Below are 56654 nucleotides of genomic sequence, written 5' to 3'. Positions count from 1 at the left end.
CTGCGGGACCCCGCCACCTGGCGCGACCTCGCCTGGCTGGCCGTCCACGGCGTCACCAGCTCGGTCTTCGCGCTCGCCGTCTGGGCGGTGTGGTCCGCCCTCGACGTGATCTTCTACCTACGGCCGATGGACACGGACACGTCGGTGTCGATCGCGCTCTCTCTTTCGGTCGTGGCCATCGTGACGGTCGCCCTGATGGCCGTGCCCTCGTTCCGCGCCGGGCAGACACGGCTGGCCCACCTGCTGCTCCGGCCGGGATCCTCGCCGGCCCAGCGGATCAGGGAGCTGACCGAGTCGAGGGCGGCGACGGTCGACGCGCAGGCGGCCGAGCTGCGCCGGATCGAGCGCGATCTCCACGACGGCGCGCAGGCGCGGCTGGTGTCGGTCCGGATGAACCTCGGGCTGGCCAGGAGCTCCCACGACCCCGCCCAGGTCCGGGAGCTGATCGAGGAGGCCTGGGAGTCCACCGGCCAGGCCCTGGGCGACCTGCGCGACCTCGTGCGCGGCATCCATCCGCCGGTGCTCGCCGACCGGGGACTGGCCGGGGCGATCGAGGCCGCCGCGCTGCTCTGCCCGGTGCCGGTCGAGGTCGACGTCGACCTGCCGGAGCGACCGGAGGCCCCGGTGGAGTCCGCCGTGTACTTCGCCGCGAGCGAGGCCCTGGCCAACCTGGCCAAGCACAGCGACGCCGGCCGGGCATGGGTACGGCTGCGCCGTTCGGGCGACGTCCTGCGCCTGACCGTGGGCGACGACGGGCGCGGCGGCGCCGACCCCGCCGCCGGCACGGGCCTGCGTGGCATCGGACGCCGCCTGTCCGCCTTCGACGGCTCGCTCGCGGTGAGCAGTCCCTCCGGAGGCCCGACCGAACTCACGATGGAGCTGCCGTGCGCGTCGTCATCGCCGAAGATCTCGCCCTCCTACGGGACGGCCTGATCCGCCTGCTGTCCGCCAAGGGCTTCGACGTGGCCGGGGCTGTCGACAACGGCCCGATGCTGCTCGACGCGCTGACCCGGCACCGCCCCGACGTCGCCGTGATCGACGTACGGCTGCCGCCCACGTTCACCGACGAGGGGCTCCGCGCCGCCCTGGAGGCCCGGCGCCGCCTGCCGGGGCTGCCGGTACTGATCCTGTCGCAGTACGTCGAGCAGCTCTACGCCCGCGAACTCCTGTCCGACCGCGCCGGCGGGGTGGGCTACCTCCTCAAGGACCGGATCGGCGACGTCGACCAGTTCGTCGACTCCGTACGGCGGGTGGCCGCCGGAGGCACCGCCATGGACTCCGAGGTGATCTCCCAGCTGCTGACCCGCCACGGCAGGGACGAGCCGCTCACCGAACTGACGCCACGGGAGCGGCAGGTGCTCGCGATGATGGCCGAGGGCATGTCCAACCTCGCGATCGCCGGACATCTCCACGTCACGGACAAGGCGGTCGGCAAGCACACGAACAACATCTTCGCCAAGCTCGGACTGCCGCCGTCGGACGACCACAACCGGCGCGTGATGGCCGTGCTGGCCTGGCTCGAAGCGGACCCCGGGCCCTCCGGCCCGCCGCGATGAACCCACCGGGGCGCGGGCCGGCCGGCTCCGGTCCGGAGCTCTCCGGCCTCGACCGGGTTGGTGGCGAGCTCCTCCGGTGCGGGGCGGACAGGGCGCCGAGGCCGGTGGCCGGGGACCGCCGAGGTCACGGCCTCAGCGTGAGGGTGTCGGCGGCGTCTCGCCGTACGGCCTGCTCGGTGAAGCGCATCGGGGTGAGCCCGCCGTCCGCCCAGAGCTCGGCCTGGTCGTCGTAGTTGGCGTGGAAGGCGTGGCCGGACGCGCCGGTCAGGTTGATCCACCATGAGCGGTCCAGATCCGCCAGGTCCACGACCATGCGCATCGACGGCACCCAGTTGACCCCGTACCCCTCGGTGGCGTCCCAGCCGGTGGCGTTCACGGTGTCCTTGCCGCCGGCCGTGCGCAGCGGGCCGCGGTTGAACAGCCATTCGATCGGCCCGATGCCGCTGGTGCCGAAGGTCTCGTGGGTCAGCTCCAGGGTGTGCAGGTCGCCCCACTTCCACTCCCCCGGGTCGTCGCCGAGCAGCTCACGCAGCTCGGCGTCCGCCTCCGCCATGGCGGCCTTCAGCATGTCGTCGCGCCCCTCGACCCGGTCCTTGGTGCGCACGTCGTCCCAGAACGGGTCGGCGGGCCGCTCCAGCAGCGGGCGGACGACCTCGTACCACCGGTCACCGCCGCCCGGCCGGGCCCCGCCGGTCAGCTCGTCCTCGAAGGCGCGTCCGAGCAGGTGCCGCCAGACCGCGTTGAAGTAGGCGGCCCCGGCCGAGTCGCGGTCCTGCCCGGCGTCCCAGCCCTGGAGCGTGCCGTTCGGAACCCCCACGCGCAGCAGGTGCGGCAGGAGGACCGGGGCCAGGCCGTTGTGGTCGTCCATCTGGATCCGTCCCATGGTCTCGGCGGTGACCTTCCCCTTGCCGATCTCCTGCTTCAGCCGGTCGACGATGCGCTGGGAGCGGTAGCCGTAGGACCAGTCGGTGGTCAGGAACAGGTCCTCGCCGGGACGCGTCACCGCGTTGTTGGCGGTGACGATGTAGCCCTCGGGCGGGTTGTAGACGTGGGGAAGCTTCTCGAAGGGGATGAAGCCGGTCCACTCGTGCTTCCCGGTCCAGCCGGGCGCGGGCCAGCGGCCGTCGCCCCCGGCCCGGACCGGGATCTTGCCCGGGGCCTGGTAGCCGATGTTGCCGTCCACGTCGGCGTAGATCAGGTTCTGCGCGGGGGCCTCGAAGAAGGACGCGGCCTCGCGGAACTGCTCGAAGTTCCCGGCCCGGTTGAGCAGCAGGATGGCGTCGGCCGTACGGCCGGGGTCGAGCGCGGTCCAGCGGAGCGCGACCTCCATCCCGTCCGCCGCCCCGCCGGCCGTCCGGCCGAGGTTCGCCACGGCTCCGGGCACGGCCCGGCGGGCGTCGCCGAGCACGTCGGAGATGATCGGACCGTGCGCGGTGGTACGGACCTTCAGCTCGACGGCCGGGCCGCCCGCGACCTTGATCTGCTCAGTGCGGACCTCCATCGGCTTCCACTCGCCGGCGACCTCCACCGTGTCACCCCTGGTCCGCTCCAGGTACAGGTCGGTGACGTCGGGGCCGAGGTTGGTGAAGCCCCAGGAGATCCTGGCGTTGTGGCCGATCACCACGCCGGGCAGGCCGGCGAAGGTGTAACCGGTCACGTCGTAGGGGCAGGCCGCGCTCGGCGTACGGCAGTGCAGGCCGGCCTGGTACCAGATCGACGGCATCCGGGGGCCGAGGTGCGGGTCGTTGGCGAGCAGCGGCTTGCCGGTGGCGGTGTGGGCGCCGCCCACCACCCAGGAGTTGGAGCCGATCCCGGCGGAGTCGCCGCCCCTGGTGCCGAACGGGGACGGCGCCGCGTCGACGAGATCGGCCACCCGGGCGAGCGCGTCCGCCGCGCCGGTGGCCTGGCCGGCCGCGGGCCTGTCCTCCGTCGCGGCCGGCGTGGTCATGATCGGCTGGTGGCGGTCGAAGGGGTACTCGGGGAAGAGCCGGCCGGCGCGTTCCGCCGGGACCTGGGCCGCGACGAGTGCCCGGTCGAGCTCGTCGCCCATGTTGGAGCGCAGGTCCCAGGCCATTGCCTTGAGCCAGGCGAGGGAGTCGGCCGGGCTCCACGGCTCGGGCTCGTAGCCGCCGTTGGTCAGCTTGAGCACGCCGTATTCGAGGCTTCTCTCGGCGAAGCCGTCGTGCTGGGCCATCCACGCGTTGACCCCGGCGGCGTAGTCGTCCAGGGCCTGCCGGGTCTCGGGTCTGATCACGGCGAGCTCGGCCTCGGCGGTGCGCCGCCAGCCGAGCGTGCGGACGACCTTGTCGACGTCCGTGGTCGAGGAGCCGAAGATCTCCGACAGGCGGCCGGCGGTGGTCTTGCGGCGGAAGTCCATCTCCCAGAAGCGGTCCTGGGCGTGCACGTAGCCCTGCGCCCTGAGCAGGTCGGCAGGAGTGTCGGCGTAGATCTGCGGGATGCCCCGGGCGTCACGGTAGACGGTCACGGCGGCTCCCAGGCCCGGGAGGGAGATCTCGCCCCCGAGCTGCGGGAAGGACCGGCGGACCGTCCAGGTCACGGTCCCGGCGAGGACGATCGCCAGCACGAGAACGGCGGCGAGGACCCGTGCGAGCCGGCGCAGCGGACGGGACAGTCGGGCAAATGGCGCAATCCGCACAGAGGTGACCTTTCATCGCACAAGTAACGCATCATCGATTGTGAGGCGGACCCATGTGACTTCGGTTACCTACAGGTAGCTTTTCGGACTCGACCTACGGACCCTTCCCCGAACCTCTCCCGAGCCCCTTCCCTGGACGCTCCCCGAGCCTCTTCCCGGACTCCTTTCGAGCCCTTCCCCGAACCCTCCCCGAACCCTCCCCGAACCCTTTTCCCGGCCCGCCCCCGCGAAGCCCACCTCAAGGCCCGCCCTCCGCCAGGCTCATCCCAGGCGGACCTGGACCCCATCCCGGGCGAACTCACCCCAGTCCCGGGCGAACTCACCCCAGAGCGAGCGTCCGCACCGCCCGCCTCGCCCGTGCCTGACCGTACGCGCCGACCAGGGTCGCCATGTGCTCGGCGGCCAGCGGGGCGAGCAGAGCATGGGCGAGCGGGCCGGCGTCACAGCCGGGGCGGGCCTCGGCAAGCAGGATCTCCACGTGGCGGTGCCAGAACCGGTAGGCGCCGATCCGGTAGCGGGCGCCGGGACTGGCGGTCTCCGACACCCGGACCAGGTCGAGGTGGCCGAGCAGGTAGTCGAGGTAGCCGTCCACGAACGCGGCCAGCCGGCCGGCGGCCGGAGCGCCGGGACCCAGGGGCGCGGGACCGGACAGGATCGCCTCCTGGAGCTCACGCTCCCGCTCGTCGAGGAGCGCGGCGGCCAGCCCGGACTTGTCGCCGAACCTCCGGAAAAGCGTGCCCTTGCCCACCCCCGCCTCGGCCGCGACCGCGTCCATCGAGACGCCGTCCACCCCTTTCTCCCGAAACAGCCGCTCCGCCGCCGCCAGCACCTTCAGCCGGTTGCGCGCGGCGTCGGCCCGCTCCCGGGGAGGCTCGCCCAGCAGCATCCGCAACGGCTCGCTTGACGAAGCGGACCGCAGTCCGCTAGTTTTCGAATCGTTCACAGAAACGGACTATAGTCCATTTAGGGCCTGGGAGGCCGGAGATGACAACGCTGATTACCCGCGACGAGCTCAGCACCGCGATCGAGGCGGGCACCGTCGTCGTCGTGGACGCCCTCGGCGGCGACTACTACGCCCAGCAGCACCTGCCCGGCGCAATCGCCCTGGTGGAGAGCGAGGTGGCCACCCGCGCCGCCGAGCTGCTCCCCGACCGGGACGCCGCCATCGTCACCTACTGCTCCAACCCCGCCTGCGGCAACAGCGAGGCGGTGGCCCGGCGGCTGATCGCCCTCGGCTACACCGACGTCCGCAAATACCGTGAGGGCATCCAGGACTGGACCGAGGCGGGACTGCCCGTGGAGACCGGTGCGACCGTCGGCTGACGGCTGACGGCTGACGGCTGAATCTCCGCCTCGCCACCCGGCCCGCGAACCCCTCAGTCCCGGACCCCGCAGCGGCGCAGGACCAGCAGGGCGAGCGCCCGGGTGACGTCCCGGAGCTCGCGCAGGTCGACCTGCTCGCGCGGGGCGTGGGCCAGGCGCACGTCACCCGGCCCGTAGTGCAGGGCTGGGATGCCGCCCGCGACGTACAGGCGCAGATCACTGCCGTACGGCGCGGCCGACTCGGCGGGGCGGGCCCCGGTCACGTCGGCCACCGCCGCGGCGACCTGGTCCAGCAGCTCGTGGCCGGCGGGCAGCCGCCCGCTCGCGAACTGGCCGCCGGGCCAGGTGACGGCCGGGGGGTGCTCGCGCAGCCACGGGTGGCCGATCTCGGCGATCGCGCCCTCCAGGGCGAGGCGGGCCTCGGCGGGATCCTCGTCCAGGCGGACGCCGAGACGGCCCTCGGCGACGAGCAGGTCCGGCACGCTGCTGGACCAGTCACCCGCGCGGACCGTCCCGACCTCGATCGGATAGGGCAGCGGGTTGCCGTCGAAGACCGGGTCCGGGTCGCGGTTGCGGTCGGCCTCCAGCCGCCTGATCGCCTCGAAGACCGGCCAGAAGACCTCCAGGGCGTTGACGCCCTCGTAGCGGGTGGCGCCGTGGGCCGCCCGCCCGGCGACCTCGATCCGGAACGTCAGCGCGCCCGCCGCCGCGGCGATGATCGCCCCGCCGGTCGGCTCGGTGATCACCGCGGCCTCACCCCGGTGGCCCCGGGCCAGGGTCGCGAAGGCGCCCAGGCCGCCGTCCTCCTCCCCCACCACGCAGTGCACGGCCAGCGGCCGGACCAGCCGTACCCCGGACCTGCGGAGGGCGGCGACGACGGCGAGGTTCGCCGCCAACCCCGCCTTCATGTCGCAGGCGCCCCTGCCGTGCAGGACGTTCCCGCTGATCCGGGCGCCGAAGGGGTCGCCCCCCTGCCACCTGGCCAGATCGCCGGTCGGCACCACGTCCACGTGCCCCTGCAGGACGAGCGCGGGATCGCCCTCGCCCTCGGTGACGCCGACCACCCCGTAGCCCTCGACGCGCGGCGCCTCCGTGCCGGGGAACCCCGGAGCGGCCCGGAGCGTGTCGAGGTCGAGCTTCCAGGCGTCGACGTCGAGCCCCGCCTCGGCGAGCAGGCTCCCGCAGCGGTGCTGCAGGTCGGACTCGGCGTCGGTGCCGGTCACGCTCGGCACCCGCACGAGCTCGGCCAGGAGCCGGACCGTCTCCGCCTCGTCCAGGGCGTCCAGCACCCTCGCCTCGTTGTCGGACATGCCGCTAGCCTTCCAGAGCCACCCGGCGGGCCAGCCCCAGGGGGAGGCCGCCGGATCCCGCCAGGGTGTCGTGGAAGGTGCGCAGGTCACCGCGGCCCGCGGCCAGGTAGTCGTCGCGGATGCGGTCGATCTCCAGGGCGCCGGTCAGGTAGGAGGGGGCCTGGGTGGGCCAGGCGCAGTAGCGGTTGACCTCGCCCTTGGCCGTGCCGGGGGTGAGCGAGGACTTGGTGGTCATGAACTCCTCCGCCTCCTCGACGCTCATGTCACCGCAGTGCAGCGAGACGTCCACGATGATGCGGGCCGCCCGGAAGAGGCGGAAGTCCAGGTGGGCGAGCTCCTGGGCGGGGGTGGTGAAGTAGCCCTGCTCGCGCATGACCTTCTCGACGTACAGGGCCCAGCCCTCGGAGAAGTACGGCGTGCGGAACAGCTTGCGGGTCCGGCTCGGGTTGCCCGCCATCCAGGACAGGTGCCAGTGGTGGCCGGGGTAGGCCTCGTGGACGGCGATGGAGGGCATCTGGGCCCTGGCGTTGGTGCGCAGCCGCTGGCGCACCTGCTCCCCGGTGAAGGAGTCGGGGGTGAACGGCACGAAGAAGTGCCCGATCCGCGAGGCGGACAGGGGCGGGGGCTGCAGGTAGGAGGCGACGGCGAGGATGGGCCGCTGGAACTCCGGCGACGGCACCACCCGGCACTCCTCGCCGTCGGCGAACGTCACCAGACCGTGCTCGCGCACGAACCTCCTGGCCCGCTCGGTCTCGGCGTCGTACTCGGCCCGCATGTCCTCCAGGGTCGGCGCGTGGTCGTCCTGGAGCCCGATCACGGCCGCGTGCCAGTCGTCGGAGCCGCCGGGCAGCCGCCGGGCGACCTCGCGCATCCGGGCGTCCAGGTCGTCGTAGGCCTCCTGGCCGCGCTTGAGCAGCTCGTCGGCTCCGTAGCCGAGCATCTCCCGCTCGCGCAGCAGCGTGGAGTACAGCTCCTCGCCCATCCGCCAGGTGCCGGTGGCCTGGAAGCCCTCGAGGAACTCCACGAGCCCGTCGAAGGCCGCCGCCGCGGGCTCGGCCGCCGCGGCCAGCCGGGCGCGCAGGGCCTCGTCCGCGACCAGGCCGGGGACCGTCTCGGTGAGGAAGCGCCGGGCCGTCCGCGCCTGGCCCAGGCCCCGCTCGACCAGCAGCGGAGCCGCCAGCGCCGGGTCCAGGTTCGTACGGCAGGCCGCGATGACGTCCGGCACCTCGGCCAGCCGCGCGACGGCCGCCTCGACCAGCTCACCCTCGGGGGACAGCCGGTGCAGGAACGGGCTGAACATCGAGCCGAAGATCGGCCCCAGGTAGACGGAGGGGTCGCGCCGCCAGGCGGGCCAGGCCTCGTAGGCCAGCCCGCCGCGCAGCGTGGACATGATCAGCTCACGGTCGATCATGTCCTCGAAGCCTCCGGGCCCCCCGGCCTCCCCGACCTCCTGGAACCGCTCCAGCCAGCGCCTCGACTCCCGCTCCCGGGCCCGGATGCCCGCCTCCGTGAAGTCACCCAGGGTCCTGTCGTAACCCTCGGCGCCCGCGAGGGCGGCATGGACGGGGTGGGCGCCGAGGTACCAGTCGAGATAGTCGCCGACCAGGTCAGGGGAGAGATCCGTCATGTCCGGTGAGCCTACTCCGCGCCCCCGCCGTCCGGGCACCGCCTCAGGGCTTCACCCGCGCCGCGCGAGACGGTAGCGTCCGGCGGGGTGACCACCGAAACGATCTCCAGTACCCCCTCTCCCGCCGGGCTCCCGCGCCGGCGACGCTGGATCACCGTCCTGATCTGGATCATGATGGTGCCCTTCGCGGCCTGGGCGGTGCTCCGGGCGACCGGATGGGACGCCGGGTTCCGGTGGATCCAGCTCGCGGCGTTCACGCCCTACGTGGCGGCGGCCTCGGTCGTCGCCCTGCTGCTGGCCCTGTCCCTGCGCCGCTGGACGGCGGGCGTGGCCGGCCTGGTCATCATGGGGGCGTTCGCGTGGGCGGTGCTCCCCCGGGCCTTCGCCGACCCGGCCCCGGCGCCCGGCGGGACCGCCCTGCGCGTGCTGGCCTCCAACCTCGCGCGCGGCGACGCGGACACCAAAACGATCATGGACCTCGTCGTACGGCTCAAGCCCGACATCCTGACCCTTCAGGAGCTCACCCCCGAGGCGGCCGAGCGCCTGGAGAAGGCCGGCATCCGCAAGGCCCTCCCCCACATGGTCGGCGAGCCCACCCCGGGCGTCTGGGGCTCCGGGGTCTACGCCCGCTTCCCCCTGCGCGCGGACCAGGCCGCGCTCAACTACGGCAACTTCCGCCAGTCCGTGGCCGTCGCACCGGAGCGGAACCTCCAGATCGTCTCGGTCCACCCCTGCGCGCCCCGGTTCGACTACAAGGCCGCCTGCTGGGCCCAGGGCCTGCGGGCGCTGCCCAGGGCCGGGACGGGGGCCGAGCCGTACCGGATCCTGGCCGGGGACTTCAACGCCACCCTCGACCACGCGATCATGCGGGAGCTGCTCGCCACCGGCTACCGCGACGCCGCCGACGTCACCGGGCAGGGGCTCATCCCGACCTGGCCCCAGCAGGGCTGGGAGCCGGTCCCCGGGGTGGCCCTCGACCACGTGTTCGCCGACGCGCGGATCGCGGTCCGGTCGTTCGGCGTCCACCGTGTCCCCGGCACCGACCACAGGTCCGTGTTCGCCGAGCTGGAGCTCCCCAGGGCCGCGCGATAGACGCGGCACCGCGCGCCGACCCCGGAACCCCAGGACCGCACGACAGGCGGATGCCACCCGGCGGGCCCGGGGGCTCGTCCCGTCCGCCGGGGGGGCACGGTCCGCCCCGGCGTCCCGGGCGGTCGCGGCGCCCCGTCCGGACGGCCCACGTGCCGGGATCAGCCGGCGCGGCCCCGCCGGTCCCATAAGCTTCTACTGTGGGTGACCCGAAGTTCGAGATTCAGATGCTCCACGACCGCGTCATGGTCAAGGTCGAGCATGAGTCAGAGGAGCGGCGCAGCACGGCGGGCATCGTCATCCCTGCGACGGTGAAGATGGCCAACCGGCTCGTCTGGGGCGAGGTCTGCGGTGCGGGCGCGAACGCCCGGGCGGTGAAGGTGGGCGACAAGGTCCTGTTCAATCCCGAGGACCAGTACGAGGTCGAGGTCCACGGCCAGCTCTACCTCGTCATGCGCGAACGCGACCTGCACGCCATCGCCACTCCGCAGACCGACAACGGCACCGGCCTCTACCTGTAGGCCCGCCCCCGGGCCCGCCCTTGTGCCGTGAGGCCCATGCCCGCCCCGCGGGCACGCCCTGCCCCCTGAAGCCCTCACCCGGCCTGCGGCACGCCCTGCCCGCCGGGGGCCGCGGAGCCGGGCCTCCCGGCCCGGTACGGCGGGCGCCCGCCGTACCGGATCGGGGCCGTCACCTGCGGGTGTAGCTGAGGTAGAGCTTCTTGTCCCAGTCTTCGGCGGAGATGGCGGCCAGCACCCGCACGGCCCTGCCCTTGAGATCGACCACGACGACCCGGTAGGAGCCGGCGCTGGACACGACGGCGAGGAAGTGCTTGTCGTCCCACCAGCCCAGCAGGGCCTTCGGCTGGACGTTCACCTTGGCCGCGAGCTTGCCCGAGGTGCGGTCCCAGAGGCAGACGTGCTCGGTGTAGGTCACCGGGCACCAGGTCATGAGGGCCTTCCCCGAGGGGGAGAACACGTCCTCGCCACCGGCGGGGATTCCCGTCTTGAGCAGGGTGCGCCGGACCGCCCCGTCCTGGCCGTAGAAGCGGGTGCCGCCCTGGTAGGCGGCCACCACGTCGGCTCCGTCGGGACTCCAGCGGAACCTCGCGGTCCTGTCCACCCCCGTCACGTTCACCCGCCGGGCGGTCTTCGCCGTCGCGTCGACGACGACGAAGCCGGTCGTCTCCCAGGCCGCGCCGTTCTTCCGCTGGACGGTCAGGACCGCTTTTCCGCCGTTGCGGGTCCAGTGGGCGAACTTGGCGACGAGCGGCTTGTCGACGGTCTGGATCTTGGTGCCGTTGTTGGCGACCAGATCGGCCAGGAGCACCGAGTCGCGTCCCCCGGTGTAGGAGGTGGGGACCGCGACGGCCATGCCCCCCTTGGGCCCCACCGTGATCTCCTGATAGCCGGTCTGCTTGGCGAACCCGGCGTCCCTGCGCAGGTATGCCACGTTACCGACGGTGTAGGAGGTGACTTTCAGCGGGTCGGCGGGGTCCTCGCGCACGGTCACCCGGGTGCCGGGCAGCGTGAGATCCGCGGATTCGGCGGCGTGTGCGGCGGGCAGGGTCAGCGCGGCCATCGAGACGGCGATGACGGCGCATCCGAGCAGTCGGTAAATCCCAGGAGTCACAGACACGGCGGCATTTTAGGCTGGAAAATCTCCCAAGATCACGGCCTATACCGAATCGGTTTAACCGGCATATTCCCACATAACTGGATATTCGCACGTAAAGCTTTCTGGCGGATTTTTAAATCTCCTTCTTCCCCCCTTTCGGGGCAGTCCGATATGGTCCCCCGGAGCCGAGGGCGGGGCGCGGAGGAGGCACGGCCGGCTGCGGCGCGGCGGGGAGAGTCAGTCCGTCCCGGACGCCGCCCGGCTCTCGACGACCACGGCGAGACCGTCGAGCATCGGCTGGAGACCGAACTCGAACAGCTCGTCGAGACGGAGGTCGTAGCCGCCCCCCAGGGCCCGGGTGACCCTGACGAACGTGGGATAGTCACCCGACGCGGCCAGCGCGGCGAGCGCGGGCTCCTGGCTGTCCATCCACTGCTCCTCCGACAGGCCGGTGGCGGCCTCGGCCTGCGCCTCCCGCTCCAGGTTGGCCGCGATGCCCTGGACGTAGCTGTAGACCAGCACGTGCAGGTTCATCATGGTTTCCGGATCGAGGCCGTAGCCGTCGAGGGCGTCCAGCGCCCACTCGGCGTGGGTCATCAGGTTGGGCAGCAGCAGCGGACGGGTCAGCGGGGTGATCTGCGCCAGCCACGGGTGCCTGCGGTACAGCGCCCAGAGCAGCCGGGCAGACAGCTCCAGGCGGGGCCGCCAGCCGGGCGGGACGTCGGCGGGATAGGCCCCCTCACCGTACGCGGCGTCGGCCATCAGCATGACGAGGTCGTCTTTGCCGCTGACGTGGCGATAGGGAGACATGGCGGAGACGCCGAGCTTGGCCGCCACGCCGCGCATGGAGAGTGCGGCCAGCCCCTCGGCGTCGGCGATCGCGATGGCCGCGCGCACGACGCGCTCGCGGGTCAGCTCCCGCTCGGGCTCGACGGCCGGTCGCCGTCCGGCCCGGGCCGGCGGGGTCTCGGCCACCACGGTGCCGACGCGGGGCTCGGCACGGACGAGCCCCTCCTGGCGCAGGACGGTCAGCGCCTTCGTGGCGGTGGCCAGCGCGACGCCCCACTCCCTGGCGATCCGCCGGGTCGACGGTACGCGGTCGCCCGGCTCCAGCTCGGCGTCCGCGATGCGGCGCCGGATCTCGGTGACGATCCGGACATAGGGCGGATCCGGTTGCGGAGCCATGGCGCCTCCTCAGACTGCCTGTACTAGTACAGACAGTAGCCTGATGGCGGCCCTGCCGAGCCTTCCGCACCTATCTGTACTAGCTCTGTTAACCACTGTGAGCACGGAAAATGAGAGTTGCCACGCCTTCTGTTTACGTCGTACATTCAGCTCCGCGTACAACGTATTAGGAGATCCCGTGAAGAACGTCCTCATCTCCGGCGGCAGCATCGCCGGCCCCGCCCTGGCCCGCTCACTGCGTCGCCGAGGCTTCCACCCGACCGTCGTCGAGCGGGCGCCCGCACCTCGCCGGGGCGGCCAGGCTGTCGACATCCGCGGCGCCGCCCTCGACGCGGCCGACCGGCTGGGCATCCTGGCAGAGGCGCGGGCGCTCGCCACCCGCATGCGTGGAATGTCGGTGCTCGACGGCGACGGCAACGAGGTGATGAGCACGACCGAGGAGACCTACAGCGGCGGCAGGCTCGACGGCGACGACATCGAGATCATGCGTGACGACCTGACTCGCCTGCTCGTAGACGGGACGCGCGACGGCGTGGAGTACGTCTTCGACGACTCCATCACCGCCGTCGAGCAGGACGGGCGCGGTGCCCGGGTGACCTTCGAGCGCGCCGAACCCCGCACCTTCGACCTGGTGGTCGGGGCCGACGGGCTGCACTCCAACGTGCGCCGTCTCGTCTTCGGCGAGGAGTCGCGCTTCATCCACCACCTGGGCACCTATCTGGCGTTCTTCCGCGCCGACAACTTCCTCGACCTCGACAACTGGCAGATGTGGCTCCGGGACGGCGACAGGGGTTACGGCATCTACCCCGCCCGCGAGAACGCCGAGATCGTGATCTCGTTCGGCTTCGGCTCGCCGCCGCTGGACTACGACCACCGCGACGTCGAGCAGCAGAAGCGGATCGTCGCCGAGCAGTTCACCGGCCTGCGCTGGGAGGCGCCCCGGCTGCTGGAGGCCATGTGGAAGGCACCCGACTTCTACTTCGACTCGATGGCCCAGATCCGGATGGACCACTGGTCGGCCGGCCGGGTGGTGCTGCTGGGAGACGCCGGCTACTGCCCCTCGCCGCTGTCCGGCCAGGGCACCAGCCTGGCCTTGGTGGGTGCCTGCGTGCTGGCCGACGAGCTCGGCGTGGCGGGCGACGACCACCGCGCCGCGTTCGCCCGTTACGAGGAGCGCATGCACCCGTTCGTCGAGCTCAACCAGGCGCTCGCCACCGAGAACCCCGGTGGACCGGCCTCCGAGGAGTCGGTCGAGCGGGCCAAGAACGCGATCTCGCTCGGCGACCGGACCACGGCCGGTTGACCACCCGGCCGCCGCGCCTCCGGTGGGGCTGCGGCGACCTCTCGGACGCGGAGGAGCGGCGACTCCCGGGACGCGGGGAAGCCACCGGTGACCCGCCTCACCGCGCGCCCGCCGACAGGCCGCGGGACGTCAGTCCGGTACGGCGTGCAGGCCGGCGGCCCGGGCGCGCAGGACGACCTCCAGCTCGAAGCGGTCGCCGGGAGTGCCGAGCTGGTCGGCGAAGAGCTCGGTGGCCTGGCGCAGCCGGTAGCGGACGGTCTGGGGGTGGATGTGCAGCCGGGCCGCCACCTCGGTGGCGTTGCCGCTCTGCAGCCAGGCCAGCAGCGTCTCGGCCAGCCGGTCGCGCTGGGCGGGGCGCAGGCCGCGCAGGGGCGCCAGCCGGGCCCGTCCCATGATCTGGATCAGCGCCTCGTCCCGGAAGATCATCAAGGTGGCCAGGTGGTGGGCCGCCCTGATGCTGCGGCCGTCGTCGAGCACGCCTCGACGGGCCAGGACCAGGGCGTCACGGGCGAGCCTGAGCGACAGGGCCGCCTCGCCCACGCCGACCGCAGGTCCGATCACCACGGTCCAGTCGGCGGCCAGCGCGTCGAGCAGGCCGTACCGTCCCGGGCCGTCGGGGTCGGGAACGACCAGGCAGGGGTCGGAGCGGTCGAGGTCGGCGAGCACGTCGGGCGGCAGGCCCGGCCTGGACGGCTCGCCCTGTGCCCGCGCGGCCAGCGCGACGCAGGCCACCGTACGCGGCGTGGTCCACCGCACCGACCTGGCGAGATCGGCCACCGCCCGGGGGTCGGCGGGCGGGTCGGCGACCAGCAGGTCGAGCAGCCGCCGGCGGCGCAGTTCGAGCTCGCCCGCCACCCTCGCCTGGGCCTCGGCGTAGCCGTCGGCCGCGGCGGCGGCGATCTCGTCGAGGTAGACCAGGATCGCCTCCCCGATGTCGCACATGCGCTGCCTGGACAGGTTCAGCCGCTCGGACTCCTCGGCCAGCCTGCGCCACGCCACCCTGGCGCAGATCCGCAGCGCGGACTGGAGCGAATCCAGCGGCCGCCCCTCGGCCGCCTCCCCGCTGCCCACCGCGCGGTAGACCTCCAGCAGCCGGGAGCGGCTGGCTCCCCTGTCGCCGACCCGGTTCACGAAGCCCGCCAGGGCCTCCTCGACGGCGTGCCTGACGATGCGGGCGTAGGCACCGCTCTGCCGGGAGTATTCGGGCACGCTCGCCTGGATCTCGCCGGCCATCTCCTCGGTCAGGTCGTGCAGGTAGGGGCGGAGGGCGTCGGCGAACTCACGGGGGATGTCGGCCAGAGGTTGTTCGACGGCACGGGCAAGGCTCACGTGGGTCCTCCTGCCCCGGACGGTACTCCGATCCCCTCGCCGCTTCTTCTGGCCGGAACGCACATTTTCCGGTGTGATCTCACTCACACCGATGACAATGATGTGGCGACCCGCCGCCGGGGCGGGACCGGCCGGGCCCGCCGCCACCCAGCCCACCGCGCGGGCCGTCCGGGTGTCCCGGTCCGGCCCGGAAGCCCGCCCGGCCGGGCCGGAGGCGGCCGGTCGCGCGGCGGGCTAGAAGTAACCGGCGCCCACGATGGTGGCCGGGGTGGTGCCGAGGTTCTTCACCTTGAAGCGGATGCAGGCCGGGGCCGTGTCGGGGTCGGCGGCGACGTATGGGGCGTGGTCGTTGGCGATGATCGACACCGCGCCCAGATACCTGCCCCTGCAGTTGCTGATCTTGATCTCGGCCGGCACGCCGTTGTTCTCCAGCTTGACCAGCACCTTGCCCTTGTAGGGGGCCGTGGGGACGAGCTCCTCGGTGAGGAAGACCTCCGCGCCGGGCTGGACCGTCGCCCCCAGGTTGACGGCGTCGGCGTGGGCGGGGACGCCGGTCACGGCGACGATTCCGGCCGCGGTCAGGGCGGCCGTCGAAGACAGGACGCGCATCGGAGGTCACTCTCCTGTGTCTCTTGGGATCGGACGGGGAGAGACTACGGAGAGTGATGTATGGGGACGACAGTGTGGCGGCCGGTCCCGGGTAAATCCTCGCCCCATCCCGCCGGCGGCGCCACGCCCGTGGCCGCCCGGCGAAAGGGAGGCTAGCGGTTGATGAGCTTCTGGGTCTCGGTGACCAGGTCGAGGCCGAAGCTGAGCTTGAGGCCGTAGTAGACGATGGCCGTGGCGGCCACCGCGGCGACGAAGACCACCAGGATCTTGAGGGGCCAGCCCTGGCGGCCGAGCCAGGTCGTCCAGGCCGACAGGGTCTGCTTGCCGAACTCCAGCAGCCGGTGGGCCCAGTGGAACTCGGTGGCCAGGACGGCGAGGCCGGCGAAGACCACCAGCCAGCCGGGGCCGGGGAAGGGGACCATGATGAGGCCGGCGATGACCAGCACGGCGCCGATGACGCCGATGACGATCTTGAGGGTGAGGTGGCCCGTGCGGGTCGACCTGACGCCGTCGAGCCAGCCGTGGATGCCGGACCGCCGCGCCGCCTCGTCCTTCAGCACGTCGGCGTCGCCGGTCTCGGACCACGGAGCCCCGGTGCCGGAGCGCGACGCTCCGGCACCGCCGGGCTCGGACCGCGGCGCTCCGGCGTCATGAGCTCCGGGCAGTGGCGCCCCGGTGTGGCCGGGCTCGGGCCGCGACGCGCCGGCGTCACCGGTTTCGGACGGCCACTCGGCCCCGTCCTGGGTGTTCCGCACCCCGTCTGAGATAGCCACGCGATCCCCCGGACAGTCGTTTCGCTCCAGAATAGGCCAGCTCAACTGATCTACGTTCATTCTGGGGGATGAATCGCGCCTGTTCCGGGGGATGACCCGCGCCTGCGACTCAGGGCGCACAGCGGAGCCGGCGCCCCCTCCTTCCGGCGCCGCGGCCGGGTGGTCCCGCGCCTCCCCGGAGGGCCGCGCGGGACCGTGGCGGTCAGGACGGCCGGGCTATCCGGCCGTGCAGGTGACGGTGGCGGGGACGCCGTTGGCGCCGGTCCAGCTGCCGCCGAAGCCGAACGCCGTGGACGCCCCGCCTCCCAGGCCGCCGTTCCAGCCCGCGTTCCCGACGGTGACGTCGGCGCCGGTCTGGGTGTGGACGCCGCTCCAGAGCTGGGTGATCGTCTGACCGTCCGGGAACGACCACTTGACGGTCCAGGCGCTGATCGCCGAGGTTCCGGTGTTCTTCACCGTCACCTCGCCCTGGAAGCCGCCGGGCCAGGAGTTGGTCACCTTGTAGGCGGCGGCGCACCCGCCGCCCACCGGCCCGGCGGCCGTCCTGAAGGTGACCGGGCCGGAGGCGGTGGAGCTGTTGCCCGCCCCGTCGCGGGCGACCACGTAGTAGGTGTGGGAGGTGTCGGCGGCCAGTCCGGTCAGCGCGAACGACGCCGAGGAGGACGAGCCGGCCTTCACGTCCGTCGCCCCGGCCTCCCGGTAGACGTCGTAGCCGGTCACCGCGGTGTCGTCGGTGGACGCCGTCCAGGTCAGCGTCGCGCCCGACGAGGTGATCGCCGAGGCGGCCGGCGTGCCGGGCCTGGACGGCGGGGTGGTGTCGTCGGGCGGCACGGTGCCGCCGTTGTCGGCGTAGAGGATGCCCCGGCCGTTGGTGCCGAGGTAGACCCGGCCGTAGACCCGGGGGTCGCCGGTGACGGCCTCGCCCATGTTGCCGTACCGGTGCCGGTCGTCGTTGATCCTGACCCAGCTCGCGCCCGTGTCGTCGGAGCGGAAGACGCCGTTCACCCCGCCGACTGTGGCGACCGCGTACAGCGCCTGGTAGGCCCTGCCCGGCGCGGCCTTGCCGAAGCCGATGTTGACCGCGCTCGTGACGCCGGACAGCTTGGTGAAGGACGCGCCGCCGTCGGTGGAGTGCCAGATCCCGGACGTGCCGCCGGCCGCGGTGTCGCCGCCCGCCAGCCAGATGTCTCCCTCGCGGCCGGGGACGGCCTTGAACTTGACGTTGCCCGTGGCCGGCAGCCCGGTCGCGGCGGTGGCGGCGAAGGAGGCGCCGCCGTCGGTGCTGGCGTAGAACCGCCCGGCGCCGAACCCGTAGAACCTGGCCGGGTTCACCCGGTCCGACTCCACCACGGCCCCGGCGGGGATGCCGGTGGACGCGGTCCAGGAGGTGCCGAACCCGGTCGAGCGGTGGACGGCCACGCCCTTGGGCGCCCAGACGAACCGGGAGCCGTCGGCCGCCGCCGCGACCGTGCCGCCCTCGTTGATCCCGCCCGGTTCGGTGCCCTGGAACCAGTTGGCACCGCCGTCGGTGGAGAAGGCGACGTGGCTGTCGGAGGGGCGGTCGGCGTCGGTGAAGTTGCCCGCGCGGACCATCACGGCGGGCTTGGTCTCGGCGTAGTCGAGGCTGGTCGTGCTGGTGAAAACGGGCGAGGTGAACATCATCGGCGGCACGGCGGCGAGGTCGGTGTGGCGGAAGCCGCCGATGTCGCCGAGACCGCTGACCAGCGGGGCCCCGCTGGGCGGGCTGATCAGGTCGAGGACGGCGGTCTCCTCCAGCCCCCTCACCATCGGCTTGATGGTGAACTGGCCACCGGTGTCCCACTTGAGCAGGTCCTCGGTGCCGTAGAGCGTGGCGCCGGTGCCGTACATCATGCGGTTGGAGTCGAACGGGTCGATCTCCAGCGATTCGGTCATCCAGCCGAGCTTGGGGGTCGTCTCCGGTGGCTGCGGGTTCGCCCCGAAGGTCAGCCAGGGCGAGGAGGAGATGTCCATCTTGTAGCGGAAGGTTCTGTTGGGGTACGAGGCCCAGTCCCAGATCCGGGTCCAGGTGGCGCCGGCGTCGGTGGAGCGGAAGAAGATCACGTCAGGCCACCAGGAGACCTGGGTGGCGACCATCAGCGTGCCGGGGTGCAGGCGGTCGATCGTGAGCCCGCTGTAGCCGAAGTAGTCGTCGGCCGAGCTGGACGGGATCGGGCTGATCCGGGTCCACGCGCCGGTGACCGTGTCGAGCTTCCACACGTCGCCCTTGCCCCCGTCGTAAGGCCCGCCGGTGTCGCTGGTGGCGATGTAGAGCGCGTGGCCGGCGTGGTCGAGGACGCCCTTGTGCGCGATGTAGCCGGTCGGCTGCCCGGCAACCCTGGTCCAGGTGACGCCGGCGTCGGCGGAGCTGTAGACCGTGTTCTCCTTGTCCGCGACGCCGACGTAGATCCTCTGGGTCCTCTGGCCCGCGGTCGCCGAGGACGGGTCGAAGGTCACCCAGACCACGCCCGGCCGGTGGCTGAGGTATCCGTTCGGGTCGGAGGGATCCTGGGCGTAGTTCCCCGGGTTGGGGAAGCTCGTGACCTTGGCCCAGGTCACGCCCTTGTCGGTGCTGCGCCACAGGCCGTTGCCCTCGGGCGCCCCCAGATACACCACGCCGTTGTCGTTGGGGTCGACGGCCAGCCGCTCGCCCATCCCCCGGCCCGGCATGTTGCCGCCGAGCTTGAACGGCAGCGGGGTGGCCTGCCAGGTCCTCCCCTTGTCCGCGGAGCGCAGGACCGCGCCGTTGTTGGGGTCCCAGTCGTTGGTGTACATCCCGGCGGCGACGTAGACCCGGCCGGTCTCCACCGGGTCGGTGGCGAGGCTGACCACGCCGTTGTAGCCCCACTTGTCCCAGCCCACCCAGTCGAGCAGCGGGGTCCAGCTCCTGCTCGCCTGCTCCCAGCGGTAGGCGCCGCCGATGTCGGTGCGGGCGTAGATCAGGTCCTTCTCGGTCTGGTTGAAGACGATCCCGGGCACGAACCCGCCGCCGTCGATCCGGACGTTCTTCCACTCGTACGGCTCGGCGGCGGCAGAGGAGGGGGACACCGACGCGGCCCCGCCCCCGACGGCCGTGCCGACCGCCGCGCACGCCACCGCCACGGCGGCGAGCACGCTGAACAGCCTTCTTCGCATGTACGGCTTCCCTTCGCAAAGCAACGGACAAACCGCCATGCACGATCAGGTGACGGGACCCTGACCTTCGACCGCCCATGATGCGCGTGCATGAACGCCCAGAGATTCACACGCCGGACGGCGAGCCGTCAATAGTTTGAAGCCACAACTAACAACCCCAAGGTAAAACCATACGGACTTCCGCGATTTTTACACCAAATATGGGTTAATGTCCGTTCATGCCTGAGGCTTCCCTCGTCACACGCGAGGCTCCCCTTGTCAGGACCGTCAGCGGCCCCTGCACCCCGTCCTCCGTCAACGGAGCGGTCCTCCCCCGCGAGCACCTGCGCAGCGACATGCGCTGGGCGGCCGGTGTCCTCTCCGACCCCCACCGGTGGCTGGACGAGGAGCAGGAGGTCACCAGGGAGCTGTGCGGGCTGCGCCAGTCCGACAGGCTCGGCCTGGTCGTCGAGCTGAGCTGCATCGGCATGGGCCGCGACGCCGCCTCGCTGGCCCGGGTCACGGCCGGCAGCCGGGTGGCCGTGGTGGCCGGGACCGGCTTCTTCGCCGGTCCGTTCACCCCCTCCTGGGCACTCGACGCCGACGTGGACGCCCTCACCCGCCACCTGCTGACCGAGATCGAGGACGGCCTGGACGGCACCAGCGCCCGCCCCGGCGTGATCGGCGAGATCGGCGTCTGGGGCGACGAGCCGACCCCCGCCGAGGAGCGTTGCGTGGCCGCCGCCGCCAGGGCGTCCCTGGCCTCCGGCCTGCCGGTCGCCACCCACCACCGCGGCGGCCTGACCCTGCTGGAGATCCTCCTCGGTGAGGGCCTGCCCGCCCACCGGGTCAGCGTCGCCGACGCCGGGACCGACCCGTCGGCCCCCCGTAAGATCGTCGAGAGGGGCGGCTACGTCTGCCTCACCTCCCTGGGCGCCGACCGGCTCCGGCAGGCGCTGGACCTCATCGACGCCGGATACGCGCACCGGCTGCTGCTCAGCAGCGGCCTGTCCAAGGTCTCCGAGATCGAACGGTACGGCGGAGGCGGCTACAGCCACCTGTTCCGCACCTTCCTGCCCCGGCTGCGCGAGGCCGGGATCAGCGAGGAGACCATCAGCCAGATCACCCACGACAACCCTCTCCGCTGGCTCACCTGCATGGAGTGACCATGTCGATCAAGGTCGCGAACGCCCCCGTCAACTTCGGGATCTACCGGGCGGACGGCGCCCCGCTGGACGCCGACGCCCTGCTCGGCGCGCTCGCCGGGGCGGGCTACGACGGGATCGACTCGGGGCCGATCGGCTACCTGGGCACCGGCGCCGAGCTCCGGGAACGGCTGGCACGGACCGGGATGGGCCTGGCGGGCGGCTGGGTGGACCTGCGCTACGAGGACGCCGGCGGGTTCGCGGCCGACCTCGCCGGGCTGGACGCGGCGCTGGCGGTGTTCGCGAGCGTGCCGGTCGCCGACGGGCGGTTCGCCCCCCGCCCCACCCTGGCCTGCACGGCCCATCCGGCGCGGTTCGCCGGAGGCGACGCCCCCGGCCTGCCTGGTGAGGCGTGGGCGGGCTTCGCCGCCCGGGTCCAGCGGGCGGCCGGCCGCTGCCGGGACCACGGCCTGGAGCCCGTCTTCCACCACCACCTGGGAACGCTGGTGGAGACCCCGGAGGAGATCGGGCGGCTGCTGGAGCTCACCGACGTCTCGCTCTGCCTGGACACCGGCCATCTCTGGCTGGCGGGCGGCGACCCGGTGGTGGCGCTGCGGGAGTGGGGCGGCCGGATCAGGCAGGTGCACCTCAAGGACGCGAGCCGGGAGGCGCGCGACCGGGTGCGGGCGACCGGCGGCGACCTGGCGGCCGTCGTCGCGGGGGGCGCCTTCCCCGCCCTGGGCGCAGGGGAGGTCGATCTGGCCGGCGTCCTGGGCGGGCTCGGCGGCTACGAGGGCTGGCTGGTCGTCGAGCAGGACGTTCCCGGCTCTGGCCAGGACCTCGGCCGGGCCCTGGAGGACCAGCGCGCCAACCGCGCCTGGCTGCGCGCCCACGGTCTCTGAGAGCGCGCCCGGGGAGAGGCGGGCCCAAGACGGATCCGTCACACGCGTGGGGTTCAGATCTCCGTAACGTGTGCTCACAGGCTCTGCGCGTGGTGGGCGCACGGGCAACCGGGGCGACGCCGCTACGCGCCCACGGCCGGATCCTCGCATCCCGGGGCGCAGTCACGGCGCGGGACGACCATCAGGCGCGAGCCGGGTCCCCTGACCGCCGCCACGTCGTCGGGGTTGGCCAGCGCGCAGCGGTCCAGGGAGAGGCAGCCGCAGCCGATGCACTCCGTCAGGCCGTCGCGGAGCCGCTGGAGCTGCTTAATCCGGTCGTCCAGCTCGCTCCGCCACGCCTCGGAGAGCCTCGCCCAGTCCTCGCGGGTGGGGGTGCGCTCGTCGGGCAGCGCGGACAGCGCGTCCTGGATCGTCTTGAGGGGGATCCCCACCCGCTGCGAGACCCGGATGAAGGCGATCCTGCGCAGCGTGTCGCGGGTGAAGCGGCGCTGGTTGCCCGCCGTACGGCGGCTGCGGATCAGTCCCTTGGACTCGTAGAAGTGCAGAGTGGACACGGCGACCCCGCTGCGCGAGGCGAGCTGGCCGACAGTGATCTCCAGGTTCTTGGGCACGCTCAACTCTAGCCCGCCCCTCCGGCCTGACCTCGATCGAAGTCAAGGTCGCAGGCGGCGCCGATGGCGACTGGTTCCGGCACCTACGGCCTGCGGGGTTCGGCAAACAGCCGTCCGACGAGCTCACCACGGCTGGAGATCTCCGCCTTGCCGAAGACGGCCTTGAGGTGGCCGCGGACGGTGTGCGGGGAGATGAACAGGGCCGCTGCGATCTCTGTGGTGGGCAGGCCCTGTGCCACGAGCTGAGCGACCTGGAACTCGCGCGGCGTCAGGCCGTATGCCTGGGCGACCATGGCCGCCAGGTCGCCGGGGGCGGCGGGCTCGATGACGAGCGCGATCGGCCCCGGCCGCCCACCGGGACCGCTCAGCCATGAGGCGTGGCAGGTCAGCCACTGCCTGTCGCGGGTCCGGATGCGGATCCGGGCGCTGCCGCGATCGCGACCTCGGGCGATGGCCCGCGCCTGCAGCGCCGTGCCGATCAACCAGATGGGCAGCCTCAGCCCGAGCGTCGACGGAATGGACGGTCCGTCCGGCAGCAGCGCGAGATACCGCCGAGCCTCCTCGTTGATCGACGTCGCCTCGCCGTACTCGTCGAAGAGCAGCAGGCCGGGTGCGGAGGCGCCCGGTCCGCCGGCTGATTCGGACGGACGGGCGAAACGGCGCAGCCGGTCGGCGAGCGGAGCGGACAGGTCGGCGAACAGCGCGACCTCGTGCGGGCCGAACGCCGGGCCTCCCCGCATGCGGAAAAGGCTCACCACGCCCCACGGCCGGTCGCCGCTCCGCAGCACGGCCCGCAACTCGTCGTCCACGCCCTGACCGCCGAGCAGACGGCGGAAGCGGGCGCTGCGCTCGGGCAGGTCGCCAGTGGCCGCGCGCAGGCCGGCCACGGGGACGGCGGCGCGGGCGAGGTCACGGAACGGCAGGACGTTCTCCTCCAGGAGCTCGCTCTCCCAGTAGTCGGCGCACCCTTCGCCGGAGCCGAGGTTCTCCACCAGCATGGGTGCGGTGACCAGGCCCGTTTCAGGGTCGGTGGCCGCCCATACGGCGGAGTCGAACGGCATCTGCCGCCGCAGCCTGGCCGAGGCGCGGCTGAAGAGGTCCAGCGCGTTGTCGGCCCGATCGGCAGCCGACAGGATCTCGGTGCGGTGGTGCGGGTGAATCATCGAGCCTCCTGGCCTGTGCAGCCATTCTCGTGGGCTCCTCCGAGAGCTGCACGCCGGTCAGCTTCCCCGTTTTCTCCTCCCTCGCCAACCCCTCGTTTGAGGGGTTCATTCCTCGCGGATCCCCCGCAAGCAGGGGATGGAACATCGTTCTGGCCCTCACAAGACTCGGAACGGCCTTTCGGGACGGAACAAGGGAGAACGTCATGCGTATCGCGATCGTCGGAGCCGGCGCCGCCGCAGTCGGCCTGCTGGACGCGCTGGCCGTCAGCGAGGCGGAGGCGGGAGAGGTCACCGTGTTCGAGCCGTCCGCGCACCTGTGGCGGGGACGCCCGTACGGGCCGGATCTGGACAGAGTGCTGGTCAACGTCCCACCGGCGGTCATGTCGATCCGTCACCTGGACTCCGGGCACTACTCCTCCTGGCTGGGTGCCGAGCGTGCCGCCGCCCACATGGACGATCTGTTCGGACAGCCGCTGGTGCCCCGCGCGCTCTACGGCGAGTACCTGGCCGACACCGCCGAGACCGCCCTGGCCACGCTGCGCGGGCGGGGCTGGCGGACCCGCGTCGTCGCCGCCCGGATTGTCGCGGTGGCCCGCTCCCGCGGCCTCCGGCTGGCGCTGTACACCGAGGATGGGCAGGAGCACACGGCCGACCAGGTGGTCTTGTGCGTGGGCGGGGGGACGCCGCAGGACCACTACGGCCTGGGCGGTGCCCCCGGATTCGTCGGTGATCCGTATCCGCTGGCGTCCACGCTCGACCAGGTCCGGGCCGAGGCCGACGTCGCGGTGATCGGCAGCGGGCTGACCGCTGTCGATGTGGCCGTGTCGCTCGCGGCGCGCGGCCATGCCGGGCGGATCGCGCTGGTGTCGCGGAGCGGCATGCTACCCCACGTCTACCAGCGCCCCCTCGGCTACCGACCCAGGCACGTGACCGTCGATCGGGTGGAGGCGCTGAGCCGCGAGCACGGCGGCGTCACCCTCGACGACCTCGCCGGGCTGCTCCGCGCCGAACTGGCGGAGAAGGGCGAGGACTTCGCGCGCTTCACGGCCGAGCTGCTGATGGCCAGGTCCGAGGAGCCCGTACGGCGGCTGCGGGCGCAACTGGCCGCCGTCGACGATCCCAGGATCGGGCGGCGCGTGCTGCAGCAGAGCGCATACACCGTCGGCCCGTACGCGTGGCGGCTGATGTCCGGGTCCGACCGCGAACGGCTCCGCCGCCACCTCCGTCTGGCCACCAGCGTGGCCGCGCCGATGGTGCCGGTGAACGCCGCTGCGCTACTGGAGCTGTTCGACTCCGGGCAGCTCACCATGGCCCCGGGTGTACGCAAGATCGAGGCGGTGGAGGGAGGGTTCCGGGTGCGCGGCGACGGCGGCGACCTGAACGCCGACCTCGTCGTCAACGCCCTGAACCCGCCGCCCCGGACGGTGCCCCGCGCGGCCGAGCAACTGGTCACGTCCCTCCTCGCCGACGGGCTGGCCGCGCTGCACCCGTCAGGCGGACTGGCCCCCGCCGACCCGCGCCTGCACGTGGTGGGCGACTTCGCCGCAGGCGGCACGTTCATCACCTCGGGCATCCTCGGAGTCGCCGCCCGGGCCGCCCGTACCGCCGGCGGGCTGCTGGCAGCGCAGGCCGGTTGACCGGCTGCAGGCGGGAGCCCGGATCAGTCGCGGCCCTCACCTCCCGAGGGTGCTCTCCCTCGCCATGAGCCGGTAGCCGGCCCGGGTCTCCTGCGGGGGATGGCCGGGCCGGCCGTCGATCCGCCGCTTGAGCAGATCGACCGCGATCCGGGCCAGCTCCGCCTTGTCAGGAGCCAGCGTGGTCAGGGTCGGCGTGCTGTAGCGGCCGTCCTCGATGTCGTCGAGCCCGGCCAGCGCGATGTCCTCCGGCACCCGCAGGCCCGCGGACAGGATCGTCCGCATCGCGCCCAGCGCCAGCAGGTCGTTGAAGCAGAACACCGCGTCGGGCCGGTGCTCCAGGAGCGCGGCCATCGCCGCCGCACCCTCGCGCCGGCGGTAGCGCTCCACTTTGGCCACCGTCTCGGGCAGGCCGTGCGCGGCCAGAGCCTGGCGGTATCCGGCCAGGCGGAGCGGGGCCGTGCCGCTGGCGGAGTTGTCCTGGGCGCCCAGCGCGGCGATCCGGGTGCGGCCGAGCCCGATCAGGTGCTCGGTGACGTCGCGGGCCGCCCGTACGTTGTCGATCGCCACGTGGTCGGCCGGGCCGTCGTGGATCCGCTCGCCCAGCAGGACGAGCGCGGTGTCGTCGGTGCGGGCCGCGAGCTCGTCCACGCCGATCGCGACGGGGCTGAGAATGAGCCCGTCCACCCGGTGGTCGCGGACCCCGTCGAGGATCTGCCGCTCCCGCTCCAGGCTCCCGTCCGTCTGCTCGATGACCACCAGCCACCTCAGCTCGGCCGCGGCTTCGATGACAAACCGGGACAGCTCCGCGAAGTAGGGTGCGTCGAGCTCGGGGAGGGCCAGGGCGATCACACCGGTGCGTCCCTGGCGCAGGTTCCTGGCCGACAGGTTGGGCCGGTAGTCGAGCTGCGAGAGCGCGTGCTCCACCTTCGCCCGGGTCGCCGGCGAGACATGGGCGTACCCGTTGACGACGTTGGAGACGGTCTTCACCGACACCCCCGCCAGGCGCGCGATGTCGCGCAGGCTCACTCCCACTCTGTCCCGCCTCCCAGGTCGTACGGCTCATGCGGGCCGTACAAGATCTGACGTCGTCGATCGTAACGCCCGGGTATCGACTCCGGCAGCACCTGTTTACAACGTTGAAACAACGTTGTACAAACGCACCTACCACGAAACGCCGCGACAACAGAGAGGTCGTGTCTTGGCGACCACCGCCCGTCTCACGCTGGACCCCGCCTTCCGGATCGGCCCGGTGGACCCCCGGCTCTTCGGCTCGTTCGTCGAGCACATGGGCCGCTGCGTCTACACCGGCGTCTTCGAGCCCGGCCATCCCCTGGCCGACGCCGACGGTTTCCGCACCGACGTACTGGAGCTGACCCGCGAGCTCGGGGTGACGCTGGTCCGTTACCCCGGAGGCAACTTCGTCTCCAACTACCGCTGGGAGGACGGCGTCGGCCCGGTGGAGGACCGGCCGGCCCGGCTGGAACTGGCCTGGCGGAGCCTGGAGGGCAACAGCTTCGGGCTCAACGAGTTCATGGCCTGGGCCGCCAAGGCCGGGGTGGAGCCGATGATGGCGCTCAACCTGGGCACCCGCGGCGTGGCCGAGGCGCTGGAGCTGGTGGAGTACGCCAACTATCCCGGGGGCACGCGCCTGTCCGAGCTGCGCCGCGCGCACGGCGCCGACAAGCCGCACGACGTGCGGCTGTGGTGCCTGGGCAACGAGCTGGACGGCCCCTGGCAGATGGGCCACAAGACCGCCGGGGAGTACGGCCGGCTCGCCGCCGAGACGGCGCGGGCGCTCAAACGCTTCGACCAGGGGCTGTCCCTGGTGGCCTGCGGCAGTTCCAACAGCGGCATGCCGACGTTCGGCGCGTGGGAGGCGGAGGTCCTGGAGGCGACCTACGAGATGGTCGACTACGTCTCGCTGCACGCCTACTACGATCCGTCCGACGGTGACGTCGACTCCTTCCTGGCCAGCGGCGCCGACATGGAGCACATGATCCGTTCGATCGCCGCCACCGCCGACCACGTGGGCGCGAAGCTGCGCAGCGACAAGAAGATCAAGCTCTCCTTCGACGAGTGGAACGTCTGGTACCAGAGCCGTTTCAACGGAGAGTCCTCGCTGGAGTGGACCGAGCACCCCCGGCTGATCGAGGACTCCTACGACGTCACCGACGCGGTGGTGGTCGGCAGCCTGCTCATCACCCTGCTGCGCAACGCCGACCGGGTCGGCGTCGCCTGCCAGGCGCAGCTGGCCAACGTGATCGCCCCGATCAGGACGGAGCCCGGCGGCCCCGCCTGGCGGCAGACCATCTTCCATCCGTTCGCGCTGACCGCCAGGCACGCCCGCGGCGAGGTGCTCCGGGTGGAGCCCGAGTGCGCCACGATCCCCACCGCCAAGTACGGCGAGGCCCCCGCGATCTGGGCGACCGCCACCCACGACGCGGCGACCGGCGCGGTGATCGCCAGTCTGCCGGTGATCGTGCTCTACCTCGTCGCCCAGCGCTGGGTGATCGAGGGAATCTCCCGCTCGGGGCTCAAGGGATGATCGGCCGGCATCCTCTTTCCGGTAAGAACCGGCATCCTCTTTCCGGTAAGAATGGGCGCATGACGAGGACACCGGTGCCGGGTGGCGGAGGCCTCGCGGGAACCGCATGGCAGGGCTGAGGGTCCCCGAGGACGGAGGCGCCGGCCGGGACATGACGGGACCGGGGGCGTTGTGGGTGGTGAGCGGGCCGCCGGGGGCGGGCAAGTCGAGTGTGGCGGCGGCTCTGCTGGCCCGGCTGGACCCGGTGCCCGCGCTGCTCGACAAGGACACCGCCTACGGCGGGTTCGTGGCGGCCACCCTGCGGGCCCACGGCCGGGACCAGGGAGAACGCGAAGGCCCCTGGTACGACGAGCACGTCAAGCGGCACGAGTACGCCGGGCTGACCGCGCTCGCCCGGCAGATCCGCTCCCACGGCTGCCCGGTGATGCTCGACGGGCCGTTCACCGGCCAGGTGCACGACGCGGCACGCTGGGAGCGCTGGGTGGACGAGCTGGGCGGGCCACCGGTCCACCTGCTCTGGATCCGGTCGGACGGCCCCACCCTGCGGGCCAGGCTGGAACGGCGGGGGCTCGCCAGGGACGCGGGGAAGCTGGCCCGCTTCGAGGAGTATCTGCGGGCGATCCGGGTGGACGAGCCGCCCGCCGTGCCGTACGCCGAGATCGACAACCGCATCGGCGCGCCTGCCCTGGAACGGCAGGTGGCCGCGCTCACGGAAGCTGGAAGCGGTCGTCCCGGGCGTCCGTGATCGCCATGTGGCCCGGCAGGTGGCCGATCGCGAAGGGCACCCCGCTCGCCATGACGGCGGCCTGCGGCGTCACCCCGCAGCCCCAGAAGAGCGGGATCTCCCCCGCCCGCACCTCGACGGGATCGCCGAAGTCGGGCGCGCCGAGATCGGCGATCCCGATCTCCGCCGGATCGCCGACGTGGACCGGCGCGCCGTGCACGGCCGGATATCTCGCCGTCACCCGGACGGCGGCGGGCACCAGGGAGGCCGGGACCGGGCGCATGGAGACCACCATGGGACCGCTCAGCGAGCCCGCCGGGCGGCAGGGCAGCGAGGTGAGATACATCGGCACGTTGGTCCCGGCCTCGATGTGCCGCACCGGGACGCCCGCCCGCAGCAGCGCGTCCTCGAAGGTGAAGCTGCAGCCCAGCAGGAAGGCCACCAGGTCCTCGCGCCAGACGTCGCGCGCGTCGGCCACGTCGGCCACGGCCCTGCCGCGCTCGTAGACCTGGTAGGCGGGCAGGTCTGTGCGGAGGTCCCCGCCGAACAGCCCGGTGCTGACCGCGCCGGGGTCCCCGACGTCCAGCACGGGGCAGGCGACGGGGTTGCGCTGGGCGAAGAGCAGGAGGTCGTAGGCGAGCTCGCGGGGCACAGCGAGCAGGTTGGCCTGGGTCCAACCCCGGCACCATCCGGCGGTGGGCGCCCGCAGACCCTCGCGGAAGCGGCTCCGGGCTTCGGCGGGGGTGAGCGCGGCCACGTCCATGGCCGGATCATAACCCTCGGTGGCGCGGAGTCCCCGCGGGCCGGGGACTTCACCTCGCCCGTGGAGGCCGTAGCGCCTCCGGCACTCAATATTCCAGTCCCCAGCCATGGGGGCCGAGGACGTAGGCGGTCCCGGCGACCTTCAGCCAGCCGGCCTCGGCCAGCTCGTCGAGGCTGCGCCGTACCGTCTCCTCCGGCAGGGCCGTCGCGTGGGCCACCTCGGCGACCGTCGCCCTCCTGCCGTCCACCGCGAGCCCGGACACCGCCTCGTAGACGGCGGTGTCCACTCCCGACAGGGCCTGGACGTCGCGGCGCTCGTTCATGATGCCGCCCCCTGACGCCGCCGGGCGCCGTCGCGCAGCCGTTCGGGATCGACGTCCCGCTCGGGGTGGCGGCGCAGGTATTCCCCCTCCAGTTCCTCTGTCCGCGTGGTGTGGTTGGCGAGCGCGTCGGCGGAGCCGTGCAGGAGCGTCTCGGTACGGGTCGCGTGCAGATGCCGCAGCTCGCGGAACAGGTCGTCCTCGGCCAGGTCCATCGGGTCGATTCCCATCGTCATAAGAACTCGCCTACCCTGTGGCACCCCCGCATCACTTCACCTGCGCCCCGTTCTGTTGAAACGATTTCACGAAATTGAGTCAGATTTCATGACTTGTTTGCATTGCGGGCATACTGTCACGGCCTTACCTTCCCGGTATGGACCTTGAGCTCCGACATCTCAAGATCGTGCGTGCGGTCGCCGAGGCCGGGAGCGTCACCAAGGCGGCCACCCATCTCGGACTGGCCCAACCTGCGCTGACCGCGCAGCTCAAACGGATAGAGCGGGTGCTCGGGGGAGCTCTGTTCGAACGCGACCACAACGGCGCGCGGCCCACGCCCCTCGGGGAACTGGTGCTGTCCAGGGCGATGGTTCTGCTGCCCGCCGCCCGGGAGCTGCAGGAAGAGGCGGTGCGGTTCGCCAACACCAGCGGCGACGTCCCCAGCTACCGGCTGGGCGCCACCAACGGGCCGGTCCTGGGCGGCCTGGTGGACCGGCTCGCCACGGCGTGGCCGTCGACGCCGGTGAGCACCTACACCTCCTGGTCGGCCAAGGAGCTGACCGCGATGGTCATGCTCGGCCGGCTCGACTTCGCGCTCATCGGCGCCTGCGGGGAGAGCCCGCCACCGGTGGAAGGGCCGGTGGTGTGGCTGACCGTGGGGGTGGACCCCGTCTTCGTGCTGCTCGACGACAACCACCCGCTGGTCGGCCGGAAGGAGGTGGCGCTGGCCGAACTGGCCGGCGAGCGGTGGGCGGTCACCCCCGGCGACAGCTGTTTCGGCGACTGCTTCGCCACGGCCTGCACCCGCGCGGGCTTCACTCCCCAGACCATCTACGAGACCGACGTGGGCACGTGCATGCACCTGGCCAAGGTCGGTCGCGCGGCCGTACTGTGCCAGGCGACCTTCCAGCCCGCCCCGGGCATCGCGATGGTGCCGCTCGCCGACGCGCCGCTGCGCTGGCGGCAACTGCTCGGCTGGCACCCCGAGGGAGCCGCCGCGCGGGTCGTCACGTCGGTCGTCGAGCACGCGAAGGCCGCCCACGCCGACTCGGTACGGCGCAGCACGCGATACGCCGCGTGGCTGGCCGAGAACCCCCGCTTCGGCACCTCCCCGTAACGCGCTTCGGCGCTTCCCCATAACGCGCTTCGGCACCTCCCCATATCGTGGCGATAGGGAGCAATTGATAGAACCACGCCCCGTGTGAGCACCGCTACGTTGGCGGCACCCCCCACACGAGGAGACACCACATGCTCCGCAGAAGTGCCGTTACAGCGGGCTTCGCACTCGCCCTCACGCTGGTGGCGACCCCCGCCACCGCCCACGCGGCCCCCGGCGGCGACCCCGCCCCCTCCGCGTTCGCCACGGCCCGGGCACAGGCCGCGGCCGCCGCCAAGCCCGCCCCCGCCATGATCGACGCCCTCAAGCGCGACCTCGGGATCACAGGTGAGCAGGCCACCGCCCGCCTGATCAACGAGGCCGCCGCGGCCAAGGTCGAGCCCGCCGTCCGCGGGCAGCTCGGCAAGGACTTCGCCGGCGCCTGGGTGACCGGCCCCACCTCCGAGTTCGTGGTCGCCACCACCGACTCCACGAAGATCACCTCCATCCTCCGCGCCGGCGCGGAGGCGAAGCTCGTCAAGCACTCGCTGGCCACGCTCGAAGCCGCCAGGGAACGGCTCGACGCCGTCACCGCCGCGCCGTACGGGGTGGTGCCCTCCTGGTACGTCGACCTGCAGAGCAACAGCGTCGTCGTGCTGGCGGGAGACCCCGCCGCCGCGGAGGCGTTCGTGAACGCCGCCGGGCTCGACAGGGCGCTGGTGCGCGTGGAGGCCTCCACCGAGCGGCCCCGGCCGCTCTACGACGTCCGCGGCGGCGACGCCTACTACATCGGCAGCGGCTCCCGCTGCTCGGTCGGCTTCTCGGTCACCCGCGGCACCCAGGGCGGCTTCGCCACCGCGGGCCACTGCGGCACCACCGGAGCCAGCACCAGGGGCTCCAACCAGGTCGCGCAGGGCACCTTCCAGGGCTCGTCCTTCCCCGGCAACGACTACGCCTGGGTCGCGGTCAACTCCAACTGGACGCCGGTCGGCGTCGTGAACGGCTACAGCAACGGCATCGTCCAGGTCGGCGGGTCGGCCGACGCGGCCGTGGGCTCGTCGGTCTGCCGGGCCGGCTCGACCACCGGCTGGCACTGCGGCACCATCCAGGCCCGCAACGCCAGCGTCACCTACCCCGAGGGCACCATCACCGGCCTGGGCCGTACCAGCGTGTGCGCCGAGCCAGGCGACTCCGGCGGTTCCTACATCTCCGGCAGCCAGGCCCAGGGCGTCACCTCCGGCGGGTCGGGCAACTGCTCCTCCGGCGGCACGACCTACTTCCAGCCGATCAACGAGATCCTGCAGGTCTACGGGCTCACCCTGGTCACCGGGGGCAGCAACCCGCCGACCGGCTGCACCGGCTACCAGAACACCTACAACGGCTCGCTGACCTCCAACCAGAACGGCTACCAGCCGAGCAGCACCGGCTACACCGCCGGGGCGGGCGTGCAGCGCATCTGCCTGGACGGCCCGAACGGCACCGACTACGACGCCTACCTGCAGAAGCTGAACGGTTCCACCTGGACCAACGTGGCCAGCGGGACCACCCCCAACCCCGACGAGGCCTTCACCTACAACGGCACCGCGGGCACCTACCGCGTCCGGGTCCACGCCTACAGCGGCTCGGGCTCCTACACCCTGGGTCTGACCAGGCCCTGACCGTCTCTCCGGCACCGCCGTCCCTCCTCCTGGAGGGGCGGCGGCGCCGTCGTGTCCGGATGTCAAGAACAATGGACAGATGAGCGAGCTTCTGAGGTTGAGCGAGGGCGCGGTGCTGACGCACCTGGTCACCCGGGCCGAGCTGACGGCCGGTGCGCTGGCGGCCGTCGACGACCTGCGGCTGTGGGCGCGGCTGGCCGACGGCGACGGGATCCCCCTCGCCGGGGGCGGCCTGGTGCGCACCGTGGTCGAGGCGGGCGAGCCGTCCCTGACGGGACCGGCCGGCTGGCTGGCGGAGGTGGAGCCGGAGGACGTGGTCGCGCTGCGCCTGCGCGGCGGGGCGCTGGAGCTGTCGATCGCGGACCTGACCGGCTTCCCCGCGGAGCGGGCGATCCGGGTCGTCCAGGAGTTCGGCGAGCAGGCACTGGACGCCCTGCGGGCCTTCGCCGAGGGGCTGGAGCCCGCCCCCGGCGTCCCGATCGACGTGGTGGTCCTCGACCTGCTGATGAAGGCCCCCGAGACCTTCGCCGACCCGCTCCCGCCGCTGGCCCCGCTGCTGCGCGAGGCCGCGCTGGAGGTGCGGGGCGGCCGGGTCGGCATCGTGGGCGCGCCCTGGGACACCGAGTCGGTCGCCGACCTGGCCCCGCTGGACGTCATCAGGCTGGCCCTGGTCCGCAGCGCGCTGCGCACCTACGGCGAGGGCGGCGACCTGTCCAAGGCGATCACCTACCTGTCGCGCTCGGAGGCGGTGCTCGCCAGGATCGCCGACGAGGTGGAGCGCGAGCCGCTCGGCCCCGGCCTGATCGAGGCGCTCCCCCGCACCGAACCGGCCGCGCTGCTGCTGATCGCCAGGTCGGCCGAGGGCGAGGGCCGCTCGTTCGAGGCCTCCGGGCTCATCGACGAGGTGCTCTCCCTCGCCCCGGGGCTGGCTCCGGCCGAGCAGGACGCGGCCGAATACGCCGCGTGCCGTACCAACCCGGCCGATCCGCTGCCGGCGCGGGCCGCGCACCTGTTCCGGCAGCTGCTCGCCTACGGCTACCGCCCGGCCCGCAGGCGGCTGATCGACGACCTGGTCGCGCTGAGCATCCGGGTGGCCGAGCCCGCCCTCGCCGACCTGGCGCTGTTCGAGAACGACGTCGTCGGAGAGTTCCTGGACGCGCGGCGCGAGTGGCTGCGCGACGACGAGGCGGAGCTGCTGGAGTCCTGGCGCAGGACGCCGCTGCGCCTGTGGGAGGTCCTTGAGGTCGCCGGGGACGAGATCACCCTGCGCGACCTGACGGACGGGAAGGAGCCGGTGACGCTGACCGACGAACTCCTGCCCCGGCAGGCCCTGCCCGGCGACCTGATGCTGACCAGGCTGCTGGGCGACGGGCAGGGCCCGCACGTGTTCGGCCACCCGTTCAAGGTGGACCCGGCGCGCAGGGACGAGATGCTCGCCCTGCTCACCGACCCCGTCGACCCCTACGCGGTGGCCGCCTTCTTCAGGCGGGCCGGGCGGCCGTCCGGCCCGGCGGGCGGGGGCACCCGGCCGGCGCCGTAGCCACGGCCGGTCACCCGGGCGGGCAGGCGTCGCCGATCGCCCGCGCGAACCAGCGGGTGATGCTCGTCGGGTGGGTGATGGCGGTGCCGACGACGACCGCGTGCGCTCCCCGCCGGATCGCCTCGGCGGCCTGCTCGGTGGTGTGGATGCGCCCCTCCGCGATCACCGGGACGGGCAGGTCACGGGCGAGCCTGCCGACCAGGTCGAGGTCCGGGCCGGGGCCGCCGCGCGAGTACGGCGTGTAGCCGGCGAGCGTCGTCCCCACGAGGTCGGCTCCCGCCTCGGCCGCGGCGACGCCCTCGTCGTAGGTCGAGACGTCGGCCATGACGAGCCTGCCGGTGTGCTCGTGCACCGCCCGGACGGTCTGCGCGAGGGTGCGGCCGTCGGGGCGGGGGCGGCCGGTGCCGTCGAGTGCCACGATGTCGGCACCGGCCGCGGCGACCTCGAAGGCGTGCTCGACCGTCGGGGTGATGAAGACGTCGTCCGCGCCGTCCTTCCAGAGGCCGATGAGGGGAAGGTCCAGCGCGGCCCTTATCCGGCGCAGGTCCTCCGGGCCCTGGGCGCGGATGCCCGCCGCCCCGCCGGCCGCGGCCGCCTGGGCCACGCGGCACATCGTGTCGGCGTCACGCATCGGCTCGCCGGGGTAGGCCTGGCAGGACACGATGACCCGGCCCCGGACCGCGGCGAGCAGCGCGTTCACGGCACCGCCCCGCCCGGCGTCCGGGGCGGTGGAGTCCCCTTGGCCGGCCTCCGGGCCACGCCGTCCGGCCGGGCTCACAGGATCGTCCCGGCCGACGTCCGGGCCACGCCGTCCGGCCGGGCTCACAGGATCGTCGCGGCCGGCGTCCGGGCCGGGCTGTCCGGCGGGGCTCATCCGGCCACCTCCAGGGCCATTCGGGCGGCGCCGAGCAGGGCGGCGTCACCGCCGAGCGCGGCCGGTCCGACGGGCACCTCGCGCAGCGCGGGCAGCACCTCGGCGGCGATCCCCTCGCGCAGGGCCTGCCACCACAGCTCTCCGCACGCGGCGACGCCTCCCCCGACCACCACGACTTCGGGATCGATGACGTTCATGAGTCCTCCGATCGTCGAACCGAGCGCCGCCGCTCCCCCGGTCAGGACGGAGACGGCGATCCGGTCGCCCTCCGCGGCGAGCCGGGCGACGTCGGCCAGTCCCGTCACTCGGGCCGATCCCGATACAGCGGCCGGTTCCGATACGGCGGCCGGTCCCGTAACGCCGGACGATCCGGGCGCACCGGCCAGTCCCGGCACACCCGCCGATCCCGGCACACCCGCCGGTTCCGGCGCACCCGCCGATCCCGGCACACCCGCCGGTTCCGGCGCACCGGACGGTTCCGTCGCCGCGGCCGCGGCGCGGCCGCGGTACTCCGCGAGCATGGCGGGGCCGGACGCGACCGCCTCGACGTGCCCGTACCCGCCACACGGGCAGGGCCGGCCGGCCGCCGCCACGGCGGGCACGTGACCGGCGTGACCGGCCACGGAGTGCGCGCCGCGCAGCACCCGCCCGCCGAGGACGACGGAGGCGCCGATCCCGGTGCCCACGGCCACCAGCAGCACGTCGGCGTAGCCGGCGGCGGCGCCACGCCACTGCTCGCCGAGCGCGTGCGCGTGCACGTCGTTGTCGACCGCGACCGGCAGGCCGAGCCTGCGGGACACCTCGCCGCGCAGGTCGGTGCCCGCCCACCCGGTGATGGCATCGGTGGCCGAGACGATCACACCGCGCCGCGGATCGACCACCCCCGCGCTGCCGACGCCTACCGCCGTGACCTCCCCGGCCCCTGACGCGACCTCGCCGACCAGGCCGGCGGCGGTGTCCAGGACCGCGGCCGGCCCCTGCGCCGCCGGGGTCGGCAGCGTCCGTACGGCCAGCAGGGTGCCGGAGGAGTCGACCAGCCCGGCGGAGGTCTTCGTGCCGCCGATGTCGACGCCGACGACCAGGGTCACAGGAGCCCGGCCTCGTGCAGGTGGGAGGCCACGGCACGGGTCTCGTCGGCGGTCAGCTCGCGCATGGGCTGCGAGACGGCCGCGCTCGCGATGACACCGCGCAGGGCGAGTGCCGTCTTGAACGCGCCGATCCCCCTCGTGCTGCCGCCCGCCGTCTCCGGGGAGGCGGCGTCGACGATGCGGAACAGCCGGGTCAGCCGGTCCTGCTCCGCCTTGGCGTCCGCCCAGCGGCCCTCGGCGCAGGCCCGGAGCAGGCGCACGTAGCCGTGCGGGTCGACGTTGCCCAGGCCCGGCACCGCGCCGTCCGCCCCGGCGAGCATCATCGCGTCGACGACGACCTCGTGGCCGGTCAGCGCGGAGAAGCCCGGCAGGCCGGCGGCGCCGAGCACCACCTGGCGGAAACCGACGTCGTCGCCGCTGGAGTCCTTGAGGCCGTCGATGACCCCGTCGGCGGCCAGCGCCAGCACCTGGTCGACGGCGAGCTTGGTGTGCACCGACACCGGCACGTCGTAGGCGAACATCGGCAGGTCGACCGCGGCCCGGACCGCCCGGAAGTGGCGGTCGATCTCCAGCGGGTGGATGCGGGTGTAGAAGGGCGCGGTCACCACGGTCGCGTCGGCGCCGAGCTTGGCGGCGACCTCGGCCCTCTCGATCACGCGGGCGGTCGTCGTCTCGATGCATCCCGCGAGCACGGGGACCCGGCCCGCGACCGTCCGCACCACGACCTCCAGCGCCCTGTCGCGCCGGGCGTCGGTGAGGAAGGCGGCCTCGCCGGAGCTGCCCAGCGCGAACAGGCCGGTGACGCCGGCCTCGACCAGGAACTCGACCAGCCGCTCCAGCGACGGCACGTCGACCTCTCCACCCGGCGTCAGGGGGGTGACGAGCGGGGGGACGACGCCGCTGAAGCGGGGCTCTCGGGGACTCACGGAATGCTCCTCAGAAGGGGTTCGGGATGAACGCAGTGCCAGGAGTGCCGGCTCTCCCGGCCTGCCGGCGTGCTCGGCGGGAATTGCGCCGCGCACTCGTCTGTGGCCTTCCAGCAACGGGTGCGGAAGGGGCAGCCCGACGGCGGGCGGGTCGCCGACGGCACCGGGCCGGTCAGCACGATCCGCTCGGTTCCGTCGAGCAGGCTCGGGGTGGCCGAGAACAGCGCACGCGTGTAGGGATGGCGGGCCTCGCCCACCACGTCGGCGGCCGGGCCCTCCTCGACCACGCGGCCGAGGTACATGACCGCGATCCGGTCGGCGAGGTAGCGGACGGTCTGGATGTCGTGGGAGATGAAGACGAGGCCCAGCCCCAGGTTCGCGCGCAGGTCGACCAGCAGGTTGAGCACCTGGGCGCGGACCGAGACGTCGAGCGCGCTGGTGGGCTCGTCGGCGACGATCACCTGGGGTTCGAGCGCCAGGGCACGGGCCACGGCGACCCGCTGGCGCTGGCCGCCGGAGAGCCGGCCGGGCAGCGCGTCGGCGGTGTGACCGGGCAGCCCGACCAGGTCGAGCAGGTCGCGCACGCGCTCCTCGCGCTGCCGTACGGTCCCGCGCCGGTGGATGTCCAGCGGGTCGCGCAGGATCCGCCGGACCGGCAGCCGCGGGTTGAGGGCGGTGGAGGCGTCCTGGAACACCATGCCGACGGAGGTGCCGAAGGTCTCGCGCCGCGCCTTCGCCGGCATGGACCACAGGTCGTCGCCCCGGAAACGCACCGTCCCCGAGGTGGGCGCCTGAAGGCCGACCACCACCTTGGCCAGCGTGGACTTGCCGCAGCCGGACTCCCCGACGACGCCGAGGATCTCCCCCTGCCCGACGGACACGGTGACGTCGGTGAGGGCGTGAACCTTGTCCCGGCTGAACATCCCGCCGCTGCGCGCGGTGTGCACGACGTGCACCTGTTCGAGGCTGACGACCGGCCCGTTCAAAGCTGTCCTCCTTCACGGACGGCGCCCTGGACGGCGCCCGGCTGGAAACCCGGGTGGAAACAGGCGTGGGCGTGGTCGTGCGGGTCGCCGGCGAGCTCCGGCCGGGACGTGCGGCACAGCTCGGTGGCCGCCGCGCACCGGCCGGCGAAACGGCAGCCCGGGCCGAAGTCCTGGGGCGCCGGCACCACCCCGGGCACCTGGTGCAGCCGTTCCGCCCCGGCCTCCAGGGAGAGGACGGAGCCGAGCAGGCCGCGGGCGTAGTGGTGCCGCACCCCGGAGAAGATCCGCGGGGCCGTGCCGACCTCCGCGAGCTGACCCGCGTACATCACCGCGACCCGGTGCACGAGCTCGCCGACCAGGCCGAGGTCGTGGGAGACGAGCACCATGGCGAAGCCGAGCTCGTCCCTGAGCCGGCTGAGCAGCTCGACCACCTGGGCCTGCACGGTCACGTCGAGCGCCGTCGTGGGCTCGTCGGCGACGAGCAGGCGCGGGCTCCGCGAGAGCGCCATCGCGATCAGCACCCGCTGGCGCTGGCCGCCGGAGAGCTCGTGCGGGTAGCTGCGCAGGGTCCGCCGCGGGTCCAGGCCCACGAGTTCGAGCAGTTCCTCCGGCGTCCGCGTGCCGCCCCGGCGGGTCAGCTGCCGTAGCTGGGTGCCGACGAGGACCGACGGGTTCAGCGACGACATGGCGTCCTGGTAGACCATGGCGATCTCCGGGCCGGAGATCGCCCGCCGCTGCCGGGGCGGGAGCGCGAGGATGTCCCGCCCGCCGTACTCGATCCGGCCGCTGACCTGTGCGCCGCGCGGCAGCAGCCCCATGATCGCCAGGCTGGTCAGGCTCTTGCCGCAGCCGGACTCCCCGACCAGGCCGAGCGCCTCGCCGGTGCGCACGTCGAAGGAGAGCGACTGCACGACCGGGACGTCGCCGTAGCGCTGGGGGAAGCGGATCGTCAGGTCCTGGACCGACAGCAGTGTCTTCGCCGTGTCCGGCAGCGGCGCGACCCGGGGCTCGCGCCCGGCCACCACGACGGCGAGCCGGGCGAGCGCGGCGTCGACCTCGGCGCTCGGACCGGGGACCGGGCCCCCGCCGGCGGGCGCGGGCGCCGCGTCGCCGCCGAGCACCACCCCGCCGTCTCCGGGCGCGGCGCCGATCATCGCGGGGTCGGCGGCCGGTACGGCCGTCGCCACGGTCACGGCCTGCGGCGTCCTGGGGCGGGCGGTGCGGGGGGCCGCCCAGGCGTCGGTCAGCCCCTCGGCGAGCAGGTTGAGCGCGAGCACCGTGAGCAGGATGGCCAGGCCGGGGAAGAACGTGGCCCACCAGCCACCGGCGAGCACGATCTGCCGGCCGTAGGCCAGGACGTTGCCCCAGCTCGGCGCGGGATCCTGGATGCCCGCGCCGATGAACGACAGGCTCGCCTCGAAGATGATCACTTCCGCCACCAGCAGGGTGGCGAAGACCAGGACCGGCGCGGCGCAGTTGATCGCGACGTGCTTGACCAGGACGTACCAGCGGGGGGCGCCGATCACCTGCTCGGCGGCGACGTAGTCCTCGCCGTACTGCGCCAGGACGTTGGCCCGCACCACGCGGGTCAGATGCGGCACGTACAGGAAGGAGATGGTCAGGGTCAGCAGCATGAGGTCGCGGCCGAAGACCGCCACCAGCACCGCGGCGAGCGCGATGGGCGGGAAGGCCATGATCACGTCGAGGACGCGCATGATGCCCTCCCCGACGAGCTTGCGGGAGGTGGCCGCGAGGCTGCCGAGCACCGCGCCGGCGAGCACCGCCACCGCGGTGGCGCCCAGGCCGACGAGGAGCGAGGATCGCGCGCCGTGGGCGACCCGGGCGAAGACGTCGCGGCCGGCGCGGTCGGTGCCGAACCAGTGCTCGGCGCCGGGCGGGGTGGCCGGGACGCCGGTCGCCAGCGGGTCTCCCGCGACGAGGGGGGCGAGGAGGGCGAGCAGCCCCACCACCGCGAGGACGGTCAGGGAGACGATCGTGACCGGTGACAGCCGGGAGAAGCGGAGGCCCGGGCGGGTGAGCCGGGAGACGAGTTGCGGTCGGAACATGGTCATACCACCCGGATCCGCGGATTGACGAGGAGATAGAGCAGGTCGACGATGAGATTCACCACGAGGAACGACACCGCGATCGTCAGCACCGACCCCTGGACCAGGGCGACGTCACCATTGGTGACGCCGTCGAGGATGAGCTTGCCCATGCCGGGCAGGTCGAAGATCGTCTCGATGACCACGGCGCCGCTCAGCAGGTAGCCCACGCGGAGTCCGAGCACGGTCAGCGGGGTGATGAGCGCGTTGCGCAGCGCGCCGCGGATGACGACCGACCGGGGCAGGCCGTTGCCGGTGGCGGTACGGACGTAGTCGCGGTCCATCTCCTCGACCATCGAGGTGCGCACCAGCCGCGCCAGCGAGGCCGCCACCGGTACGGCGGTCGCGATCGCCGGCAGCGCGAGCGAGCGCAGCCACCCGGTGAGGGAGTCGGCGGGGTTGACGTAGCCGCCGGTCGGGAACAGCTCGACGCCGAGCGCGAACTCCTGGATGAGCAGGATCCCCAGCCAGAACGACGGCACCGCCACACCCGCGATGGAGACCAGGCGGGTCACCTGGTCCGGCCAGCGGTCGCGGTAGAGGGCGCCGACGGTGCCGAGACCGAGGGCGAGGGCGACCGCGAGCACGAGGGCCAGCAGGGTGAGCTGCATGGTCAGCGGGAAGGCCGTGACGATGCGGTCGACCACCGGCGCGGCGGGCGGAGCGGTGTATCCCAGGTCACCCTGGACGAGCTGCCCCAGGAACCGCACGTAGCGCACCGGCAGCGGGTCGTCCAGCCCGTGAGCCGCCGCGTAGGCCGCGCGCGCCTGCTCGCTCGCGCTTTCGCCGAGGGCGTTGTACGCCGGGTCGTTTGGCGAGAACTGGAGGACGACGAAGACGAGCAGGGTGACCCCGGCGAGCATGAGCGGCAGGGTCACCAGCCGTCTCGCGGCCAGTCGTAGGAACGCGAACATGGTGTCTTTCTCGTCGCGGAGGGATCAGGCGAGGCCGACGTCGAGGAACGACAGGCCCGTCGTGGGGATGGGCCTGAAGCCGGTCAGCTTCTTGTCGTTCCAGGCGGTGGGCAGCTTGCGGTGCAGGATCGGGTAGAGCGGCGCCTCCTCGGCGATGACGTCGACCGCCTCCGCCCACAGCTTCTTCTGCTCCGCCGCGTCGCCGGTCTTCGCCGCCTCGTCGAGCAGCCCCAGGACCTTCCCCGCCTCCTTGGTGCCGTCCCAGCGGAACCGCTTCTGCGGCCAGAGGCCGTCGAAGAACCAGCGGAGCAGCAGGTCCATGTCGTTTCCGAAGACCGACGGGTCGCCGGGCGCCACCAGGATCTGGAACTTGCCGGGGTCGACCTTGTTGGTGTACTGGCCGCCGGACTGGCCGATGTCGAGGGTGGTGGTCACGCCGACGGCGTCCCAGCCCTCCTTGATGACCGGGACGGCGTCCTTCACCCAGCCGGTGTCGGTGGTCACCATGGTGACGTTCAGGCCGGAGACGCCGGCCTCCTTCAGCAGCGCCTTGGCCTTGTCCGGGTCGTAGCCGTAGACGGTCGAGGCCTTGGCGTAGGCCGGATGGGTCTCCTGCACGTAACCCGTGGCCGCGGCGGCGTTGCCGAGCATCGCCGTCTGGATCACCTTGTCGGTGTCGATGGCGTAGTGCAGCGCCTGGCGCACGCGCTTGTCGTCGAAGGGCTTCTCGGCGCAGTTGAACATGAGGAAGAGCAGGCCGAAGGACTGCGCGGCCTCAAGCTTGTGCTTCTGGCCGACCTTCTGCACGTCGATGTAGGGGACGTCCTCGATCGCCGCCACCCGGCCCGACTCCAGCGCGGTGACGCGGGCCGAGGAGTCGGACAGCAGCCGCCAGACCATGTTCTTGACCTTGGCCGGGCGGGTGCCGTTGTACTTGTCCCACCGCTCGAAGACGATCTTGTCTTCCTTGGTCGCCTCGACCAGCCTGTAGGGGCCGGAACCGACGGGCTTGGCGTCGAAGGCGGTCTTGTCCTTCTCGACGAGGGCCTTGGGCACGATCTTGACGACCGCGAGCCGCTCCTTGAGCAGCGGGAAGGCGTACTTGAGCTTGATCTCGACGGTCTTGGCGTCGGCGGCGGTGACGCTCTCGACGAACGGGATGAACTGCACCATGAGCGAGGCGTTGGCCGGGTCCATCACGCGCTGGAAGCTGAAGGCCACGTCGCCGGCCGTCACGGCGGAGCCGTCATGGAAGGTCGCGCCGTCGCGGAGCGCGACCTTGTAGGTCGTGTCGTCCACCTTCTCCAGGTCGCGCGCGGCCAGCGCGGCGTAGGACTCGCGGGTCACCGGGTCGAGGTCGAACAGCGCCTCGAAGACGTGCATGTTGGCGGCGACCGGCGTCGCGCCGGAGGAGGTCATCGGATCGAAGCCGGTCGACAGGGCGTAGGAGATGCCCGCCTCGATCGTGTCCGCCGCGGCCGCCGGCGCGGGGCCCGTGGTGGACTCCGGACCGGAGCAGGCGGCCAGCGAGCCGGTGAAGGCGGTGGCGGCGCTCACGGCCCCGACGAACTGCAGGAAACCGCGACGGTTCATGGGTGCGGCGGAGAGGTGGGGCACGTCGTCCACTCCTTTGATCAGGGCCGTTACAGAGACCGGGGGGTGTTTTCGGCAATCATATGACGTCTGATGTCTGATGCCGATAAGGTTGGAATGTAGACGGCCCCACCAAGAAAGGGCAAGAGGTTGGTCGAGATCGAGTCCATCTCGCGAGGGTCACGCGGCGTGATGTTGCGCCAGCATGAGGTGGCGGAGCGCATCAAGCAGTACATCTTGCAGAACCGCCTGGGACCCGGCGATCCCCTGCCCACCGAGGCGGAGCTGTGCGCCGCCGTGGGAGCCAGCCGCTCCAGCGTCCGCGAGGCGATCAAGACCCTCACCGCCCTCGACATCGTCGAGGTGCGCCACGGGCACGGCACCTACGTCGGACGGCTGTCACTCGCCGCGCTCGTCGAGAGCCTGACCTTCCGGGGGCTGCTCAGCCGGTCCGACGACTTCCGGGTGCTCTCCGAGCTGGTCCAGGTCCGCCAGACGATAGAGCAGGGGCTCGCCGGTCCCATCCTCGCCGCCTTCGACGACGGCATCCACGGCGAGCTGCTCGACCTCGCCGACCAGATGGCCGAGCGCGCGGCCCGCGGCGAGTCCTTCATCGATCAGGACCGCGAGTTCCACCTGCTGCTCATGGAGCCGCTGGGCAACGAGCTGATCACCCAGCTCACCGCCGCGTTCTGGGACGTCCACGCCATCGTCGCCCACACGCTGGACACCAGCCCCGAGTCGGTGCGGGAGACCGTCGAGGCGCACCACGCGATCGTCGCGGCGGTCTCCGCCGGAGACGTCACCGCGTTCACCCGGGCCATCGAGGCCCACTACGCCCCGGTCCGCCGGCGCCTCCAGGAGGGTCCCGGACGCTGAACGGCCGGCCGGGCAGGGCCGTACACACCGGGCAGGCCGGGTGGCACCCCGTACACGCCGGCGGGCCCGGACCGCGCGGGTGGCTCAGGCGATGCCGTAGACGCGGGCGGCCACCCCGCCGAACACCTCCTCGCGCTCGGCCTCCGACAGGTGCGCGGTGAGCGAGCGGGTGGTCTCCAGCACGCTCTCGTATGGCGCGGCGAGCAGGCAGACCGGCCAGTCGGAGCCGAACATGACCCGCTCCGGCCCGAAGGCCTCCAGCACCACGTCGACGTAGGGCCGCAGGTCCCCGGCCGTCCAGCCGTCCCAGTCCGCCTCGGTGAGGAGGCCGGACAGCTTGCACGTGACGTTCGGACGGGCGGCCAGCTCGCGGACCAGCGTGGCCCACGGCTCCAGCACCCCCGAGGCGACCGGCGGCTTGGAGCAGTGGTCGAGCACGAAGGCGAGATCGGGCAGCGCGGCCGCGGTCTCGATCGCGGCGGGGAGCTGGTGCGGGAGAGTGAGCAGCTCGTAGACGAGCCCGGCCCGCCCGACCGCCGCGAGGCCGCGCCGCACGTCCTCCCGGCAGAGCCAGCGCGGGTCGGCCTCGCCCTGCACCTGGTGCCGGATGCCGCGCAGGTAGCGGCCGCCCGGCACGGCCCGCAGCGCGTCGAGGTCGTCGGCCGCCGAGGGGGCGGTCAGGTCGGTCCAGCCGACCACCGCCGCGATCAGGTCGTGCGCCTCGGCCAGGGCCAGGAACTCCGGCGTCTCCTCCGGCACGGTGATCGTCTGCACGAGCACCGTGGCCGTCACCCCGGAGGCGGCCGCCGGCAGGTCCTCGACGCCGAAGTTCCGCCGCAGCGGAGCCAGCTCGGGACCGGTGATCCAGTCCTGGTCCCGCACGGACAGGTCCCAGACATGGTGATGCGCGTCGATCATGGCTCTCCCCCGGGCGATTGGTCCGATCATTCAACCGACATGGAGCCCGTTCGACAAGCCTTACCCGCCAAAGCAGGATATTGATCGGACCTCAAGGAGGGTTTCTCCTGAAGGCCGGCGCATCCGCAGACGGACCCGCGCGCTCGGCGCGCAGGCCCGCACGTCACGGGGATCCGCCCATCGGATCCGGGCCGGTTGTCGCCCGCGCAGGGTCGTCCGCGCGAGGTCGGCGAAGAATCCGGACCGCGCAGGGGCCTGGTCAGGCCCTGCACGTGCGCGACCAGCTCACCCGGCCTGCCGTACGGCCGCCGCCGGATCCCCTGTTCCGGCGACGCCTACTCGGATCCGATCCGCCGGCGACGCTCCGGCTCCCGCCACGTTTCCAGGTGCCGATGAGGCGTTTATGGCGATGATCAGGCAAAAGATCGCAATCTTTAGTCATAATGAAGCGATGAATGAGCGTAAGTCGCTTTGACGTGGTGGAAACGAGGAGTGTTGACTGTGCGCATGCTGAGCGAAGCGAACGGTTCAATCGCCGGCGCGGGGGCGCTTCTGAAGATCCTGCGCGATGGTCAGGCCCGGACCCGGGCCGAGTTGGTGCAACTGACCGGACTGGCACGGTCCACCCTCGGGCAGCGGCTCGACGCGCTGCTCAGCCAGCAGTGGATCGTCCCGACCGAGGAGGCCATCTCCTCGGGAGGCCGTCCCGCCGTCGCCTTCACCTTCAACCGCGGCGCCCGCATCGCCCTCGCCGCCGACCTCGGGGCCACCCACGCCCGGGTGGCGATCACCGATCTGGGCACCGAGGTGCTCGCCGAGCGCGCGGACGAGGTGCCGATAGACCGCGGCCCCGTCGAGACGCTCACCTGGCTCCAGCACACCTTCGAGGAGATGCTCGCCGAGACCGGCCACACCCGGGACCAGATCTGCGGCATCGGCGTCGGCCTGCCCGGCCCGGTCGAGCACAGCTCGGGACGGCCGGTCAATCCGCCGATAATGCCGGGCTGGGACGGTTTCCCCGTCCCCGAGTGGCTCGGCGAGCGCTTCGGCGCACCCGTGCTCGTCGACAACGACGTCAACATCATGGCGCTGGGCGAGCACTGGGCCGCCCGCCCCGAGGCCGACCACCTCATCTTCGTCAAGATCGGCACCGGCATCGGCTGCGGCATCATCAGTGACCGCCACCTGCACCGGGGCGCCCAGGGCGCGGCCGGCGACATCGGCCACATCCAGGTGGCCTCGGCCACCGACATCGTCTGCCGCTGCGGCAACCTCGGCTGCCTGGAGGCCGTCGCCAGCGGCGCGGCCATGTCCGCCCGCCTGTCCGCCGACGGAGTGGAGGCCGCCGACAGCCGCGACGTGGTCCGCCTGGTGCGCGGCGGCAACACCCAGGCCGTCCAGCTCATCCGCCAGGCGGGCCGCGAGATCGGCGACGTCCTCGCCTCGATCGTCAACTTCTTCAACCCCTCGGTGATCGTGGTCGGCGGCGACATCGCCGAGGCCGGCGAGCAGATACTCGCCGGCCTCCGCGAGGTCATCTACAGCCGCTCGCTGCCCCTCGCCACCCAGCACCTGACGATCACCGCCAGCGAGCTCAGCGACCGGGCGGGGGTGATCGGCGCGGCCGTGATGGTCATCGAACACGCCCTGGCCCCCGGCACCGTCGACCAGGCCGTCACCCGCGACTGACCACGGGACGTCATGGGCGTGGAAACCGGTCACGGGACGCCGTGACCGTAGAAGCCGACCATGGGACGCCCTCACTGTGGCAGCCGACCACGAGACGCCGTGACCACGGAGGCCGACCACGGGGCATCTTGACCATAAAAGCCGATATGGGACACCCTCACTGTGGCAGCCGACCATGGGACGCTATGACGATGGACACCGGACCGATCTGGACCCCTCGGCTCACGCTCGAACCGCTGGCGGTGGAGCACGCCGCCGAGATGGCCGAGGCACTCTCCGACCCGGCCCTCCACACCTTCATCGGCGGCTCCCCCGCGACCGCCGAGCAGTTGCGCAACCGCTACACCCGCATGGTCGCCGGGCCGCCGCCCGGCGGTGACGACGCCTGGCTCAACTGGGTGATCCGCCTGGAGGGTCCGGATCGCCTGGTCGGCTACGTCCAGGCCACCGTGGCCGCCGGCCGGGCGTCCATGGCCTGGGTCGTCGGCACCCCCTGGCAGGGCAGGGGGATCGCCGGCGAGGCCGCGCTCGCCCTCCTCTCCTGGCTCAGGGAGCACGGCGTCACCGACATCGTCGCGACGATCCACCCCGACCACACCGCCTCCTCGGCCCTGGCCCGCCGCCTCGGCCTCGTGCCGACCGACGCCCGGATGGACGGCGAGGTCGTCTGGCGCTCCGAGTAGCCCCCTCCTGAAGAGCTCGCCGCGGGTCCGTGGCTCTCCGGCCGGGCCTTGACCCGTTCCGGCACGCGGTCACGGTGTCGCGCCGCTTCCGCGGCGAGCCGGTACGGCTCCGCATGAATGGACGCCTCCGGAGCGGAGTGGAGGCGAACGGGGGCCCTTACCGTCGTCCGTTACCGGCGGAACCCGTACACCACATCCGTTGATCTGACCGCCGGGACATCGAACCGCTCCACCGGCTCGACCAGGGCGTACTCCTCGCCGAGGTCAGGCGCCGGCGATCTCTTCGGGGGGCAGGGCGGCGAGCGCCCGTAGGGCGCGCAGGAAACCGCGCCGGTCCTCGGGGGAGAGGCGCGCCAGCAGGCGTTCTTCCTTGCGCCGGATGCCCGCCTGCGCGGAGTCGCGTACGCGGCGGCCCTCGGCGGTCAACGACAGGACGCGGGCGCGCCGGTCGGCGGGGTCGGGGGTCCGCTCGATGAGACCTTTCCGCTGAAGGTCGTCGAGGAATCCGATGATGCGGGTCTTGTCCGCGCCGATGGCCTCCGCGAGCGCGGCCTGGGTCCGCAACGGCCGTTCGTCCAGCGCGAGCAGGACCGAGTAGGCCCACATCGACAGGCCGTGCTCGTGCAGCACGGGCAGCTCGGCGTCGATGAGCGCCCGGCTCAGCGGGCTGATCATCGCGGCGAGGTCGGGACGATCGGTCACGGCATCACCCTATACGCATTGACAGATGATATACATACGTAGATGATATGCGCGAGCTTATCAATTCGAGAGGTCGTTCATGGACATTCGGGAACTGGACAGGCGTGCGGTGCGCGCGAGCGTGGACCTGGTCGCCAAGGCGGCGGCCGAGGACCTCGGCCGGCCCACGCCGTGCGCCGGCTGGACGCTGGCCGACCTGCTCGCCCACATGACCGCCCAGCACCACGGTTTCGCCGCCGCGGCGGAGGGAGCCGGAGCCGATCTGGCGGTGTGGCGGGTGGAGCCGCCGGGCGACGACGCCTTCTCGGCCTACGCCGGAGCCGCCGAACGCGTGATGACGGCGTTCGCGCAGGACGGCGTGCTGGATCGCGAGTTCGCGCTGCCCGAGTTCGGCAGGGACCTGACGTTCCCCGCGGCGCAGGCCATCGGCTTTCACTTCATCGACTACCTGGTGCACGGCTGGGACGTCGCCCAGTCGCTCGGCGTCGAGTTCACGGCGGAGCCGGAGCTGGTGGAGGCCGCCTGGCCGATCGCCCGGGCCGTCCCGGACGACGGGCGACGCCGCGTGCCCGGCGCCGCGTTCCAGCCCAGCCTGGTCATCCCCGAGGACGCGGACCGCTTCAGCCGGATCCTCGCCATGCTCGGCCGCTCCCCCGCCTAGAGCGGCCTCGCCACCGGCCTAGAGCGGCCTCGTCACCGGGAGGCCGGATGCCCCGGCCTCCGGGCGGGACGGCGTCCGGGCGGGACGGCGTCCGCCGGAGGGGCGTCCGGCCCCGGAGGGCACGGCCCTCAGTCTCCCGGAAGAGGAGACCCGCTCCGGCGCAGGAGTTTCATGAGCCGGGGAAGCGGTATCGCGTGCAGGGTGCGCCCGTCCACGCCCGTCGTGGTCGTCGCGGTGAACAGCGAGTTCAGGACGGCCTCCTCGACGGCGTCGAGCGCCGCCTCGAACAGCGGGCTCAACGTCGCGTCCGGGGGCGGCGCGCCGTCCGTCCGGACCGAGAAGGCGATGCCGTAGTCCCCGCTGCCGTGGCTGTAGGAGGCGCCGACCCGTCCCAGCGCGAACACCGCGCGCCGTGCCAGGCGGGTGAGCTGGCGGGCGTCGAGGGGCGCGTCGGTCGCGACGACGACCATGCACGATCCCACGTCCGGGGTGGGGGGCTCGGCCAGCCCCAGGGAGGCCGGTGTGACCGTGGAGCCGAGGACGCGCAGCGTGCCGCCGAAGTTCGCCTGCACCAGCGCGCCGAGGGTGAACGGCCCGTCCGCCAGGCCGAGCACCCGGGAGGCCGTGCCGACGCCCGCCTTGAACCCCAGGGCGCCGGTGCCGGTTCCCGCTCCGACGCATCCCTCCGTCACCGGCCCCGGCGCCGCGCCGTCGATGGCCGCCAGCACCTCCGCCTCACCGAGCGGACGGGCACGGATGTCCGACAGGTAGCCGTCGTTGCACTCCCCCACGACCGGGTTGAAGGTCCGCACGTCCGCGCAGTCCGGCCGCGCCAGCATCCAGCTCACCACCGCGTCGGCCGCCCGGAACGCCGACAACGTCGCGGTGAGCACGACGGGCGCCTCGATCAGCCCGAGCTCGGCCAGCTGGGTGGCGCCGACCAGCTTGCCGTGCCCGTTGCCGACGAACATGCCCGCCGGCAACGGCGCGTGCGGGCCGACGCCGTCGGGGACGATCGCGGTCACGCCGGTGCGGATGGCGGGCTCCCGCAGGACGGTGCAGTGCCCGACACGTACGCCGGGCACGTCGGTGATGGCGTTGTGCTCGCCCGGCGCGTGCTCGCCGATCACGATTCCCAGGTCACGCGCCCTGTGACCGTGCACCGTCAGGCTCACCGGTCGCCTTCGCGGCTCGCGGGGAAGGCGTCGCGCGCCCGCGCGGCCGGCGCCTCCGGCGTGGCGGGGGCGCGGTGGCGCAGGCCGTCGGGCAGCCGGTCGCGGTCGTGTCGCGCGTCGGCGCGCGGTGGCCGGGGGCATGTGGCCGGCACGTTCTCTCCTCATCGGTCCGTCCGGACATCCCGGTCTGCCGGGACGTCGGAGCCGATTGTTCCGCCTTCGCGGCTCGATTTACCAACCGGAGGAATCCCGGCGCCGTCCGCTTCGGGAAACGCGCCACGGCGTCGCTTCCGGCCCTCGTACCGCAGCCGGCACCACGGAACCGGCGTTCACGGGATCTCGGTGCGGCGGATCGGAGAGGCTCCGGACCCCGGTTCACCTGCTCGATTCGGCACTTTCACGGTGGCCCTGGAGCTCTGCGGCGAACCAGGAGATGGTACGGCTCAGCCCGTCGACGATGTCCACCTTCGGCGTCCACCCCAGGCGGGAGGCGGCCAGCGAGGTGTCGGGGCAGCGGATCTCCGGGTCCTCGGCGGGACGGTCGATGAAGTGGATCGGCGAGTCCGAGCCGGTCAGCTCGCGGATCGTCTCCGCGAGGGCGAGCATGGTCAGCTCCGCCGGGTTGCCGATGTTGACCGGTCCCTCGAACCCGCTGTCGGCCAGGGCAAAGATCCCCTCGATCGTGTCGTCCACGTAGCAGATGGAGCGGGTCTGCCCGCCGTCACCGGTCACGGTGATCGGCTCGCCGTACAGGGCCTGACGGATGAAGGTAGGGATGGCCCGGCCGTCGTGGGGCCGCATCCTCGGCCCGTAGGTGTTGAAGATCCGCACGATCGCGGTGTCGGCCCGGTGGGAGTTGCGGTAGGCCGTGGTCAGCGACTCGGCGAAACGCTTGGCCTCGTCGTACACGCTCCGCGGTCCCACCGGGTTGACGTTGCCCCGGTAGCTCTCCCGCTGCGGGTGCTCCAGCGGGTCGCCGTACACCTCACTGGTGGAGGCCAGGACGAACCGGGCGTCCTTCTCCCTGGCGAGCCCGAGCGCGTGCAGCGTGCCGAGGCTGCCCACCTTGAGCGTCTCTATCGGATGGCGCAGGTAGTCGGTGGGCGAGGCCGCCGAGGCGAAGTGGAGCACCAGGTCCACGTCACCGGGCACGTGGACGAAGCCGGTGAGGTCGCACTCGACCAGCCGGAACGCGGCCCGGCCGATCAGATGCTCGACGTTGCGGGGGGAACCGGTCAGGAAGTTGTCCATGCAGACCACCCCCGCTCCCTCGGCGAGGAGGCGTTCACACAGGTACGACCCCAGGAAGCCGGCTCCGCCGGTCACCACCACCCGTCGCGTGCTCATCGGACGCCTACCTCCAGCAGATTGACGGCGGCGTCGAGGACCTCCAGGACGCCGATCTCCAGCAGCCCCTCATCGGGCAGGTCCCCGTGGGGGTCGCCGGAGCGCCCCGCCCACAGGGCCACGTGCGGTCCGTGGGGCGGTCCCCACAGAGCGGGCGAGACCGGCCCGAACAGCACCACCGAGGGGGTGGCGAGCGCGCTCGCGAGATGGGCCACGCCGGTGTCGCCGCAGACGACCAGCCGGGCCCGGGCCACCAGGGCGACCAGGTCGCGCAGGCCGGTGCGCCCGGCGAGCACGCACGCCTCCGGCAGGCAGGCGAGGGAGGCCACCTGCTCGGCGAGCGCCCGCTCCCCGGCGTTCCCCGTGATCACCACCTCATGACCGGCCTGCCGCAGCGCGACGGCCACCAGCGCGAACCGCTCCGGCGGCCAGCGCCTGGCCGGGGCGGCGGCACCCGGATGGAGGATGACCGACGCGGGCCGCCCGGACCGGGGAACCCTCGGCCCCCGGCGGGCCGCCCCGCGACCGGCCGGGGCCCGGCCCTCGACCGGAACGGACATCTCGGACGGGGAACCACACGGCGCCGGACCCGTGGCCGGCACGGGCCACCCGGACGGGGAGACCTCCGGCCCCGGACCGGGCGCCCCGGAGTCGACGGCAACCGGCTCAGGCTCCCGCGAGGAGACGGACCCCGGTTCCGAGCCGGCCGCCCCGGAGTCGACGGCAACCGGCGCGGGCTCCCATGAGGAGGCGGGCTCCGGCGCCGGGCCGGTCGCCCACGAGCGGGCGACGAGCGGCGTCACCCATCCCGGGGGGACCTCCAGCTCAAGATCACCCGGATCGGCCGCGATGCCGTACCAGCCGAGCAGGTCGCACCAGCGCCGGACCTCGTGCGCGTCCCCCCGCCAGGACGGCCCCCGCACCTCCGGGAAGTCGGGATGAGCATGGGTGATCAGCCGTCCCGGGCCGGTACGGCGCAGCGCGGCGAGGCTCTGCGGCCCCCTGCCGTGCAGGTTGACCGCGAGGTCGGGGGCCGCGCCGAGCGGGACCGGTCCCGGCCCCGACACGTCGAGCAGCTCGTCCACCGCGCCGATCAGCGGCACCAGGGCCGCCAGCGAGGCCGGCGCGGCCAGCACGATCCGGTGGCCGGGATGGGCGCGGCGCAGCGCCCGCAGCGCCGGGACCGCGGTGAGCAGGTCACCGAGGCCGAGCCCGCGCAGCACCACCATGACCGGCGGCCCCCCGGCCGCCGTCCGCCCGCCGGCGGTCACGCCGGGTTCCGGCTCGTCACGGCCATGACGTCTCCGTGGCAGGGCAGGCGACCATCTCCCTGTGCTCACAGCCCACCGGCCGGCCGGGGGCGGGCACGACGGTCGCGGCCACGTCCTCGGGCGGGTTGACGTCGGCGGCCGGCGACCGGCCGTCCGCGTCGACGCCGTCGGCCGCCGCGAGGGGACTCGTGTGCTCCGGTATCAGGGCGATCCTCAAGGGACGGCCTCCTTCGCGAACGCCAGGCGGTTGACGGCCTCGACGACGTCGGCGCTCGGCACGGACGACAGGCAGGGATGGCCGGCGATCGGGCACAACCTGGCCCGGCTGCCCCGGCAGGCGGCGTTCTGGTCGCCCAGCACCACGCTCGGCACGCCGTACGGCGCCCAGCGGGCGGCCGGGACCACGGGGGCGAAGAGGCTGACCACAGGTGTGCCGACCGCCGCCGCGAGATGGGCGGGACCGGTGTTGGCCGCGACCACCACGCTCGCCCCGGCGAGCACCGCCGCCAGTTCGGCGAAAGTCGTCCTCCCGCCCAGGTCCGTGACGGATTCCCAGGCGGGCCCGTCTCCCGTCTCCGGCCCCGGCCCCGGCGCGGAGCACGCCTCCTGGACGGCCCCGTGCGGGAGGCGCGTCTCCTGCGCGGGGCCCAGGACGGGCGCCCTGCCCGCCCACCCGTCCGGTACGGCGGGCCGGCCGGAGAGGCCGGACCGTCGCGCGCCGGCCACCCGTGCGGTGAGCGCGCGCTCGCCCGGACCGCCGGTCACCACGACCCGCCAGCCCGCGCGGACGAGGTCGTGGACCGCCCTCGTCCAGCTCTCCGCGGGCCACGCCCTGACCGGGGCGGAGACCCCGGGGTGCACGACCACGTAGCCGGGCGGCCCTGTCAGGTGCCCGACCTCGGGCAGCGGGCGCCGTACGGCGAGCGCTCCCGCGTCGCCGGGCGGCAGCTCGAACCCCGCGGCCCTGGCCAGCCCGAGCATGCGCTCGGCCTCCGGCACGTCCGGCTCCTCGTCGACGACGTGGCACACGTCGAGCAGCGAGCCGGGGTAGTCGGCGCAGATGGCGGCGGTCTTCGGCGTCCCTGCCAGTCTCAGCAGCAGGGCCAGCGGCAGCGGCGACTGGTGGAAGGAGGTGAGGATCAGCGCCAGTTCGGGCGCCACCTCCTGAACGGTCCGCAGCAGCCGCAGGGCGTGCGGGCCGGTCATGGGCGGCGGGTTGGGGTCGATCCACGGCGTCCGCCACTCCACCACCCTGGACACGCCGGGCAGCAGCTCGGCGGCCGCCCGGCCGTGCGGCCCGGCCAGCAGCACGACCTCCCTGGCTCCCGCGGCGACCGCGCGGACGGCGGGCCCGGCCAGCAGGACGCCGCCCGCGCTGTCCGGCCGGGCGACGAGGACGGTGCCGATCATCTCCGGACCCGCGGTTCGCCGCGGAGGCGCCGCGCACAGGCCACCGGTGGACCGACCGCGCTCGTGATCACCATCCGCCCGATCTCCTCTGCCGTACGCGGTACCGGAGCGATGCGGGCCCAGGCGGGCTCGGCGGTGCGGACCGCCCACGCCGCTGTCGCCACGGCCGCCGCCCTGCCCGATCGACCACGAGCGCCGCCGCCGGGTCATGGAAGATCGCGTTTATCCCGAGAAACCTCATGGATTCGCCTCCGGTGTGTAACTGCTTAACTACCGAACGGAGCGGTTCTCAAACGAGGACGTGGGGAAAAGTCCAGGTAAGAGACCTGCATATCGTCAGATATCACTCTCTGTAGTTTTTTCGGGGGTTGTCCCTCCCATCCGCCGAGCGCCCAGCCCGTTGACGAGAAACACCCCGGAGACGCCCGTGCCGAGCCGCGAACATCCAGCCGCCGTCCTTTTCGACCGCGACGGCACGCCGATCGTGAACGTCCCCCGCGACCGCGATCCCGGCCGGGTGGAGCCCGCCCCGGGAGCCCGCTCAGATCCCGGCCGGGTGGAGCCCGCCCCGGGAGCCCGCTCATGAGAATCCTGCTCTGGCATGTGCACGGGGCCTGGACGACGGCGTTCGTCCACGGCGCCCACGACTACCTCGTGCCCCTCGTCCCCGGCCGGGGCCCCGACGGACGCGGCCGGGCCCGGACCCACTCCTGGCCCGCCACCGTGCGCGAGGTGCCGTGGAACCGGCTCCGTGGCGAGGACGTCGACCTGGTCGTCCTGCAGCGCCCCCAGGAGCTGGATCTCGTCCGGCGCTGGCTGGGCCGCCACCCCGGCCGGGACGTGCCCGCCGTCTACGTCGAGCACGACGCCCCGGCCGGGAACGCCCCCGGTACCCGGCACCCGATGGCCGGACGCGGCGACATCCCGCTGATCCACGTGACCCACTTCAACGACCTGTTCTGGGACTCCGGCAGGGCGCCCACCCAGGTGGTCGAGCACGGCGTCGTCGACCCCGGCCACCGCTACACGGGCGAGCTCCCCAGGGCCGGCGTCGTGGTCGACGAGCCGATCCGGCGCGAGCGGGTCGCCGGAACCGACCTGCTGCCGAGGTTCGGCTCCGCCGCCCCGCTCGACGTCTTCGGCATGAAGGTCACCGGCCTGCCGCACCGGCTCCGTTTCCCGTTCGGGACCTTCGAGGACCTGCCCCAGCGGGCGATGCACGCCGAGCTCGCCCGGCGGCGCGTCTACCTGCACCCCTATCGGTGGACCTCGCTCGGGCCCTCCCTGATCGAGGCCATGCTGCTGGGCATGCCCGTCGTGGCGCTCGCCACCACCGAGGCCGTCGAGGCGGTGCCGCCGGAGGCGGGGGTGATCTCGACCCGCCTCGCCACCCTCACCGCCGCGCTGCGGACCTTCGTCGACGACCCGGCCCGGGCCCGGCAGTCCGGGAAGGCCGCACGCGCCGCCGCGCTCTCGCGCTACGGCCTCGGGCGTTTCCTGTCCGACTGGGATCGCGTGCTCGCCCAGAGCGCCGGAGGCTGAGGCGCCTCAGCCGCCGGCTGTCCCACCGGCGCGGCCCGGCGGCCCGCCGGCGGGGCTCCTCCCACCCCGTCCCCGGCGACCGTGCCCCCGGCCGGGTGAATTCTGTGGCGAGGGGGGGAAGAGGATGTCGATGAAGACTCGGACCGTGCTGGTGGTTCTGGGAGCGCTGGCGATCGGACTGACCGGTTGCGCGTCCTCGGACAGGGGGCCCGCCGAGCAGGCGGTGACGCGGTTCTACACGGCGGTGCACGACCGCCATGGCGGACAGGCGTGCTCGCTGCTGACGCCGGAGGCGGCCGAGAGCCTGCGGACGGGGGGTCAGACGTGCGCCGAGACCGTCCTCGACCTCGACCTGCCCGGCGGCCAGGTGCGCGACGCCGAGGTCTGGGGCGACGAGGCCCAGGTCCGGCTCACGCGGGACACCGTCTTCCTCCACAGGTTCCCGCAGGGCTGGCTGGTGCGCGGCGCCGGCTGCCGGTCACGCGGCGACCTGCCGTACAGATGCGAAGTGGAGGCCTGACATGCGCGTCATGTTCGTCACGACCGTCGCCATCGTCGCGATCGGCCTGATCTACGTCTTCGCCATCGGCCTGCTGCGCCGTTAGGGGGCACTCTTGAAACGTTTCGTCAAGGAGAACTCCCTCAGCCTGTTCTTCCTCGTCGCCTTCGTGCTGGCGCTGGTCGGCCAGTCCTTCGCCGGCAACGCCGCGGCCAACGACCAGCGGCTCAGCGAGGGCGGGGCGCCGATCTCCTGGGCGCGGTACGTCACCTCCTCCGACTTCGCCGTCGACGTCGCGGAGAACTGGCAGTCGGAGTACCTGCAGTTCCTGCTGTTCATCCTCGCCACGGTCTGGCTGGTGCAACGGGGCTCACCGGAGTCGAAGAAGCCCGGCGAGGAGGGCGGGGAGAGCGACGCCGAGCAGAAGACCGGGCGGCACGCCACGCCCGGCAGCCCCAAGTGGGCCAGGGCGACCGGGCTGCGGCAGACGCTGTACGGCAACTCCCTCGGCGTGCTGATGGGTGTGATCTTCGTGCTGTCGTGGCTGGGCCAGTCGGTGGCCGGCACGGCCCGCTACAACGAGCAGCAGCTCGCCCGGTTGCAGGACCCCGTGAGCTGGGGCGGCTACGTCACCTCGGGCGACTTCTGGGACCGCACCCTGCAGAACTGGCAGTCGGAGTTCCTCGCCGTGCTGTCGATGGTCGTGTTCTCCGTCTACCTTCGCCAGCGCGGGTCACCGGAGTCCAAGCCCGTCGGCGCCCCGCACGGGCAGACCGACGTCGAGGGCTGACCCGGGGACGTCGAGGGCTGACCCGGGACCGCGGGGAGGCCGAGGCGCCGGCGCCCCCTCTCACCGTCGAGCCGGACGCCCCGGTCACCGCGACTGCCCCCGCCGGCGCGGTGCGGCCGGTCCGGAGACGAAGCCGAGTGCCGTCTGCGTGAAGGCTCCGCGCCTGACGGTGGCATCCGCCGTACGCCAGAGAAGTCCGTATTCCAGCGGTGGGGCGTCTTCGATGGGGATGTAGGCCAGGTCGGGGCGGGGGTAGTAGCGCGCCCCCTGGGCTACGGCCACGGTGACCCCCTGGCCAGCGCCGACGAGCGTGAGGAGTTCCTGCCAGTACCGGGTGGTGAGTGAGCGGCGGATGGGCTTGCCGCTCGGGGTGTGGGGCGGGGTCAACTGATCCACGAAATAGTCCGGCATTCCGGAGATGAACAGGACGAGCTCGTCGGCGAGGTCCTCCACGCTGACCGTCTCGCGGTGAGCCAGACGGTGGCGACTGGATACGGCGAGGACTTTGGGGTCGGTGATCAGGACCGGTCCCGCGGTCAGGTCGGGCTCGTCGACGGGGAACTCGGTGAGCTGGATGTCCAGCTCACCGCGGCGCAGAGGCCCGAAGGGGTCCGACAGGTGGACCTCGCGGATCTGAACCTCGCAGTCGGGATGGCGAACACGGAAGGCATTCACGATCTTCATCACCATCTCGCTGGCCAGCGGGCTGGAGAACCCCACGCGCAGGACGCCGCCGACGCCGCGCGCGGCGTCGGCGGCTTTGGCGAGCGCCTG

Annotated in this window: 53 protein-coding genes (2 of these 53 only partly in view); 21 read left to right on the top strand and 32 right to left on the bottom strand. The window is 72.8% G+C overall.

Features of this window, described 5'->3' with window-relative positions; genetic code table 11:
- Together SROS_RS12155 and SROS_RS12150 are read left to right on the top strand one after the other, a co-directional pair.
- Positions 1–933 carry the 3' portion of a sensor histidine kinase gene (locus SROS_RS12155; protein ID WP_012889228.1) on the top strand. 285 nt of this gene lie to the left of the window's left edge, so 933 of the gene's 1218 nt are visible here — the last part of the coding sequence; the start codon falls outside the window, past its left edge; it ends in the stop codon at positions 931–933.
- A complete protein-coding gene (locus tag SROS_RS12150; RefSeq protein WP_012889227.1) occupies positions 885–1556 on the top strand; it encodes a LuxR C-terminal-related transcriptional regulator in 672 nt (223 codons plus the stop codon). The genes SROS_RS12155 and SROS_RS12150 overlap by 49 nt, the downstream gene beginning before the upstream one ends.
- 124 nt (positions 1557–1680) lie before the next feature.
- Here the strand turns inward: SROS_RS12150 and SROS_RS12145 are convergent, their stop codons facing one another.
- Positions 1681–4212, bottom strand: coding sequence for a penicillin acylase family protein (locus tag SROS_RS12145; protein ID WP_012889226.1), 2532 nt, complete (start codon positions 4210–4212; stop codon positions 1681–1683).
- 319 nt (positions 4213–4531) lie between these two features.
- On the bottom strand, positions 4532–5155 hold the full coding sequence (locus SROS_RS12140; protein WP_245564613.1) for a TetR/AcrR family transcriptional regulator: 624 nt from the start codon (positions 5153–5155) through the stop codon (positions 4532–4534).
- A 41-nt stretch (positions 5156–5196) separates the two neighbouring features.
- Here SROS_RS12140 and SROS_RS12135 point away from each other — a divergent pair, with 41 nt between their 5' ends.
- Positions 5197–5535, top strand: a complete 339-nt coding sequence (locus tag SROS_RS12135) for a rhodanese-like domain-containing protein (protein ID WP_012889224.1) — start codon at positions 5197–5199, stop codon at positions 5533–5535.
- 53 nt (positions 5536–5588) lie between these two features.
- Here SROS_RS12135 and SROS_RS12130 read toward each other — a convergent pair whose 3' ends face one another.
- Both SROS_RS12130 and SROS_RS12125 read right to left on the bottom strand, forming a co-directional pair.
- Positions 5589–6845, bottom strand: a complete 1257-nt coding sequence (locus tag SROS_RS12130) for an ArgE/DapE family deacylase (protein ID WP_012889223.1) — start codon at positions 6843–6845, stop codon at positions 5589–5591.
- Positions 6846–6849: 4 nt separating this feature from the next.
- On the bottom strand, positions 6850–8472 hold the full coding sequence (locus SROS_RS12125) for a DUF885 domain-containing protein (RefSeq protein WP_012889222.1): 1623 nt from the start codon (positions 8470–8472) through the stop codon (positions 6850–6852).
- Between the two features lie 87 nt (positions 8473–8559).
- On the opposite strand from SROS_RS12125, the gene SROS_RS12120 reads away from it, so the two are divergent.
- Positions 8560–9564 carry an endonuclease/exonuclease/phosphatase family protein gene (locus SROS_RS12120; protein WP_012889221.1) on the top strand — a complete coding sequence of 335 codons (1005 nt, stop codon included), beginning with the start codon at positions 8560–8562 and terminating at the stop codon, positions 9562–9564.
- A 197-nt stretch (positions 9565–9761) separates the two neighbouring features.
- Positions 9762–10082, top strand: coding sequence for a GroES family chaperonin (locus tag SROS_RS12115; protein ID WP_012889220.1), 321 nt, complete (start codon positions 9762–9764; stop codon positions 10080–10082).
- 169 nt (positions 10083–10251) lie between these two features.
- Here the strand turns inward: SROS_RS12115 and SROS_RS12110 are convergent, their stop codons facing one another.
- Together SROS_RS12110 and SROS_RS12105 are read right to left on the bottom strand one after the other, a co-directional pair.
- Positions 10252–11199, bottom strand: a complete 948-nt coding sequence (locus tag SROS_RS12110) for a hypothetical protein (RefSeq protein WP_148269036.1) — start codon at positions 11197–11199, stop codon at positions 10252–10254.
- Positions 11200–11415: 216 nt separating this feature from the next.
- The gene (locus tag SROS_RS12105; RefSeq protein WP_012889218.1) at positions 11416–12363 is read right to left on the bottom strand and encodes a TetR/AcrR family transcriptional regulator C-terminal domain-containing protein; all 948 of its coding nucleotides are present in this window, start codon (positions 12361–12363) and stop codon (positions 11416–11418) included.
- Between the two features lie 178 nt (positions 12364–12541).
- On the opposite strand from SROS_RS12105, the gene SROS_RS12100 reads away from it, so the two are divergent.
- Positions 12542–13666 carry an FAD-dependent monooxygenase gene (locus tag SROS_RS12100; protein WP_012889217.1) on the top strand — a complete coding sequence of 375 codons (1125 nt, stop codon included), beginning with the start codon at positions 12542–12544 and terminating at the stop codon, positions 13664–13666.
- Positions 13667–13795: 129 nt separating this feature from the next.
- On the opposite strand, the gene SROS_RS12095 is transcribed toward SROS_RS12100, so the two are convergent.
- The 4 genes from SROS_RS12095 to SROS_RS12080 form a co-directional block, all read right to left on the bottom strand.
- Complete coding sequence (locus tag SROS_RS12095; RefSeq protein ID WP_012889216.1) at positions 13796–14995, bottom strand: PucR family transcriptional regulator; 1200 nt, start codon at positions 14993–14995, stop codon at positions 13796–13798.
- Between the two features lie 234 nt (positions 14996–15229).
- On the bottom strand, positions 15230–15604 hold the full coding sequence (locus SROS_RS12090) for a hypothetical protein (protein ID WP_012889215.1): 375 nt from the start codon (positions 15602–15604) through the stop codon (positions 15230–15232).
- Positions 15605–15756: 152 nt separating this feature from the next.
- Positions 15757–16377, bottom strand: a complete 621-nt coding sequence (locus SROS_RS47325) for a TIGR02611 family protein (protein ID WP_012889214.1) — start codon at positions 16375–16377, stop codon at positions 15757–15759.
- Positions 16378–16593: 216 nt separating this feature from the next.
- The gene (locus tag SROS_RS12080) at positions 16594–19530 is read right to left on the bottom strand and encodes a cellulose binding domain-containing protein (protein ID WP_012889213.1); all 2937 of its coding nucleotides are present in this window, start codon (positions 19528–19530) and stop codon (positions 16594–16596) included.
- Between the two features lie 218 nt (positions 19531–19748).
- On the opposite strand from SROS_RS12080, the gene SROS_RS12075 reads away from it, so the two are divergent.
- Positions 19749–20675 carry a phosphotriesterase family protein gene (locus SROS_RS12075; RefSeq protein WP_012889212.1) on the top strand — a complete coding sequence of 309 codons (927 nt, stop codon included), beginning with the start codon at positions 19749–19751 and terminating at the stop codon, positions 20673–20675.
- Positions 20676–20677: 2 nt separating this feature from the next.
- Positions 20678–21556, top strand: coding sequence for a sugar phosphate isomerase/epimerase family protein (locus SROS_RS12070; protein ID WP_012889211.1), 879 nt, complete (start codon positions 20678–20680; stop codon positions 21554–21556).
- A gap of 122 nt (positions 21557–21678) precedes the next feature.
- On the opposite strand, the gene soxR is transcribed toward SROS_RS12070, so the two are convergent.
- Positions 21679–22167 carry a redox-sensitive transcriptional activator SoxR gene (gene soxR, locus SROS_RS12065; RefSeq protein ID WP_012889210.1) on the bottom strand — a complete coding sequence of 163 codons (489 nt, stop codon included), beginning with the start codon at positions 22165–22167 and terminating at the stop codon, positions 21679–21681.
- Positions 22168–22250: 83 nt separating this feature from the next.
- Positions 22251–23330, bottom strand: coding sequence for a helix-turn-helix transcriptional regulator (locus SROS_RS12060; protein ID WP_012889209.1), 1080 nt, complete (start codon positions 23328–23330; stop codon positions 22251–22253).
- Positions 23331–23533: 203 nt separating this feature from the next.
- On the opposite strand from SROS_RS12060, the gene SROS_RS12055 reads away from it, so the two are divergent.
- Positions 23534–24967: an FAD/NAD(P)-binding protein gene (locus tag SROS_RS12055; protein WP_012889208.1), complete on the top strand. Its 1434-nt coding sequence runs from the start codon at positions 23534–23536 to the stop codon at positions 24965–24967.
- A 36-nt stretch (positions 24968–25003) separates the two neighbouring features.
- Here the strand turns inward: SROS_RS12055 and SROS_RS12050 are convergent, their stop codons facing one another.
- Positions 25004–25999, bottom strand: a complete 996-nt coding sequence (locus tag SROS_RS12050; protein WP_012889207.1) for a LacI family DNA-binding transcriptional regulator — start codon at positions 25997–25999, stop codon at positions 25004–25006.
- A 166-nt stretch (positions 26000–26165) separates the two neighbouring features.
- Here SROS_RS12050 and arfA point away from each other — a divergent pair, with 166 nt between their 5' ends.
- Together arfA and SROS_RS12040 are read left to right on the top strand one after the other, a co-directional pair.
- Positions 26166–27512 (top strand): arabinosylfuranosidase ArfA, encoded by a 1347-nt coding sequence (gene arfA / locus SROS_RS12045; RefSeq protein ID WP_012889206.1) that lies wholly within the window; start codon positions 26166–26168, stop codon positions 27510–27512.
- Positions 27513–27618: 106 nt separating this feature from the next.
- Positions 27619–28257: a P-loop nucleotide/nucleoside kinase family protein gene (locus SROS_RS12040; protein ID WP_012889205.1), complete on the top strand. Its 639-nt coding sequence runs from the start codon at positions 27619–27621 to the stop codon at positions 28255–28257.
- Here SROS_RS12040 and SROS_RS12035 read toward each other — a convergent pair.
- The 3 genes from SROS_RS12035 to SROS_RS12025 form a co-directional block, all read right to left on the bottom strand.
- A complete protein-coding gene (locus SROS_RS12035) occupies positions 28220–28999 on the bottom strand; it encodes a putative hydro-lyase (protein WP_012889204.1) in 780 nt (259 codons plus the stop codon). The two genes, SROS_RS12040 and SROS_RS12035, sit on opposite strands and share 38 nt — an antisense overlap.
- A gap of 85 nt (positions 29000–29084) precedes the next feature.
- A complete protein-coding gene (locus SROS_RS12030; protein WP_012889203.1) occupies positions 29085–29321 on the bottom strand; it encodes a helix-turn-helix domain-containing protein in 237 nt (78 codons plus the stop codon).
- The gene (locus SROS_RS12025; protein ID WP_012889202.1) at positions 29318–29554 is read right to left on the bottom strand and encodes a DUF6158 family protein; all 237 of its coding nucleotides are present in this window, start codon (positions 29552–29554) and stop codon (positions 29318–29320) included. The genes SROS_RS12030 and SROS_RS12025 overlap by 4 nt, the downstream gene beginning before the upstream one ends.
- A gap of 137 nt (positions 29555–29691) precedes the next feature.
- On the opposite strand from SROS_RS12025, the gene SROS_RS12020 reads away from it, so the two are divergent.
- The 3 genes from SROS_RS12020 (at position 29692) to SROS_RS12010 (ending at position 33828) form a co-directional block, all read left to right on the top strand.
- A complete protein-coding gene (locus SROS_RS12020) occupies positions 29692–30651 on the top strand; it encodes a LysR family transcriptional regulator (RefSeq protein ID WP_012889201.1) in 960 nt (319 codons plus the stop codon).
- Positions 30652–30782: 131 nt separating this feature from the next.
- Positions 30783–32288 carry a S1 family peptidase gene (locus SROS_RS12015; protein WP_012889200.1) on the top strand — a complete coding sequence of 502 codons (1506 nt, stop codon included), beginning with the start codon at positions 30783–30785 and terminating at the stop codon, positions 32286–32288.
- A gap of 79 nt (positions 32289–32367) precedes the next feature.
- Positions 32368–33828 carry a hypothetical protein gene (locus SROS_RS12010; RefSeq protein WP_012889199.1) on the top strand — a complete coding sequence of 487 codons (1461 nt, stop codon included), beginning with the start codon at positions 32368–32370 and terminating at the stop codon, positions 33826–33828.
- Between the two features lie 10 nt (positions 33829–33838).
- Here the strand turns inward: SROS_RS12010 and SROS_RS12005 are convergent, their stop codons facing one another.
- The 7 genes from SROS_RS12005 to SROS_RS11975 are packed head-to-tail and all read right to left on the bottom strand — an operon-like array spanning position 33839 to position 42338.
- Entirely contained in the window at positions 33839–34702 is an 864-nt protein-coding gene (locus SROS_RS12005) for an N-acetylmannosamine-6-phosphate 2-epimerase (RefSeq protein ID WP_148269032.1), read from the bottom strand.
- The gene (locus SROS_RS12000) at positions 34699–35790 is read right to left on the bottom strand and encodes an ROK family protein (RefSeq protein WP_012889197.1); all 1092 of its coding nucleotides are present in this window, start codon (positions 35788–35790) and stop codon (positions 34699–34701) included. The genes SROS_RS12005 and SROS_RS12000 overlap by 4 nt, the downstream gene beginning before the upstream one ends.
- A complete protein-coding gene (locus SROS_RS11995) occupies positions 35787–36716 on the bottom strand; it encodes a dihydrodipicolinate synthase family protein (protein ID WP_012889196.1) in 930 nt (309 codons plus the stop codon). The genes SROS_RS12000 and SROS_RS11995 overlap by 4 nt, the downstream gene beginning before the upstream one ends.
- Positions 36713–37702 carry an oligopeptide/dipeptide ABC transporter ATP-binding protein gene (locus tag SROS_RS11990; protein ID WP_012889195.1) on the bottom strand — a complete coding sequence of 330 codons (990 nt, stop codon included), beginning with the start codon at positions 37700–37702 and terminating at the stop codon, positions 36713–36715. Before SROS_RS11990 ends, SROS_RS11995 begins: the two co-directional genes overlap by 4 nt.
- Positions 37699–39774, bottom strand: coding sequence for a dipeptide/oligopeptide/nickel ABC transporter permease/ATP-binding protein (locus SROS_RS11985; RefSeq protein WP_012889194.1), 2076 nt, complete (start codon positions 39772–39774; stop codon positions 37699–37701). The genes SROS_RS11990 and SROS_RS11985 overlap by 4 nt, the downstream gene beginning before the upstream one ends.
- Complete coding sequence (locus tag SROS_RS11980) at positions 39771–40721, bottom strand: ABC transporter permease (RefSeq protein ID WP_012889193.1); 951 nt, start codon at positions 40719–40721, stop codon at positions 39771–39773. Before SROS_RS11980 ends, SROS_RS11985 begins: the two co-directional genes overlap by 4 nt.
- Positions 40722–40745: 24 nt before the next feature.
- On the bottom strand, positions 40746–42338 hold the full coding sequence (locus tag SROS_RS11975) for an ABC transporter substrate-binding protein (protein WP_012889192.1): 1593 nt from the start codon (positions 42336–42338) through the stop codon (positions 40746–40748).
- Positions 42339–42506: 168 nt separating this feature from the next.
- On the opposite strand from SROS_RS11975, the gene SROS_RS11970 reads away from it, so the two are divergent.
- Positions 42507–43193, top strand: a complete 687-nt coding sequence (locus SROS_RS11970) for a FadR/GntR family transcriptional regulator (RefSeq protein WP_043655367.1) — start codon at positions 42507–42509, stop codon at positions 43191–43193.
- An 84-nt stretch (positions 43194–43277) separates the two neighbouring features.
- Here SROS_RS11970 and SROS_RS11965 read toward each other — a convergent pair whose 3' ends face one another.
- On the bottom strand, positions 43278–44111 hold the full coding sequence (locus SROS_RS11965) for an amidohydrolase family protein (RefSeq protein WP_012889190.1): 834 nt from the start codon (positions 44109–44111) through the stop codon (positions 43278–43280).
- A 507-nt stretch (positions 44112–44618) separates the two neighbouring features.
- Between SROS_RS11965 and SROS_RS11960 the strand changes: the two genes are divergently transcribed.
- Together SROS_RS11960 and SROS_RS11955 are read left to right on the top strand one after the other, a co-directional pair.
- Complete coding sequence (locus SROS_RS11960) at positions 44619–45800, top strand: ROK family protein (RefSeq protein ID WP_043651852.1); 1182 nt, start codon at positions 44619–44621, stop codon at positions 45798–45800.
- 191 nt (positions 45801–45991) lie between these two features.
- Positions 45992–46483, top strand: a complete 492-nt coding sequence (locus SROS_RS11955) for a GNAT family N-acetyltransferase (RefSeq protein ID WP_012889188.1) — start codon at positions 45992–45994, stop codon at positions 46481–46483.
- Between the two features lie 264 nt (positions 46484–46747).
- Here the strand turns inward: SROS_RS11955 and SROS_RS11950 are convergent, their stop codons facing one another.
- The gene (locus SROS_RS11950; protein WP_012889187.1) at positions 46748–47185 is read right to left on the bottom strand and encodes a MarR family winged helix-turn-helix transcriptional regulator; all 438 of its coding nucleotides are present in this window, start codon (positions 47183–47185) and stop codon (positions 46748–46750) included.
- Positions 47186–47264: 79 nt separating this feature from the next.
- Between SROS_RS11950 and SROS_RS11945 the strand changes: the two genes are divergently transcribed.
- A complete protein-coding gene (locus SROS_RS11945) occupies positions 47265–47846 on the top strand; it encodes a TIGR03086 family metal-binding protein (protein ID WP_012889186.1) in 582 nt (193 codons plus the stop codon).
- A gap of 128 nt (positions 47847–47974) precedes the next feature.
- Here the strand turns inward: SROS_RS11945 and SROS_RS11940 are convergent, their stop codons facing one another.
- The 6 genes from SROS_RS11940 to SROS_RS52810 all read right to left on the bottom strand — a co-directional run bounded on the left by SROS_RS11940 (position 47975) and on the right by SROS_RS52810 (position 53049).
- Positions 47975–49021, bottom strand: a complete 1047-nt coding sequence (locus SROS_RS11940; RefSeq protein ID WP_012889185.1) for a P1 family peptidase — start codon at positions 49019–49021, stop codon at positions 47975–47977.
- A complete protein-coding gene (locus SROS_RS52820; RefSeq protein ID WP_012889184.1) occupies positions 49018–49173 on the bottom strand; it encodes a hypothetical protein in 156 nt (51 codons plus the stop codon). The genes SROS_RS11940 and SROS_RS52820 overlap by 4 nt, the downstream gene beginning before the upstream one ends.
- Positions 49174–49396: 223 nt before the next feature.
- Positions 49397–50368, bottom strand: coding sequence for a UDP-glucuronic acid decarboxylase family protein (locus tag SROS_RS11935; RefSeq protein ID WP_012889183.1), 972 nt, complete (start codon positions 50366–50368; stop codon positions 49397–49399).
- The gene (locus tag SROS_RS52815) at positions 50365–51639 is read right to left on the bottom strand and encodes a glycosyltransferase family 9 protein (protein ID WP_063610288.1); all 1275 of its coding nucleotides are present in this window, start codon (positions 51637–51639) and stop codon (positions 50365–50367) included. Before SROS_RS52815 ends, SROS_RS11935 begins: the two co-directional genes overlap by 4 nt.
- Positions 51640–51655: 16 nt before the next feature.
- Positions 51656–51856 (bottom strand): hypothetical protein, encoded by a 201-nt coding sequence (locus SROS_RS11925; protein ID WP_012889181.1) that lies wholly within the window; start codon positions 51854–51856, stop codon positions 51656–51658.
- Positions 51853–53049, bottom strand: coding sequence for a glycosyltransferase family 9 protein (locus tag SROS_RS52810; protein WP_012889180.1), 1197 nt, complete (start codon positions 53047–53049; stop codon positions 51853–51855). Before SROS_RS52810 ends, SROS_RS11925 begins: the two co-directional genes overlap by 4 nt.
- A 582-nt stretch (positions 53050–53631) precedes the next feature.
- Between SROS_RS52810 and SROS_RS11915 the strand changes: the two genes are divergently transcribed.
- From SROS_RS11915 to SROS_RS11905, 3 genes are all read left to right on the top strand, one after another.
- Positions 53632–54591: a glycosyltransferase gene (locus tag SROS_RS11915; RefSeq protein WP_012889179.1), complete on the top strand. Its 960-nt coding sequence runs from the start codon at positions 53632–53634 to the stop codon at positions 54589–54591.
- 130 nt (positions 54592–54721) lie between these two features.
- Complete coding sequence (locus SROS_RS11910; protein WP_012889178.1) at positions 54722–55111, top strand: hypothetical protein; 390 nt, start codon at positions 54722–54724, stop codon at positions 55109–55111.
- 94 nt (positions 55112–55205) lie between these two features.
- Positions 55206–55880, top strand: coding sequence for a DUF6766 family protein (locus SROS_RS11905; RefSeq protein ID WP_012889177.1), 675 nt, complete (start codon positions 55206–55208; stop codon positions 55878–55880).
- Between the two features lie 84 nt (positions 55881–55964).
- Here the strand turns inward: SROS_RS11905 and SROS_RS11900 are convergent, their stop codons facing one another.
- Positions 55965–56654: the 3' portion of a LysR family transcriptional regulator gene (locus tag SROS_RS11900; RefSeq protein WP_012889176.1), read on the bottom strand. Its footprint extends 228 nt past the window's final position; only the last 690 of its 918 coding nucleotides appear in the window; its start codon lies beyond the right edge, outside the window — the gene reads right to left on this strand; the stop codon is at positions 55965–55967.

It is taken from the genome of Streptosporangium roseum DSM 43021 (assembly GCF_000024865.1).
Lineage (GTDB): Bacteria > Actinomycetota > Actinomycetes > Streptosporangiales > Streptosporangiaceae > Streptosporangium > Streptosporangium roseum.
Note: the sequence above shows the minus strand (reverse complement) of the source record. Positions and strands in the feature narration are given on the sequence as shown.

What these genes read in the sequence shown, in the direction of transcription:
- SROS_RS12135 (WP_012889224.1), top strand. Translation starts at nt 5,197, where the DNA reads ATGACAACGCTGATTACCCGCGACGAGCTCAGCACCGCGATCGAGGCG.
- SROS_RS12130 (WP_012889223.1), bottom strand. Translation starts at nt 6,845, where the DNA reads ATGTCCGACAACGAGGCGAGGGTGCTGGACGCCCTGGACGAGGCGGAG.
- SROS_RS12125 (WP_012889222.1), bottom strand. Translation starts at nt 8,472, where the DNA reads ATGACGGATCTCTCCCCTGACCTGGTCGGCGACTATCTCGACTGGTAC.
- SROS_RS12105 (WP_012889218.1), bottom strand. Translation starts at nt 12,363, where the DNA reads ATGGCTCCGCAACCGGATCCGCCCTATGTCCGGATCGTCACCGAGATC.
- SROS_RS12090 (WP_012889215.1), bottom strand. Translation starts at nt 15,604, where the DNA reads ATGCGCGTCCTGTCTTCGACGGCCGCCCTGACCGCGGCCGGAATCGTC.
- SROS_RS12080 (WP_012889213.1), bottom strand. Translation starts at nt 19,530, where the DNA reads ATGCGAAGAAGGCTGTTCAGCGTGCTCGCCGCCGTGGCGGTGGCGTGC.
- SROS_RS12075 (WP_012889212.1), top strand. Translation starts at nt 19,749, where the DNA reads ATGCCTGAGGCTTCCCTCGTCACACGCGAGGCTCCCCTTGTCAGGACC.
- SROS_RS12070 (WP_012889211.1), top strand. Translation starts at nt 20,678, where the DNA reads ATGTCGATCAAGGTCGCGAACGCCCCCGTCAACTTCGGGATCTACCGG.
- SROS_RS12060 (WP_012889209.1), bottom strand. Translation starts at nt 23,330, where the DNA reads ATGATTCACCCGCACCACCGCACCGAGATCCTGTCGGCTGCCGATCGG.
- SROS_RS12055 (WP_012889208.1), top strand. Translation starts at nt 23,534, where the DNA reads ATGCGTATCGCGATCGTCGGAGCCGGCGCCGCCGCAGTCGGCCTGCTG.
- SROS_RS12040 (WP_012889205.1), top strand. Translation starts at nt 27,619, where the DNA reads ATGGCAGGGCTGAGGGTCCCCGAGGACGGAGGCGCCGGCCGGGACATG.
- SROS_RS12035 (WP_012889204.1), bottom strand. Translation starts at nt 28,999, where the DNA reads ATGGACGTGGCCGCGCTCACCCCCGCCGAAGCCCGGAGCCGCTTCCGC.
- SROS_RS12030 (WP_012889203.1), bottom strand. Translation starts at nt 29,321, where the DNA reads ATGAACGAGCGCCGCGACGTCCAGGCCCTGTCGGGAGTGGACACCGCC.
- SROS_RS12025 (WP_012889202.1), bottom strand. Translation starts at nt 29,554, where the DNA reads ATGACGATGGGAATCGACCCGATGGACCTGGCCGAGGACGACCTGTTC.
- SROS_RS12020 (WP_012889201.1), top strand. Translation starts at nt 29,692, where the DNA reads ATGGACCTTGAGCTCCGACATCTCAAGATCGTGCGTGCGGTCGCCGAG.
- SROS_RS12015 (WP_012889200.1), top strand. Translation starts at nt 30,783, where the DNA reads ATGCTCCGCAGAAGTGCCGTTACAGCGGGCTTCGCACTCGCCCTCACG.
- SROS_RS12010 (WP_012889199.1), top strand. Translation starts at nt 32,368, where the DNA reads ATGAGCGAGCTTCTGAGGTTGAGCGAGGGCGCGGTGCTGACGCACCTG.
- SROS_RS12005 (WP_148269032.1), bottom strand. Translation starts at nt 34,702, where the DNA reads ATGAGCCCCGCCGGACAGCCCGGCCCGGACGCCGGCCGCGACGATCCT.
- SROS_RS11985 (WP_012889194.1), bottom strand. Translation starts at nt 39,774, where the DNA reads ATGACCATGTTCCGACCGCAACTCGTCTCCCGGCTCACCCGCCCGGGC.
- SROS_RS11980 (WP_012889193.1), bottom strand. Translation starts at nt 40,721, where the DNA reads ATGTTCGCGTTCCTACGACTGGCCGCGAGACGGCTGGTGACCCTGCCG.
- SROS_RS11970 (WP_043655367.1), top strand. Translation starts at nt 42,507, where the DNA reads ATGTTGCGCCAGCATGAGGTGGCGGAGCGCATCAAGCAGTACATCTTG.
- SROS_RS11965 (WP_012889190.1), bottom strand. Translation starts at nt 44,111, where the DNA reads ATGATCGACGCGCATCACCATGTCTGGGACCTGTCCGTGCGGGACCAG.
- SROS_RS11960 (WP_043651852.1), top strand. Translation starts at nt 44,619, where the DNA reads ATGCTGAGCGAAGCGAACGGTTCAATCGCCGGCGCGGGGGCGCTTCTG.
- SROS_RS11955 (WP_012889188.1), top strand. Translation starts at nt 45,992, where the DNA reads ATGGACACCGGACCGATCTGGACCCCTCGGCTCACGCTCGAACCGCTG.
- SROS_RS11945 (WP_012889186.1), top strand. Translation starts at nt 47,265, where the DNA reads ATGGACATTCGGGAACTGGACAGGCGTGCGGTGCGCGCGAGCGTGGAC.
- SROS_RS11935 (WP_012889183.1), bottom strand. Translation starts at nt 50,368, where the DNA reads ATGAGCACGCGACGGGTGGTGGTGACCGGCGGAGCCGGCTTCCTGGGG.
- SROS_RS52810 (WP_012889180.1), bottom strand. Translation starts at nt 53,049, where the DNA reads ATGATCGGCACCGTCCTCGTCGCCCGGCCGGACAGCGCGGGCGGCGTC.
- SROS_RS11915 (WP_012889179.1), top strand. Translation starts at nt 53,632, where the DNA reads ATGAGAATCCTGCTCTGGCATGTGCACGGGGCCTGGACGACGGCGTTC.
- SROS_RS11910 (WP_012889178.1), top strand. Translation starts at nt 54,722, where the DNA reads ATGAAGACTCGGACCGTGCTGGTGGTTCTGGGAGCGCTGGCGATCGGA.